Source organism: Streptomyces sp. SD15 (genome assembly GCF_054462255.1).
Genome location: NZ_JBTLMO010000042.1, coordinates 1 through 57,671, shown reverse-complemented (window position 1 = coordinate 57,671; position 57,671 = coordinate 1). Strand labels below are relative to the sequence as shown.

Below are 57,671 nucleotides of genomic sequence, written 5' to 3'. Positions count from 1 at the left end.
GCGGACGCGGCACCGGTACGGCGAACCAGAACGGCGAGAAGTCCCCGGCGGGCTGCTGTGCCTGCGGGGCGGGAGCCTGCGGCTGGCTGGGCTGACCGAACGGCTGCGGCTGCGCACCGTAGGGCTGACCGGGCTGGCCCGGCTGCGGGGCGCCGGGGTAGCCGTACCCGCCGGGGGGCTGGGCGCTGTAGGGCTGGGGGGTGACGGGCTTGGGGGCGGGGAGGAGGGCAGCCTTGAGGGCCGGGACGAGGGGGGTGGCGATGGCGGCGCCGGCCAGGATCAGGGTGGCGACCAGGCCGAGGATGGCGCCGGTACCGGCGTCGGGGCCGGCGGCCCCATCTCCCACGTTGTTGTAGCCGCCCGCCGGGTCGAAGATGTTCCCGAGCGCGCTCCACGCGGCGAACACGGTGAACGCGACGCCGAACTGGCCGAGGTCGAGGCCGACGACCTTGGGGACCTGCGGCAGACCGTGGGCGACGACGATGAGCGCGGCGCCGATGATGCCCGCCAGGAAGACGCTCATCAGGAGCGGCGCGCTTCCCCAGGCGTTCGGGAGGTCGACGCCTTCGGCACCGTCGGCGGAGTAGATGCCGAGGAACGACGCGATGAACAGCAACACCGCTGCTCCGATCACCACGCCGTCGCCTCGAGTGAGGGAGCGGATATTCACTTCAGGTCCTTCGTCAGTCGTCTCGTCATCGGTGGAGGCGTTGCTGTCGCCACGTCGCCATCAGGCCGTATACCGCCATCAGGTCGCGGTGTGAAGCGCGGGGGTGGCCCCTCATCGTAGGGACGACACTATCGCCCGTCCCCGCAGGGTGTCCGCCGGGTGCAAGCCGTTGATCGTCACCCGTGCAGGAAACTCACGATTCCCTCAGAGATCCCACGCGCCGCCTTCTGCCGCCACACGCCGCTGGTCAGCAACGCGGCGTCCTTGGTATCGCGCATGTTGCCGCACTCGATGAACACCTTCGGAACCGTTGACAGATTGAGACCGCCGAGATCCTTTCGGACCACGAGTCCGGTGCCGTCGCCGATGTAGTTGGAGGGCGCGCTGCCGGTCTCGCGGACGAAGTTGCCCGCGATGCGCTCGCCCAGCTCCTGGGACGGGGCGACGATCGCGCGGGTGTCCGCGCCGCCCGCGTTGACGGACCCGGGCAGGATCACATGGAAGCCACGGTTGCCGACCGCCGAGCCGTCCGCGTGGATCGAGATCGCGGCGTCGGCGCGGGCCGTGTTGCCGATCCGGGCCCGCTCGTCGACGCACGGCCCCCAGGCGCGGTCACCGTCCTGCGTCAACTTCACCGTGGCGCCCTGCTGTTCGAGGATCGTCCGCAGCCGACGCGAGACGTCGAGCGTGAACTGGGCCTCCGCGTAACCCGCGTTGGTCGCCGTCCCCGTCGTATCGCACTCCTTGCTGTTCGTGCCGATGTCCACCTTGCGGTTGATGGCGGCCGTGTGCTGGAAGTTGCCGGGGTTGTGCCCGGGGTCGATGACGACGACCTTGCCTTTGAGGGGGCCGGAGGCGGCGGGTTGCGACGAGGTGCCGGAGGAGGCGGAAGGACTGGGGCTCGGCTTCTCGCCCTCACTCGACCCGCCGGCTGTCGGTGTCCGCGCTCCGGAGGGCGAGGACGCGGGCCCGGTGGACGAAGACGCGGGCCCCGTGGACGAAGGCGCCGCCTTGTCGGACGTACCCCCGCCCCCCGAGTCCCCCACCGCCTGCCACACCAGCCATCCCACCAGCGCCCCCGGCACCAGCGCGGCGACCGCCACGGTCATCGGCCCACGCCGGGAGCGGCGCGGGCGGGGAGGTTCGAAGTCAGGGCCTACGTATGACACGGCTGCCACCCTACGGGGCGTCCACGTGGTCCGCTGTGTCCCTGACATGCCAGGGAAATTGGCGGCGGCAGCAAGCACTCCCTACCCGTTTGCACCATGTGTGAGACGGGACCGCCTCGGAACGGTGACGCAGATGCCAATCCGTGGCCTTGATCCGAACCCCTCCTACCAACCTGCAGGTCAGGGGTGCTCCTCTCGTCGACCGGGCTCCCGGTCAACGCGACTCTTCGGGCACCGAACTGCTTGCTGCCGGAAGGCAGACAGCGTTCCCACGGGCACGGCACAATACGCTAAGTAGAGCAACCAGTCACTGAGGGCGACTGTGCTCGCCATCGATGAGGGGGAGCACCATGAGTGCGTTCGAAGTCCCGCTGGAACTGGCAGAGCAATTTGGACGCGGTAACGGCGTCCTCTTTGTGGGCGCCGGACTGTCAAAGGGAGCAGGTCTTCCTGATTGGCAGGGGCTGGTCCGCGGACTTGCCGAAGAGCTGCCCGGTTGTCCTTCCGGTGCGGATCATCGCGACATCGCAGCGTATTACGAATTGGAGTTCGGTCGCAATCGCCTTGTGCAACGGATTCGGGACCAATTAGATACGCTCCATCTGCAGCCCACACATGTGCATCACGCGCTCGTGGAACTCCCCGTGCCCTTGGTGGTGACGACCAATTTCGATGATCTCATCGAGATGACCTATCGAGCGCAGCGTAAACCGTACAATGCGGTGACCCGCGCAGTCGACGCCGGATTCTGGTCGAGCGATCGTGTTCAAATCGTCAAGATTCACGGAGATCTCGCTCATCCGGAGTCGATCGTCATCACGTCCAACGACTACGAAGGAATCACGACGGACCGGCCGTCTCTGGTACGGCTGCTCAGTGCCACCCTTCAGACGCGGACCGTGCTGTTTCTCGGTTACAGCGTGACTGATCCGGACCTCCGCATTCTGCTTACTCAGCTGCGCCAGGAGACCGGCGACTATCGACGCAACCTCTATTCCGTCCAGTTCGACGCACCGGCGCTGGCCGTGAAGGACCTCGAACGCAGGGGCGTTCGCGTGATCAACCTCGCCCTCGCCGGTCGATCGCCGAATGACGTCCTCCTCACCTGGCTCACCGAGCTCAATCAGCGTGCCCTGCGTCATGCGCCGGCCCCGAGCCAGGCGGAACCCGGCAGACCTCGATCCGACACCCGACTCTCCGACGAGGTGATGGGCCTGCTGAGGTCCATGGGCTACTCCCTGTCCCAGCCGCGGCGCAGCCCTGGAGTCGTGGACTTCCGCGCGAGCAAGCACAGCGAGGGCGCCCACATCCTGCGCTGGGTCCGCTGCGTGGAAGGCAGCGTGGGCTCGGGTCACGTGGACGGCGCATTCGCTCTGCGCGGATCGGACGACAGCGACAGTGAGGTCTGGGTCATCGCCTACCGCAGCGGTGTCTTCACCTCTCAGGCCAAGGCGCGGGCGGAAGCAAGTCCCGGCACCCGGATCATGTCCATCGCGCAGTTCTACCGCACCATGCTGAACATCGACAGCTATCTCTCCAGCTTGATTGAGGAACACGAGAAAGAACGCATCGATGATCTCTGGGTCGGCCTGGCCTGCGAGGTGCCGCAGTATGACCGGTCCCGTGTCGCCCCGCTCAGCATCGACAGTTTCGATGACGTCGAGGCGTTCCTGGACGTGTGGATCGACACCCCAGGCCGCAACCACATCTCTATTGTGGGCGATTTCGGCACGGGGAAGACATGGCTGTGCCGGCACTATGCGGCGCTGCTGGCCCGGCGTTATCTGGAGGACTGTGAACACAATCGAGTCCCCATTCTCATCTCGCTGCGCGACCGTTCGCGAGGGGACACTGTCAATATTAAAGAGCTGATCACCGATACGCTCGTCAACAGCTATGGAATGCACCTTCCCGGCGGCTACGAGACCTTCCAGTTCCTCAATCGCCACGACAGTCTCGTGCTCATCCTGGATGGCTTCGACGAGATGCAGGCCCGCGTCGACGATCTCGCGACAGTACGTAACTTCGACGAGCTGGCGAAAATCGTGGAGCCCGAGGCGAACTGCAAGGCGATCTTGACCTGCCGTACCAGTTACTTCCGCACAGACCTCGAGGAACGTGAAGTGCTCGCCGGTGAGGGCCTGCAGCGGATCCATCTGCGAGATCGACCCAATTTCGAGATCCTGCATCTGTGCCAGTTCGACGACCGGAGGATCCTCGAGGCACTCCAGCGACTGGTGGGAAATCGGGCCGGAGAATACTACGAGCAGATGCAGCGGATCTATAACCTTGCAGACCTGGCTCAGCGTCCCATCCTGCTCGCGATGATCGCTTCCACGCTGCCCAGACTGGTGCAGCATGTGACCGTCAACCCGGCCACGCTGTACGAGATGTACACCGATGAATGGATGCGCAAGAACCTGACAGAACAGCGATCGATTCTCGACTCGACGGACCACCGGACGCTCATGCAGGAACTGGCCTGGGAGATGTTTCGGCGCGAGACCGCTTCGGTGCACTATTCCGAACTACCACGAACGTTACTCGAAGCGATTCCATACAGCCACGCGCCCTTCGTCCACAATTATGAGCACGATGTACGAACACAGTCGTTCCTTCAGCGGGACCGGGCCGGCTTCTACAGCTTCGCCCACAAGTCGTTCATGGAGTTCTTCATTGCTCAGCGGATCTTCACGGACATCTGCGAAGACGATGACAGAAGGCTCACCGAGGCGCAGACATCACACGAGACAGACCAGTTCATCAAGGACCTCCTGTTACGTGAATCCGTTCACATTGCCACGCTCAAGCGATGGATGAACGGGGACGGCACACCGCTACTGCGCGTGAACGCGGCCGGCATCATCTCCAAGGTCGGGGATCCCCGCGTGACCAGTGAGGTCATCCAACTGCTCGACCGTGACAAAGAAATACGGCACCTTTATCTCACCGCTGTCATCTTCCGCGTACTGGAGATCCGGTGGGAAGCAGCAGAGCGCCTGGCCAGTGAACCCAACGGCAGGCCGCTGCCGCACTTGCTCACATTGACTTCGGACCAGCTCAAGACTGTGGCATCGCGCTTCTGCAAGGAGGCGCTCAACCCACGTGACGGCGTGGCCCGATGGTTGTCGCTCAGACTGCTACAACAAGTGACCGATGTAGCCTCGGACGACGTTCTGAGGGCTCTGCAGGCGGTTGAGGAGCAGGAGGACGTTGCGGAGACGAGGGCTTTGATTCCGCAGATGCGTCGGACAATCGAGCAAGGGGCATCGTGAACACTGCAATTGCCGTCGAACCCTCTACGTCGGCCGAGGAGGCGGACCAGCGGGCGAACGACCCGGGTCTTGCCGAGCTGCGACTCCAGGTCGAGGCGGCCGTCCTCAAGGGAGGCGGCCGGGTCACGAGCGCCAAGGAGGCCGATGGCGTCGTGTGGCTCGACCAGGGCGACGTGGCGGAATTGCGCACGCTCCTCGACGAGCATCCCTCCATCCGTTGGGTTCAGCTCCCCTGGGCGGGTGTCGAGAAATTTGCATCGGACGGGCTCATGGACCGGCCTGTGGCCTTCACCTGTGCCAAAGGCCTGTTCGCCGACCAGGTGGCGGAACACGCGCTGATGCTCGTGCTGGCCTCACTGCGTCACCTTGCCGAGCAGGCCAGGACACCTCGCTGGCATTCACTCGACCCTTGCTCCCTGTTCGGCCGCCGGGTGACGATCCTGGGGGGTGGCGGCACGGCAGCCGCGCTGATCAGATTGCTCAGACCCTTCGGTTGCAAGGTCAGAGTGCTGCGCCGCGCAGCCGAAGCCGTGGCAGGAGCCGATGAGACCCTTCCATCCTCCGAGCTTCAGCGTGTGCTGCCGGACACCGACGTCCTAGTGCTCGCGCTGTCGCTGACGCCACGCACACGGCACATCATCGGGGCCCGGGAGCTTTCAGCCCTTCCCACTCATGCGATCGTCGTCAATGTCGCAAGAGGGAGCCACATCCACACGGATGCGCTTGTCGCAGCACTTGAGAATCGTTCGATCGCTGCCGCGGCTGTCGATGTGACGGATCCCGAACCGCTGCCCGAGGGACATCCGCTCTGGGGCCATCCACGTGCTCTCGTCACGTCGCACTGCGCTGATTCCGCGGACTACGTACTGCGGATGCTGAGTGAGCGCGTGGCGCGCAATGTGGCGAACCTGCGGGAGGGAAACACCTTGGAGGGCCTGGTGGATCCCCGTCAGGGTTACTGATCGGGGATCACGTAGACACGCACGAACCAATGCCCGACAGTCGCGGCGTGCAGATGGCCGCTGACGGCCGTTCCGTCCTCGGTGCCGAAGACGGCATGGATGTGCGGAATACCGTCACGCACCTCGCCCGTACCGAACATCTCCAGAGGGTCTGCATACGATCGAATGATGTCGCTGGAGGCATCGTTCTTGGGCATGGTGCTGACCTCGCACCGGTCCACCGCTCCGATGACCGAGACGATCGCTCCTTTGGCGATGCCTCTGAGCGCCAGTTCCTCCTTCACCCGGCCGAGGACTTCCTCACCCTTGCCCACGTCGATGGTCAGCATCGTCAGCCTTCCCCTGCGAGTTCGGCTCGGATGACCGCTGTGCCACGGCAACACCCGAACCAGATGATCGGCGGCGGCGATTGTAGCCCGCCCGGATTTCTGCAACCGTCCCCTTTGCGTGCACCGTTCTGTGAGTGCTAGGGCATGACATCGCTCTGGCGAGCCGCCATCTGATCGAAGTTCTGCGAGATCGCACGGCCCAGCGTCCATGTGTGCCAGAAGTGGGCACGCACGAGCGGCACACGATCCAACATGGCGGTTCGAGCGTACGCCGCGTTGCTCCAGTCGAACCGTCGCCCAGCGGGGTCGGCGTGGTGTGCGTCATGGCAGCCGTTGTCCGTGAGGCCGATGACCAGGAGACGACCAATGAAGAAGTGCCAGAAGACCAACCGCAGCCACCATCGGCACTAGGGCCCGAACATGACAGGATGACGCCACGGCGAAGCCTCCGGTGTCGGGTCTGCGAAGAATCTCGCTCCGGTCTTCTCCGCGTATCCCGCCCAGCCCGGCTCGTCAGAGCGCTTGTACCAGGCGTGCAGACCGACGGCGTAGAGCACCATGCTGATGTGGTGGCCCACCGTCAGGGGAAGCAGCCAGCTGAAACCCCATGCGATCAGGGGCCCTGGCCGGCCCCACCGCAGGGACAACCACACCGCAGGCAAAAGCAGCGACGCCTGGAGACACGCAAAGCAGGCCGTGCGCACAGGCCGACGCAATGGGGCCACGCTGTGGCTCACCCGCTCGGTCACCGTCGACAGGAACAGGTGCGGGGACGTGAGGGCCCGAACCAGCCGCCACGGGTACTCATTTCGGGGCAAACCCGGAATGATGCCTAGTCTGCCCAAAGTCCGTTGGTCAGGATCATCCTCGGAAATGAGTGACGCGTGGTGCAGCCGGTGGTCCTTGCGGTAGTCGGCGAAGGATTGGGTCATACCGACGACACCGGCCAGCTCGCCGATCAGCCAGTCATGGCGGCCGAAATCGCCGTGGCTCGCGTGGTGCAGAACGAAGTTGTGCATCGCCCGGAATGCCCCGGAGGAAACGATGACACATGCGAGGGCCGCGACCGCCGCACCCACCCGAGCCGGCGACGCGACGGGAGACGCGGCCACAAGGACGGCCGCGGCTCCGCCACAGACCGACTGCACGAGCACGGCAAAGCTGCCGATCAGGCACAGCCGGGGCGACTTGGAAAGAAGCGGACTCTGCCGGGGATGCGGCACACCGATCACGAAGGTGAGAAAGGCCTGGAACAATCTTGCTTTCGGTAGCGACCAGTACGCGCGACACCGATGACACGGCGCACCATCCACCGCACATAAATGACAGGGGCCTTCGGAGCTGATTCCGCCCATGAGCACCTCCACCTTTTGCGCAAGTATGACCGATCGTCAACTTGGCGCACAAGCAGGAGAAATCCTTTGCGATCCACCCCGTAGTTACCCCTCGGACCGATTTCTCGAATCGAGTTGAAGGTCCAGTGCCGCCCGGCAAACGTCGGCCTGTACATCCGTGTAGGCCAGCAAATAGACCGTTCGGATTTCCGAGCCGGGATGTGCCCGGAAGTACCCCTCGGTGGCCGCCACCAACGCATCAGCCGTCTTCCTCGGATCGCTGTTGCCACCCCCGGTTCCCAGCAGGGGAAGTACGACGGAGCGAAGGTCGCCACCGGCACTGTTCAATCGGTCAACCTCGGTGAGGATATTGCGTACGCATCGTCCGAGGTCCATTACCTGCCGGAAGCCCGAGGCGGGCTCCCCCTCCACAGCTGCCACATGGGCGATCCGCTTCACCTGATGGCTTTCCTGCAACTCACCCGCTCTGGTGACCAGCACGTGGCCGGCCGCCACCTGAGGCTGACCGTTCATGAGCTCGGCCAGCTCCTGAGCGATGGTGTCGTGAATTAGGTGACCAGCCGCGTTCCGTCGGCCCCCGTGATAGCGGATTGTCGCCGAGACCGTGTGCTCCGTGATGCGGGACATTTCCATCCGGGTGTTCTCCGGGTTCACCCACACGTCCGTTCCCAGCACGTTGGCCAGGTTTCCAGTGATCATTCCCAGGTGGTGTCGACGGTCTCCTGGCAAGGGAAACTCGTACCGGCTGGTCCGGGTCAGCGGTACCGGTACGGGTGCGGGTCCCGCGGTCGCCTCGGCGTGCAACTGCTTGCGGAGTCGGGCATTCTCCTTGAGCGCTGCTTTCAGCTCCGCAGCAAGTTGATCGCGCGGGCGCGTCTTGGACAGCCAACCGAAGGACGCGAGCACGAAAAAGGCCGCGAAGCCCGCTGCTCCTCCGAGCCCGAACCCCAGGGCCCGCCCTTCCGAGAGCGAGTCCGGAAACGTCGAGAAGAGGAACAGCGCACTTGCCAGGGAATACATGAGTATGGAAGGCAACTGAAGGGCGTACTGCCTGTCGGCGCGGGCAGGACCAGAGGCCCAGATCTGTAACGCGACCCCGGCTGTGATGAGCACAGCGGTCACACTCAACAAGAGTGAACTCACGAGCCCCCGCACCTCCCCCTGGTGACATTCCGCTTTCCAAGCCTACGCGGCCAAGTGCCAGAAGCTGCCGACGATCAGCCACGCGGCGATCCCGAGCACCGTCAGATATCCACCGATGGACAGCGTCTTCCCGAGCCCCTCACGGCCGCCGTTCTCGATCCACTGACCGATGATGCCGACCAGCGGCGCGCCGAAGACGATCAGGAGTATGCCGATCAAGAAGTCCATGGTCCCCGTCCCTGGTTGAGATCGCTCCCCAGCGATCGAGGGGCCTGATCGTAGATCTCGAGCTCATGCCGGGGAAGCCCCTCGGCCTACCCGTATGAGCGGAGCGACGCCAACTCCGTCACCGCAGGTCTGACACCATGGCGCACAGCTCCGGGGCCCCGTCGAACGGCACCGCCTCGCCGACCGTCCGGTAGCCCCACCGCTCGTACAGGGCCAGCACCTTGCCGTGTGCCTTGTGGACCAGCAGCGTCACTCGCTGTTCCGGCCGGACGTCAAGCAGCGCATCGTGGATCCGGCGGGAGGCCCCAGTGCCGCGCCATGGTGCGCGCACCATCAGCTCCGACAGGGCGAAAGTGCGTTCCCCGGTCTCCGTGGTGAAGGCATTGGGCAACGCCGGGGTCACCTTGTCCCACCAGGTCGTGGCCGCGCTGAGGGGCGCACCGTAGGCGTAGCCGACAGGCTCCCCGCGGTCGTAGGCGATGACGCACGCGAAGCCGTCGCGCGCGGACCAGTGGTCGACGAACTTGGCGAAGGCATCCCGACCGGCGAGGGGGTCGTCACTGCCCTCGTACACCTCGTCATGGACGTCGAGGAGGAGCTCACGGATCGCGGCCGCTTCGCCGTGGTCGTAGTGCTGGGTGTCGAGTTCGGCGTGCGTCGTCACGGGTGTCCTCCCTGGTGATGGGCTGCGGCGGTCACCCGCTCGAGGCGGGACGTGATGCGGCTGCTGGCGATGCCTGCCGCCGGGACTCGCGCGACGGTCTCGGCTGCTTGCTCCGTGTCGCCCTGCGTGAGCTGGAGTTCGGCGAGCAGCACTGTGTAGTAGGCGCGGTTGCGGGTGAAGCGAGCGTCGAGGAGATCGAGTGCTTGGACCGTCTGTTGCTCTGCGCGGGCGTACTGGCCGGCACTCTGGTGGGCGATCGCACCAAGGCCGGACAGTTCCGCCGAGGTCAGGAAGGCGAGCCAGCTTGCCGCGCCAACGGGGTTGGCACGGTCGTAAACGCGCTCAGCCGCGGTCAGTTGACGACCCATGCCTGCCGGGTCGCCGGTCTGCGCGAGGCAGTCGGCGAGCCGTGCGTGCAGGAGTGCGGCGATCAACGGATGAGAGCGCAGGTGCCACTCGGAGAGGGCGTTGCGGTTGATCCGGGCGGCTTCCGCCGGGCGACCCGCGTGCTCGGCCTGGGCGGCGAGGTCGGACCAGGCGCGGGTCACGGCGACGGGGTCGCGCGCCAACAGAGCTGCCTGTAAGGCGCAGTTGCGCAGTTGCGCGGCCTTCGCGTAGTCCCCGCAGTCGTGGGCCGACCACCCGGCGCACGCGGAGACGTCGGCCACTGCCCGGTGCAGTGCTCGCTCAACGCGTTCGCCGTACGTGCAGTGGTCCAGGCAGTGCTGGAGCCGGATCAGGTAGTCGGTGGCGACGTCGACCAGGGCGCCGCCGAGCCCGTTGAAGTGCGCGTCCAGGCGTGTGATGGTGCCCTGGATCCGGCCGACGTCCGTCATGCCGAGGCGGCCGCGATGGGGTGCCTGGTCGGTGCCGAGTGTGGCGATGAGGGCCCCGGCGAGGAAGGTGCGGCGCTGCACGGTGCGGCGCTGCTGTGCGGGTGCCGGTCGCGGAGGCGGGGTGTTGCGAGGTTTGCGCGGGGCGAACCCCATGGCCTCCGGGGCACGGCCGAAGATCTCTTGGAGGGGGCGAAGGTACCGGGGCCACGGCCACTGCACGTCGCCTGAGATCCAGCGGCGTACGTGCCGATCGGTGCAGTTCGCGGGCGTGCCCAACTCGTCGCACTCGTTGTCGGCGATGCGGTTGACCTCGTCGGCGAGTTGCTGGTGGGTGTAACCGAACTCGGTGAGCAGCGCTTCCAGCGTCGTGTTCCGCTGCCTGGCCATTGCCTCCCCCTCGTGCAGGTGCCCCTTGACGGTAGTCCTACCGATCCGGCCCCGTCGGTGAAACTGTCCGGTGCTCCGTCGGGAAGTGCCCGGAGTCTGTCCTGATCACCGGCAGGACACTTACGGTTCCCTTGATTCATGAGCAGAGACAGTGCACGTATGCCTGCTATGGGTGGCGGTGCGCGGATCACGACGGCAGCGACGACCATGAGCCCACCCGTATACCTGCCGCTTCCCGCCGAGTGGCCGAAGCCGGAACCACGATGCGGAGTGTGCGCGGCCCTGGCCCGGCAGCGCGCCGAAGCCGCAGCAGCCGGGGAGTACTCCCGTGTCACTGACTGCAATGTCGAGATCCGCAACCACCCTCACCCGCGGCGCCGGAGGCTTCGGTGAGCCGGATCGGATGGTGCTGGGGCGACTCTGTCAGCGGCTCCGCCGGGCTGCAGCGCAGCGTCATACGAGCTGCGTCGGAGTGGGGAGTGTTCATGAACCACGTGGTGAATTGCGCAGACTGTGGTTTCGGCCAGGTCCGGTGCTCGACGGCAACGGAGTTGTGGCGGACGTACCTCGCCGCACGAGGCCCGTTCAGCAAGCCCCCCAAGCTGACGCGTAGGCGCGGAGCTGTGGTCCCGGGCATCGGTGGGACCGTGCCCGTGATTCACGTCGGGCCGCATGGCGCGGATGCTCGGACGTGACACCCGGACACGGTACGAGGAGCATCAGAGCGGATGGGGCGTGAGTCGTCGACATGAGGACGTGAGATGGCAGAGAACCCACAACCTCCGGCGGGGCTTCCGCCGGCGGAGTTGGCCCGCTGGGTTCAGGGGCAGCTCACGGCAGGTATGGAGTGGTCCGAGAGCCGCAGAGCGCGGTTCCGCCGGTCCGCCTCGCTGGTCAAGTCGCTGTCCTTGGCCTTCTCCGTTGCCTCGACAGTGATCTTGGGGCTGCAGGACCTCAACTTCTGGGCCAGTCTGGCTTTTTCCTTAGGAGCGTGCGGGGTTGCCATCAACGCGGTCGAACCCTTCTTCAACTGGCGGGCTCGTTGGGTCCTCATGGAGGAGTCGGAGGTCAGGTTGCGTCGCATCAGAGACGAACTGGACTACCTCCTCGTAAGGACGGCGCCTGACCTTATACGTTTCGAGGATGTCGACCCGTTCTTCCTGCGAGCGCAAGAAGTGTGGACCGACATCAGCCGCCGATGGATCGATCAACGCCATGCAGACCAGCGGGATACTTGAGTCCCCGATCCGTGAACGGGGAGATCACGGCGTTCGGCCTGCCGGATCCACTCGCGCGATGATGCTGGACCTGCGCTGGATGCGGGGGATGCCCGCTTCGGGATCCAGCTATGACCTGGGCGACTAAGAGAGCCCGGCGGTAGGTGTGGCGAGTGGTCGTGTGACGACCCGGAGGCAAGGCAGCCGCCCGCGCCATCGACCAGGACTTCTCCGACAACGCCGGCTACGAGATCCCGTAGGACCCATCGGCAGGGGCGGGCTCGCATGCAGGCCCCGCCCGTGACACATGTGAAGCCCGCGAGGCGGGCGCGAACGGCGCGAACGGTGCGAAAGAACCGCGACTGGGTGCACGGACTGCTGATGTCCACCCCTGCCGTCGCCGGACTCATCGCCTTCGTCGGCATCCCGTTCGGCTATGCCGTCGTCCTCTCCTTCTACAACGTGCGCCTCGGCTCCCCGCTGGCGCCGTCCTTCTTCGGCCTGGAGCAGTACCGGCGCCTGTTCACCGACCCGGACCTGTCCGGCCCGTTCCTGCGGGCCCTGCTCAACAACCTGACCTTCGCCGTGGTCGTCGTACCCCTGCAGACCGGGCTCGCACTCGGGCTGGCGATCCTGCTCAACCGCAAGCTCAAGGCCATCGGCCTGTTCCGGTCCTTCTTCTTCATGCCGGTCGTCTTCCCCATGGCGCTGGCCGTGATCTGGCGGCTCATCCTCAGCCGCAGCGACCAGGGCATGCTCAACTCGGCCCTGCATGCGGTGAGCTTCGGCAACTGGGGTGCCTTCGACTGGCTCGGCGACAGCGCCACAGCCATGGCCTCGATCATCGTGCTGTCCGTCTGGCAGGGCGTCGGCTTCCAGATGGTCATCCTGCTGGCCGGCCTCCAGGGGATCCCGGGCGAGCTCTACGAAGCCGCCGAACTCGACCGCGCGAGCCGCTGGCAGCAGTTCCGCCACGTCACCCTGCCCGGCATCCGCGGCACCCTCGTCTTCGTCGCGATGCTCACCTCGGTGCTCTCCTTCCGGGTCTTCGACCAGGTCTACGTCCTCATCCGCGGCGGTGGACTCGACGAGGACGCCACCCGCACCGTGATGTACCAGGCCGTCACCACCGCCTTCGACCAGAACAACATCGGCCAGGCATCCGCGATCACCGTCGTCTTCTTCCTGATCGTCGTCGCCCTGACCCTCATCCAGCGCCGCGTCGTCCGGCCCGAGAACACCTGAAACGGGGCCTGACACATGACCCGCACGCCGCTGCGCCGCTTCCTCGACTACGCCGTACTCAGTGTCCTGGCATTCATCTTCGTCCTGCCCGTCCTCTACCTGCTCATGGGCAGCCTCAAGCCCTCCGACGAAGTCCTGAGCGGCCTCTCCGGCTTCCTCCCCACCCACCTGTCCTTCGACAACTACTCCGCCGTCCTGGACAGTCTCAACTCCGACAGCACCGGCTACTTCTGGCGCTTCATGGGTGTCTCCCTGCTGCTGGCCTTCGTGGTCGTCACGGGCGGCCTGTTCGTCAACTCCATGGCGGCGTACGGCCTGTCACGGCTGAAGTGGCGCGGCAGGGAAGCGGTCTTCACCCTCGTCCTTCTCCTGATGCTGGTCCCCTTCGAGTCCGTGGCCGTCCCGCTCTTCTACATGTTCAACGGCCAGCGCAACACGCTCTTCATCCAGGCGATCCGTTGCTTCGATCATCAAGCAATCTCAGTAATCCCGGCGTTTCTGCCGGAATGGTCCGTAACGGTTTCATCAGAGCGCGAGTTGCGCACTGGTGTCCTGTTGACGGTCTCCCGTTTCCTTCCCGGCCCGGGGGCTGGGGATTGTGCCACCTGCCCGCCCCGTCCCGGCCTTGCGGCGCGGGCGGGTGGTGCGGGTCTTGCGGTCGGCTCCACGGGGCTTCGACTCCGCCTTGGCGGGGTCCAGGTCTCCGCCCACTCCGGTACCTGTGGTGCGGGCCGCGAGGGCGGCCAGGTTGTGTCCGGCGTTGGCGTCCCGGTCGAGGACGAGGCCGCAGTTGTCGCACGCGAAGACGCGCATGCTGAGGGGCAGCTTGGCTTTCACCGCACCGCAGCGCGAGCAGGTCTTCGAGGAGGGGAACCAGCGGTCGGCGACGACGAGTCTCGTGCCGCGCCGACGGGTCTTGTAGGTGAGCTGGCGGCGGATCTCGCCGAACGCGGCATCCGCGACGGCGCGGGACAGGCGCCGGTTGCGGCCCATGCCCGCGACGTTGAGGTCTTCGACGACGATCGTGCCGTACTCGCAGGCGAGGCGGGTCGTCATCTTGTGGAGGGTGTCCTCGCGGAGGTTCGCGACCCGGTGATGGATCTTGTTCCGCGCCTGGTTGGCCTTTTCCCAGCGCTTCGAAGCCTGCTGCCCGGTGCACCGGTCGGGGCCCTGGCGGCGGGAGACGACCCGGCTGGTACGGCGCAGCTGCTTCTGCGCGCGGTCGAGGTGGCGTGGGTTGGGTTCCTCCCCGAGGACACCGTCGCTGTCCGCGTAGACGGCCAAGGTCTTGATACCGAGGTCGATACCGACCGCCGCGTCCGGGCGGGCGACCTTCCGCAACTCGTGCCGCTGCTCGACCTGGAGCGATACGTACCAGCGGCCCCGGTCCAGACGTGCGGTCGCGGACAGGATGCGCATATGCCCGGCGTCGGCTAGGGCGCGCAGACGGGAGGCGTCCTCGTGGAGGCGGACGCGGCCGATCCTCGGCAGGGTGATGTGCCGTCCGTCAGGCTCGATACGGATCGTTCCGGTGGTGAACCGGCAGGTCAGGCGCGCTTTCCGCTTCGACTTGAAGCGGGGGATGCCCATCTTTGGGCCCTTGCGCGTGCCGCTCTTCGACTTCGCGTAGTTGTCGAACGCCGCCGACGCGCCTGCCAGGCCGGTGTTGTACGCCTCCTTGGAGTTCTCCTCCCACCAGTCGGCGAAGCGCGGGTTGGTGCGCTTGTCCTCGTTGAACGCCTTGCGCAGCGAGGGCAGCGACCACGACCGCCACGGTGTCAAATCGTCCTCGCAGATGCCGTACGACTGCTCGGCCTTGCGCTGCCACCACACAGCGGTGACGTAAGCGACCGCCCAGTTGTACGCGGCCCGCGCGGCACCTGCGTGCGCATACAGGCGGCGGCCGGTCGTGGCGTTCGGGTCCAGCGCGAGCCTGTGCGCGAGGACGGTGAAGCCCGGCTGCGGCTTGAACTTCTTCATCCGGCCGGCTCCGGGCCGGTCGCGGCGGCCACGGCCCGGGCGGCACGGTCCTTCGCGGAGCGACGGCCATACAGGCGGGCGCACAACGAGGCCAGAACCTCGGTGATGTCCCCTACCAGGTCGTCGGCCGTTTCTGCCGGGTCGAGGACGACCAGGCGCCGACCCGTGGCCGAGAGAGCCGCTTCCAGGTGCTCGACACCGAACCGGGCGAGGCGGTCTCGGTGCTCGACCACGATCGTCCCCACCCCCGGATCGGCGAGCAGACGGTGCAGCCTGCGACGCCGCCCGCTCAAACCGGAGCCGACCTCCGTCACCACGTCAGCGACCGCGAGACCTTGGGACGTTGCGCCCTGAACGGTCCGGGCGACCTGGCGCTCCAGATCCGCTCTCTGGCCAGCGGACGAGACACGGCAGTACACCACGACCCGCCCGGCAGCCTGCGGAGCGGACTCGGTCACGAGCCATGTACCGGACGGCGTCTGGACGACCGGGACTGGCATACGGCCCTCTTTCGCCCAGGTCCACGCGGTCTGGTAATGCACGCCATTGCGCGCCGCCCACTCGGAAAGCTTCACAACATCAGGATATTCACTGAGAATGTGGGATATCCACTGAAATAAATAGGAACTGTCGTTCACCCCTTCATCGCCAACGCCTTCTCGGTCTACCAGTTCCACACCTTCTTCCGCTCGATCCCGCCCAGCATCGAGGAAGCCGCCCGCATCGACGGTGCCGGACCCTGGCGCACCTTCTTCGCCATCATCGTCCCGATGAGCAAGCCCGCCTTCGCCTCCGTCGCGATCCTCACCTTCCTCACCCAGTGGGGCTCGTTCCTGTGGCCGGTGCTGATGGTCTCCGACCCGGCGGTACGCCCGCTGCCACTGGAAATGAGCGTCTTCCAGGCCCAACTGCCCCCCGACTGGGGCCAGATCCTCGCCTTCGGCGTACTCCTCGTCCTGCCCGTCCTCGTGGTCTTCGCGTTCTTCCAGCGCTGGTTCGTCCAGGGAGTCGCCAGCTCCGCCGTCAAGGGCTGAGCAGCCGCTTCGTCCCTCAGACCCCCGGCCCGGTCCGCCGCAGCACCCGCAACGAGTCCGTCGCCGAGATCTCGGTGAACGCGCCGGAGGCCAGCGCGCGGAGGTAGACGCGGTACGGGGCCTGGCCGGTGAATTCGTCGGCGGGGTTCGGGAAGACGTCGTGGATCACGAGGAGGCCGCCTTCGGTGACGTGGGGCGCCCAGCCCTCGTAGTCGCCGTTCGCGTGCTCGTCGGTGTGGCCGCCGTCGATGAAGACGAAACCGAGGGGGGTCTGCCAGAAGGCGGCGATCTGCGGGGAGCGGCCGACGATCGCCACCACGTGGTCCTCCAGGCCCGCCTGGTGGAGGGTGCGGCGGAAGGTGGGGAGGGTGTCCATGCGGCCGAGTTCGGGGTCGACGGTGGACGGGTCGTGGTAGTCCCAGCCGGGCTGCTGCTCCTCGCTGCCCCGGTGGTGGTCGACCGTGATCGCTGTCACCCCGGCCGCGCGCGCCGCGTCCGCGAGCAGGATCGTGGAGCGGCCGCAGTACGTGCCGACCTCCAGGAGGGGCAGTCCGAGTCGGCCCGCGTCGACCGCCGCCTCGTACAGCGCGAGCCCCTCGCCGAGCGGCATGAACCCCTTTGCGGCCTCGAAGGCGGCGAGGATCTCCGGCTTGGGTACCGCGGGCATGGGTCCTCCAGGTCGTACAGGTGACAGTTCGTACAGGTGAGGGGGCGCCCCATGATGCACGACACCCCCGCCGCGTGGGCGACGGGGGTGCGCGAGAGGGGGCTGCGCGAGAGAGGGGGCTGTTACGCCCGTACGGTCTCGCTCGGCAGCGCCAGGTCCACGTCCACCGGACGGTCGTCGCCGGTGTGCGTCGCCGAGGAGGCGAGCGGGCCGTGGCCGGTGGCCTTGGCGGCGAGGACGTACGCGCCCTCGGCGGGGACGGCGAGCGCGTAGCTGCCGTCCGTCGCGGAGAGGGTGGCGCCCGCCTGGCGGCCACGCCGGTCGATCAGGGTGACCTTGGCGCGGGCGACCGGGTCGCCGTCGGCGTCCAGGACCCGGCCGCGGAAGCCTCCGCCGAGGATCTCGTGGGCGCGCTCCAGGGCGGCGTCCTCCTCGCTGCTGGCGCGCAGCTGCGGCTTGGTCGCCCGGCGGCCCGGCAGGAGCAGGGCGAAGAGCAGGCCGACGACGACCGCGCCGGCGGCGATCAGGAAGGAGACCCGGAAGCCGTGCATGGTCGGGATGGCGACGCCGCCGACGTCGTTGGCCGTGTTGGCGAGCACCATGCCGATGACCGCGCTCGACACCGACGTACCGATGGAGCGCATCAGGCTGTTGAGGCCGTTGGCCGCGCCCGTCTCCGACGCGGGGACGGAGCCGATGATCAGGGCCGGGAGCGAGGAGTACGCGAGGCCGATACCCGCGCCCAGGACGACCGCGATCACGATGGTCTGCCAGGCGGCGTTCATCAGGCCGAGGCCGGCGCCGTAGCCGATCGCGATGATCAGCATGCCGATGATCAGCGTGACCTTGGGGCCGTACTTGGCGGAGATGCGGGCGTAGATCGGGGCGGTGAACATCATCGTCAGGCCGAGCGGCGCCACGCACAGGCCGGCGACCACCATCGACTGGCCGAGGCCGTAGCCGGTGGCCGTCGGCAGCTGGAGCAGCTGCGGCAGGACGAGCGAGACGGCGTAGAAGGCGACACCGACCATGATCGAGGCGAGGTTGGTGAAGAGCACCGAGCGGCGGGCCGTGGTGCGCAGGTCCACCAGCGGGGCCTTGACGCGCAGCTCCATCACGCCCCACAGGACGAGGACGACGAGCGCCGCGGCGAACAGGGCGAGCGTGGTGCCCGAGGTCCAGCCCCAGTCGCTGCCCTTGGTGATCGGCAGCAGGAAGAGGACGAGGCCCGCGGAGAGGCCTAGCGCGCCCAGGACGTCGAAGGTGCCCTCGGCGCGCATCGGGGATTCCGGTACGGCGACCAGGGTCAGGACGATCGAGGCGACGCCGAGTCCGGCGGCGAGGAAGAACAGGGCGTGCCAGTCGGCGTGCTGCGCGACCAGGGCCGCGACGGGCAGCGCGAGTCCGCCGCCGACGCCGATCGAGGAGCTCATCAGGGCCATCGCCGAGGGGAGCTTCTCGCGGGGCAGCATGTCGCGCATCAGGCCGATGCCGAGCGGGATCGCGCCCATGGCGAAGCCCTGCAGGGCACGGCCACCGATCATCACGAGCAGGTCACTCGTGAACCCGGCGATCAGCGAGCCGACGACCATCACGGACAGGCTCAGCAGCAGCATGCGCCGCTTGCCGTAGAGGTCGCCGAGGCGGCCCATGATCGGCGTCGCCACGGCTCCCGCGAGCAGTGTCGAGGTCATCACCCAGGTGGCGTTGCTGGGCGCGGTGCCCAGCAGCTCCGGCAGGTCCTTGATGACAGGGACGAGCAGGGTCTGCATCACCGCGACAACGATGCCCGCGAAGGCCAGCACCGGCACGATGGCGCCGCTGGGCCTCCGGGTGGGCTGGTCGGTCGTCGTGTGCGTCATTGAGTAAGGCCTCCAGGCCGGACGAAGAAGAGGAGAAGGGTGATCCGTGCGGGATACGTGCAATGAGAACCCGGTGTGCCTGGGCAACTATTCCGATGCTTCGGCGAACTAACGAAAACTTGACCCTCTCATGGGTATCTGACCTACCGTCAAAATAGAACGCGTTCTAGTCTGGCGCGCGGATGGAGTGCTGAAGGCACAGACCGCAGGGACGGACTACAGGCACGGACCGCAGGGCTGGACCGCAGGGACGGACACGGGGAGGTCATGATGAAGGCGTACGTCGTCGGGGTCGGCATGACGAAGTTCGAGAAGCCGGAGACCCGGGAGTGGCAGTACTGGGACATGGCGAAGGAGGCGGGCGCGGGTGCCCTCGCCGACGCCGGGATCGGGTACGAGCGCGTGCAGCAGGTGCCCGTCGGCTACTGCTTCCAGGCCTCCACCGCGGGCCAGCGCGCCGCCTACGAACTGGGGCTGACCGGCGTTCCCGTCTACAACGTCAGCAACAACTGCGCGACCGGGGCGAGTGCCCTGATGCTGGCGCGGCAGTTCGTCGAGGGCGGGGGCTCGGACTGCGTCCTGGCCCTGGGCTTCGAGAAGATGAAGAAGGGCGCGCTGGGCGGCGGGGCCGACGGCGGGGACTTCGCGACGTCCCCGGTGGCCCGGCACTACGCCGTGATGGCCGCCCGGCACGGCTTCGAGATGTCCCCGCCCACCGCGCAGATCTTCGGCGCCGCGGCGCGCGAGCACATGGAGAAGTACGGGACCACCGAGGCGCAGCTCGCCGCCGTCGGCGCCAAGAACCACCGGCACTCGGCGAACAACCCGTACGCCCAGTTCCAGGACGTGTACGAGGTCGACGACATTCTCGCCGCCCGGGTCGTGCACCGGCCGCTGACGAAACTCCAGTGCTCACCCACCTCGGACGGGGCCGCCGCCGCGGTCGTCGTGTCCGAACGGTTCGTCGAACGGCACGAGCTGGGGGAGCGGGCCGTGGAGATCGTCGCGCAGGCGATGACCACGGACACGGAGGAGTCGTTCGCGTCGGGCTCGTGCATCGACGTCGTCGGCCGGCCGATGTCGCGCGAGGCCGCGCGCCAGGTGTACGAGCGGTCGGGACTCGGCATCGACGACGTGGACGTCGTGGAACTGCACGACTGCTTCTCCATCAACGAGCTGCTGACCTACGAGGCCCTCGGGATGTGTGAGGAGGGCGGGTCCGGCGAGCTCGTCGAGTCGGGGGCCACGACGTACGGCGGACGGTGGGTGGTGAACCCGTCCGGCGGGCTGATCTCCAAGGGGCATCCGCTGGGAGCGACCGGGATCGCCCAGGTGGCCGAGCTGGTCTGGCAGTTGAGGGGAGAGGCGGGCGGCCGGCAGGTGGCGGGCGCACGGGTCGGACTGGCCCACAACATCGGGCTGGGCGGGGCGGCGGTGGTGACGATGGTGCGGGTGTAGGTCTTCCGACCCAGGGCGGAGTGCGGCGAAATCCTGATGCCAGGACCGTGGAGCGGTTGAGAGCATGACATCCATGCTGCGAGCCGCGGAAGACACCCGAATATCAGGTCGTACGGCGCCGCCCATGTGGGTGGTGGTCGCGCTCGCGTGTGCCGGACAGTTCCTCGTCGTGCTCGACGTCTCCGTCGTCAACGTGGCGCTGCCGTCCATGCGGACCGACCTGGGGCTGAGCCCGGCCGGTCTGCAGTGGGTGGTGAACGCGTACGCGATCGCCTTCGCCGGGTTCATGCTGCTCGGCGGGCGGGCCGGTGATCTGTACGGGCGCAAGCGGATGTTCCTGGTCGGGCTCGCGCTGTTCACGCTGGCCTCGGTGGGCGGCGGGCTCGCCCAGGAGGGCCCGCAGCTGCTGGTCGCGCGGGCCGTGCAGGGGCTGGGGGCCGCGGTTCTCGCCCCCTCGACGCTGACGATTCTCACCTCGGCCGTCCCGGAGGGCGCCGCACGCGCGCGGGCCATCGCGACCTGGACCGCGGTCGGCGCCGGGGGCGGGGCGGCGGGCGGGCTGGTCGGCGGACTGCTGGTCGACGGGCTGTCCTGGCGGTGGGTACTGCTGATCAACGTGCCGATCGGCGCGGTGGTGCTGGCCGGCGCCGCACGGTGGCTCGCGGAGAGCCGGGCGGGGGACGGGCGGCGGCTCGATCTGCCGGGCGCGCTGCTGGTGACGGCGGGGCTCGCGATCCTCGCGTACGGGATCGTGCAGACCGAGGCGGAGGGGTGGGCGGCGGCCGCGACCCTCGTACCGCTGTGCGCCGGGCTCGCGCTGATCGGCCTCTTCCTCCTCGTCGAGGCCCGCACCAAGGCGCCGCTGATGCCGTTGAAACTGTTCGGTGTGCGGGCGGTGTCCTCGGCCAACGCGGCCATGTTCCTCTGCGGCTCCGCGATGTTCTGCATGTGGTACTTCATGACGCTGTACGCGCAGAACGTGCTCGACTACTCGCCGCTCGGCGCCGGGCTCGCGCTGGTGCCGAGCGCGCTGGCGGTGGTCCTCGGATCGAAGCTCGCGCCGCGACTCATGCCGGTGGTCGGGGCGCGCCATGTCGCGGTCGTCGGGACGCTGGTCGCCGCGGCGGGCTTCGGCTGGCAGTCGACGATGACGGCCGACGGGGCGTATCTCACCGCCATCATGTTCCCGGGCCTCCTGATGATGCTGGGCGCGGGCCTCGCCGCGACCCCACTCGCCGCGCTCGCCACCTCGGGCGCCGCGCCGGAGGACGCCGGCCTGGTGTCGGGCCTGGTCAACACCTCCCGCACGATGGGCGGTTCACTCGGACTCGCCGTCATGTCGACCATCGCGGCGGCCCGTACGGGGAGCGACTCGTCGGGGGAGGCGTTGACGGCGGGGTACGCGCTGGCCTTCCGCACGGGAGGGGGCGTACTGCTCGGCGGGGCGGTGCTGATGCTGCTGTGGCTGCCGGGCCGGACGTCCGCGCCGGCGACGAAATGACGTGGGGGGGGCGGGGGAGCGGGGCCCGGTTACAGCCACCCCTGCTGACGTGCCTCCCGCATCGCCTCCATGCGGTTGCGGGTGCCTGTCTTGCCGATCGCGGAGGAGAGGTAGTTGCGGACGGTGGACTCGGAGAGGTGGAGCTTCGCGGCGATGTCGGCGACGGTGGCGCCGTGCACCGAGGCTTTCAGTACGTCGCATTCACGGGCGGTGAGCGGATTGGGTCCGGCGCTCAGCGCGGCCGCGGCGAGCGCCGGATCGATCACGGTCTCGCCGGTCAGCACCCGCCGGATCGCCTCGGCCAGTTCCTCCACGGGCCCGTCCTTCACCAGGAACCCCGCGGCGCCCGCCTCCATGGCGCGCCGCAGATACCCGGGCCGTCCGAAGGTGGTGAGGATCAACACCCGGCAGTCGGGGGCCTGTTCGCGCAGTTCGGCGGCGGCGTCCAGTCCACTCATGCCGGGCAGTTCGATGTCCAGCAGGGCCACATCCGGCCGGTGCGTCAGCGCGGCGTCCACGATGGCGTCGCCCGCCGCCACCTGGGCGACGACCTCGATGTCCGGCTCCAGCCCCAGCAGCAGGGCGAGCGCGCCCCGCATCATGCGCTGATCCTCGGCGAGCAGGACGCGGACGGACTTCGCGGGGCGATGGGCCTGCGGCATCTCGTTCACGGGGGCAAGGGTATGCCGCGGGGGTGCACTCTCCCGGGATGCCTGGGGTGGGGCGGGCGCGGAGCGCACCGGTCTGCTTCGCCCCGGCGGGCGGCCCGGTCTGCTTCGGTCCGGGGGACGGAGCCTCCGGTGCCGTGCTGCCTCCCGGCGCCGGTCACGCTCACGCCCGTTGTTCGGAGGTTCCCCTCGGCTCCGTCAGGTCCGTCAACTCGGTGTCGTCCAGGGGGAGTTCAGCCGTGACCGTGAAGCCGCCACGGGTGCCCGGTCCCGCCTCCAGGGAGCCGCCCGCCGTAGCGAGGCGTTCGGTGAGGCCCTTCAGGCCGGTACCGCCGGTGCCGTCGATGCCGTCCACGGGGCGCTGGATGGAGACGCCGGTGCCGTTGTCGGTGATGGTCAGGCGGACGCGTTCGGGGGTCCCGTCGAGGGTGATCTCGCAGTGGGTCGCGCCGCTGTGCCGGACGACGTTGGTGACCGCCTCGCGGAGCACCCAGCCGAGGAGGGCCTCGGTCCGGGGGACGAGGGGCGGGCCGGACTGCCGTACCACCGGGTCGACCCCCACGGCGGACAGCGCGGAGCGGGCGCGGTCCAGTTCTGTGGTGAGGCTGCCCTCGCGGTAGCCGGTGACCGCCTCGCGTATCTCGGTCAGGGCCTGGCGGCCGACCGACTCGATGTCCGTGACCTGGACCAGGGCCGCCTCCAGGTCCCGGTGGGCGAGCCGCCGGGCCGCCTCCGACTTCACCACGATCACCGACAGGGTGTGGCCGAGCAGGTCGTGCAGATCGCGGGAGAAACGCAGGCGTTCCTGCTCGACGGCACGCCGGGCCAGTTCCTCGCGGGCCGCGCGCAGATCCCGTACCGCTTCGGCGAGGGAGAGGATCGCGGCCGTCACCATGGTGGACAGGAAGGTGCCGTACGCGATGTTGACCGCGTCCCAGCCGTCCCGGACAGCGGAGACGACACCCGCCAGCGCGCTCAGGCCGAGACCGGCCCTGCCGAGCCACCGGCCGCGCAGGATCGCCCCCGTCGCAAGGCCCAGCAGAGGGAAGAACAGCAGCCAGCTGCCGCCGTAGCCGATGGCGAGAGCGCAGGTCACCGCGGCCAGCAGGGCGAGTGCCAGGCGCGTGGAGCGGGCCTCGCGGGCCTCCTTCACGAAGGCGCGGAACACCACGTGGATGTAGAGGGAGTTGAAGGCGAGCAGGCCCAGGCCGCCGATCCAGGGGTTGGGGGTCTTGCCCTGGAAGAGGTTGGAGAAGGCGCCCATGCCCATCAGAAGCCAGGGCAGCAGGGCGAAGCCGGTGGGCGGCGGGCCAGGGTCCTCGGGCCGCTTCCCGGTCCTGCTCGCGGTCAGCTGGTCATCCTTGAACCTCTTCCTGTCACCCTTCCCCTGCCGCCGTGCCTCCTCCCACGCGTCCATCCGGCATGTCACGCCGCGTATCCATGACATCTCTGCGCTCCAGTCTCCGCTCCCGGTTCAGACGGACCGCGCGGCCCTGCGGTACGAGACCACAGCGTACGAACCGAAGGCCAGCAGCCAGCCGGTGAGGACCGCGACCGCGGCGAGCGTCGGCGCGCCACCGTCGGCGACGGACGTGCCGAGCTGGGCGAACCGGTTCGTGGGGGTGTAGGCGGACAGGTACCGCAGCCAGCCGGGGAAGAGCTCGAGCGGGAACCACAGGCCGCCCACCACCGAGAGCCCCAGGTTGCACACCATGTTCGCCACCCCGGTCCCCTGCGCGGTCAGCCGGTAGCCGTTGCCGAGGCCGAGCAGCGTGAAGGGGACCGAACCGAGCCACAGCAGCACCGCGATCGCGGCCCACTGCCAGACGTCCAGCCGTACGCCGTTGACCAGACCGCCCGCCGCCAGCACCGCGGCGATCGCGGGCAGCACGGTCACCGAGCCGGTCAGCGCCCGCCCCAGCACCACCTCGCGCGGTGTCATCGGTGTCACCCGTAGCTGCCGCAGCCAGCCGATGACCTTGTCCTCGGCGACCCCGCCCCCGGTGTTCAGGGCCGAGCCCACCGCACCGTACGCGGCCATGCCGACCATGGACGCGGTCTTCCAGCCGCCGTCGTCACCGCCACCGAGGTTGGTGAAGAGGAGGTACATCATCACCGGCATCGCGACGCAGCCGATCACGAAGCCGGTGTCGCGCAGCGTCCGGCGCACTTCGAGCCGCAGATAGTCCAGCATCACACCGTCTCCGGAACGCTTGAGGGACCACTTGAGTGAACGCTTGAGGGATCCATCGAGGGATCACTTGAGGGAACACGCGAAGTGGTGAGTGCCAGGAACGCTTCGTCCAGCGACGCGGGTACGACCTCCAGGCCGCGTATCGCACCCAGTCCGGCCAGCGCGATCACCGTCGCGTCCGAGTCCTCCGTCCGCAGCCGGGCCCGGTCCCCGCGCACCTCCACAGAGACCACGCCGGGCAGCAGCGCCAGGCCCTCCGTTCCGTGTCCCGCGAGGTCGAAGGAGACGAGATTGCCGCCCACCGCCCGCTTGAGTTGCTCCCCGGTGCCGTCGGCGGCGATCCGGCCGCGATCGATGACGACGATGCGGTCGGCGTGCGCGTCGGCCTCCTCCAGGTAGTGCGTGGAGAACAGGACGGTGTGGCCGCGGCGGGCGTACGCCCGCATCGAGTCCCAGAACGCGTGCCGTGCCTCCACGTCCAGCGCGGCGGTCGGCTCGTCGAGCACGATCAGCTCGGGGTTCCCGGCGAGCGCCACCGCGAACCGCACGCGCTGTGCCTGCCCGCCGGACAGCCGGTCGACGCGTCGCCCCGCCAGCTCCTCGATGCCCGCCAGCCGCAGCGCGTCGGCGACCGGCAGCGGCGCCGGATAGCGGCCCGCGACGAACGAGACCAGCTCGCGGACGGTGACGCGGGGCACCGGCCGCGCGTCCTGCAACATCGCGCCGACCCGCCCGGCGCACACCGCATCCTCCGGGCGCCCGCCGAACAGCGCGACCGATCCCTCGTCGGGCTCGTCCAGGCCGAGCAGCAGCGAGATGGTCGTCGACTTGCCCGCGCCGTTGCGCCCGAGCAGCGCGACCGTCTCACCCCGCGCCATGTCGAGGTCCACGCCGTCGACGGCGCGCACCGCGCCGAACGTCTTGACCGCCCCCGTGAAGGACACGGCGGGAGGTGTCGAGTCCCGCGCTGTCCCCGTCGTCTTCGTCATGGGTACGACGTTAGGGATCGGGGGCCGGGGTCCGGCAGATGCGCTTGTACGGGATCGGGCGGGACAAATGTCATGGGCGCGCACCCGGAGCCGTACGGCATCTGACATGCCGTCAGGAGTCTTCACAAGTCCTGGGGGCTGGGCTATACAGGGGGTCGCCGGACTGGAACGCGTTCTAGAGGACTGCCGGGGGCGGGTTCCGTGGCCCAGTGTCGACCTCGGTGCGGCCGACGGTGCGGACGGTCGCGCCGAGGTCTCTCGCGCTAGTGATCAGGAGCCCCATGCCCATTGACGCCGCCAAGGCCGTCGCCGCCGAGCCCCGCAGCGGCGAGATCACCTGGGATCGGAAGGACGTCCAGCTCTATCACCTGGGCCTCGGCGCGGGTGTCCCCGCGACCGACCCCGACGAGCTGCGCTACACCCTCGAATCCAGGCTGCACGTCCTGCCGAGCTTCGCGACCGTCGCGGGCGCGGGCTCACCGGGCGTGATCAGCGGCCTGTCCATGCCCGGAGTCGAGGTCGACCTCGCCCGCGTCCTGCACGGCGGCCAGCGCGTCGAACTGCACCGCCCGATCCCGGTCGAGGGCAAGGCCGTGGCCACCGGGCGCATCGCCGCCGTGTACGACAAGGGCAAGGCCGCGGTCCTGGTCATGCGCACCGAAGTCGCCGACGCCGAGGGTCCATTGTGGACGAACGACGCCCAGATCTTCGTACGGGGAGAAGGCGGGTGGGGCGGCGACAGGGGTCCCTCCACGCGCCTCGAACCGCCGACGGGCGAGCCCGACCGGACCGTCGAGCGGCCGATCCGCGAGGACCAGGCCCTCCTCTACCGGCTCTCCGGTGACCTCAACCCGCTGCACGCCGACCCTGAGTTCGCCAAGCTCGCCGGGTTCGACCGGCCGATCCTGCACGGGCTGTGCACCTACGGGATGACGCTCAAGGCGGTCGTCGACACGCTGCTCGGCGGGGACGTGACGCGCGTCCGCTCGTACACCACGCGTTTCGCCGGTGTCGTCTTCCCCGGCGAGACCCTGCGCATCCGGATGTGGCAGGGCAGCGGCGGGGTCCGGGTGGCGGTGAGCGCGGTCGAACGGGGCGACGCGCCGGTGCTGGCCGACACGATCGTCGAACATTCCTGAGCCCAGTACGAGCACGAGTACGAGTACGAGCACGAGTACGAGTACGAGTACGAGCACGAGCACGAGTACGTCCGAGGGGATTTCCGAGGGGAGCCGCACCATGCGCGCAGCCGTACAGCACGAGATAGGTCAGGACAAGCTCGACGTCGTCGACGACATCGAGGCGGTGGGCTTCGGGCCGGGCAGGGTGCGGATCCGGGTATGGGCCACGGGGCTGTGCCACTCGGACCTGTCCGCGATGAGCGGCGTGCTGCCGCAGCCCGCGCCGTTCGTGCCCGGTCACGAGGGCGCGGGCGAGATCCTCGAGGTCGGCGAAGGCGTCACCCACCTCAAGCCCGGTGACCGGGTCGTCGTCTGCTGGCTGCCGGCCTGCGGCTCCTGTCCGGCCTGCAAGCGCGGCCAGAGCCAGCTGTGCCTGGCTGGGTTCATGAACGCCGGCACGCCCAACTTCAAGCGGCCCGCAGGAGATGTCTTCGGCTTCGCCGGGACCGGCACCTTCACGGAAGAAATGGTGGTCGACGCGGGCTCGGCCGTACCGATCCCGGACGACGTGCCCTTCGACATCGCGGCCCTCATCGGCTGCGGGGTCACCACCGGACTCGGCGCCGCGCTCAACACCGCGGACGTGGAAGCCGGTTCGTCGGTCGCCGTGATCGGCTGCGGCGGCGTCGGTATCTCCGCGATCCAGGGCGCGCGGCTCAAGGGCGCCGCCGAGATCGTCGCCGTCGACCCGGTCGACTCGCGCCGCGAGGCCGCGCTCAAGTTCGGGGCCACGAAGGCGGTTGCGCCGGACGAGCTGCCCGACGCGAAGCAGCAGATCACCGGCGGCGAGGGCTTCGACTACGTCTTCGAGGTCGTCGGCCGCTCCGCCACCGCCCGCACCGCCTACGAGAACACCCGCCGTGGCGGCACCCTGGTCATCGTCGGCGTGGGCGCCATGGACGACTTTCTCCAGCTCAACATGTTCGAGCTGTTCTTCGACGAGAAGCGGATCCTGCCCTCGATGTACGGCGGCGGCGACGTCCTGCGTTCGTACGAGCGGACCGTCGCCCTGTGGCGCGCGGGCCGCATCGACCTGGAGAGCCTGATCACCCACCGGGTGCCGCTGGCCGGGATCAACGAGGCCCTCGACCAGATGCGGACGGGTGTCGCGCTGCGTACGTGCATCGAGATGTGATCCGCCAACTCTCCTGACCGGAAGGGTCCTTGATGTCACTGCCACTTGAGGGGCTGACCGCGATCGTCACCGGCGCGGGCCGCGGACTCGGCCGGGCCGAGGCGCTGGAACTCGGCCGGCTCGGCGCGGCCGTCGTCGTCAACGACTACGGGCAGCCCGGGCGGGACGGTTCCGGCGAGGCGTCCGCCACGCCCGCCGAGCAGGCCGCCGCCGAGATCCGTGCCGCGGGCGGCCGCGCCGTCGCCCACACCGGGGACGTCTCCGACCACGAACAGGCCCGCGTGCTGGTCGAGTTGGCGGTGGACGAGTTCGGGAAGCTCGACATCCTGGTCAACAACGCGGGCATCCTGCGCGACCGGATGGTCTTCTCGATGTCCGAGGACGAGTGGGACTCGGTCATCAAGGTCCATCTGAAAGGCCACTTCAACACGACCCACTTCGCGTCCGCGCACTGGCGGGCGCGGTCCAAGGCGGCGGACGGGCCGGTGTACGGGCGGATCGTGAACACCTCGTCGGAGGCGTTCCTCGCGGGCTCGGCGGGACAGCCCAATTACGCGGCGGCGAAAGGCGGGATCGTCGGCCTGACGACCTCGACCGCCCTCGCCCTCGCGAAGTACGGCGTGACGGCGAACGTCATCTGCCCACGCGCCCGGACCCGGATGACGGAGGATGTGTTCGCCGGTTTCGCCGAGCCCGATGGGGGGCTCGACGGGGGACTGGATCCGCTCGCGCCCGAGCATGTCGCCCCGCTCGTCGGCTACTTGGCCTCACCCGCGGCCGCGCACGTCAACGGACAGCTGCTCGTCGTACACGGCGGTATGGTCGCGATCGTCGAACGGCCGCGGGTGGCCGCCAAGTTCGACACCAAACAGGACGCCTTCACCTACGACGAACTCGACGGGCTGCTCACCCCGCACTACGCGGAGCGCCCGCGCGGCGAGACGTTCGCGGCAGCGGAGGTGCTGGCACTCAAGCACGCTCGGGAGGGCTCTTCTTGAGAGAACGGCCCCGCTCGCCGTCTTGAGAGAACGGCCCCGCTCGCCGTCTTGGGCGAGCGGGGCCGTATCGCTGGTGCGGTCGGACGTACTGTCAGGCCGACGTGTCCGGCCGGCCGGACGGCTTGCGGTGGCGGCCGTGCGGGGTCGCCTCGTAGTCCTGACCGGTGACCGGGTTGTCCTGACCGGAGACCGGTCCCCGGTGCTTGCCGTGACCTGCGGCCTCCTGGGTGTCGGTGACCGGCGGTTCTATGGTGCTGGTGTTGTTCATGTGAATGTCTTCACCCCGTTAAACAAGATCCTTACTTTGCAGCCGGAGGAGTCTAACCGGTGGTCACGACCGGGGTGCGGGCGGGCGGCTTTTCCTCGCCCCCGCCGCCCTCGCTGCCCCTGCCCGGTCCCGTCCCCTGGGGGACCGGCTCCCAGCCCCCCGGATTGGCTCGGGGGACCCGCACCCAGACCCCCGGATCGGTCTGGGGCACCCGCTCCCAGACCCCCGGATTGCCCTGGACGGCCCCGTCTTCGATCGCCCGACGGGCGGGAGGCAGGAGCCGCCCCTTCAAAGGCGCCTGTTGGAGCGGTACAGGGCGAGCGGCGCCCCCCTCCGGGAGAGCGGCGACCGGCTCCGGGTGAGCGGCGACCGGCTCCGGGTGAGCGGCGACCCGCTCCGGGGGACGCGGATCACCGAGGTCCGCGTCCCCCGTCGCCGCCCCCACGGGCGCCTCCACTCTCGCCAGGCCGCACGGCACCGCCCCCGTCGCGTACGGCAGATGGAGCACCCCCTCCCTGGTCCACAGGCCGGTGCCCGCCAACCATCCCTCGGGCGCCCGGAGATGGTGGACCTGGCGCTCGGCGGGCCGCCACACGCCCACCCAGGTGCCGGCCGGGCCGTCGATGCGCAGGGCCACCGCGCAGCTCTCCGGCGTCAGCACCTGCCCCGGCTGGATCGCGAAGGGCGTCACCACACAGTCCGTCGCGTGCAGGCACTCCGGGAAACGGACCGGCAGTGTGCTCCCCAGCACGCCCCAGCCCACCCGCTCGTGCCCCGGTGACGGCGCGTCCGAGCGGATCAGCAGCAGCCCGCTGTCGGCGTCCGCGAGCAGCAGCCGGTCGTTGCTGTCCTCGGCGATCTGCAGCAGCGGCGACATCTCGCCGCCGCGCTCCAGGTCGACGACCACCGTCTTGGTCCGGCCGCCCTGGCAGCGGTCCAGGGCCAGCAGGCGTCCGGTGCCGTCCAGCCATACTCCGCCCGTGCAGCGGCCCGGCAGCTCGGCCAGGTGCTCGGGACCGAAGGCGCCGCCCGCCACCAGCCACACCGCCGTGGATCCCCGGCCCACGGCGAGGGCGTACGCGCTCTCGCCGTCCGGCGAGGGCGGCAGCAGCCGCAGTTCGGTGCCCTCGTCCGGGCACTCCACCGCGCCGAGCGGCAGTTCGCCGGTGCCCGGCCCGGTCGGGTAGAGCAGCGAGAAGGTGTGCCTGGTGCCCGCCAGACGGTGGATCAGCACCCGCCCGTCGGTCATCGGCAGCACCTCGGTACCGGGCTCCTCCGGCTGGTGGGACGGCAGCGGTACGGCGTACGGCTCGGGGCCGTCCAGCGTCCAACGCTCCGGGAACCAGGACTCGCCGTCGAGGGTGAGACGTGCCGCGTAGGTTCCGTCCGCGGTGATCACGCACGCGGGGCGGGCGGCCCGCTCCCGCTCGTGTTCCGCCGCGCGCTGGGTCGCACAGGCCGTCATCGTTCGGTCACCTCCGGCGACGAAGCTAGTTTTCGCACGCACAGACGGGGGACCGACGGGCTGCCGCGTCACACATAAGGGTGGCCAAATCGCGATTCGCCTGAGGGAACGGGGGCGGGTGTGCTGGGCGGGGTGGAGAGTGGCCGATGACGGGCCATTCCGATTCCTTTGCGAAGATCACTGCAGCCATCAATTGAGCAACCACGACGGCGGGCGACCACGTCCGCGAGAGCGGCGCCGGTTCAGGCGCAAGGAGCAGCCAGGTAGCCTTGGCTCGTGCCCCGCCTGTCTGAAGTCATCGCCGCGCTCGACGCCCTCTGGCCCCCCGAGTGGGCCGAGGGATGGGACGCGGTCGGCACGGTCTGCGGCGACCCGGGCCAGGAGGTCACGCGCGTCCTGTTCGCCGTCGACCCGGTCCAGGACATCGTCGACGAAGCGGTGAAGCTGGGCGCCGACCTGCTGGTCACCCACCACCCGCTCTATCTGCGCGGCACGACGACGGTCGCGGCCGACACCTTCAAGGGCCGGGTCGTCCACACCCTGATCAAGAACGACATCGCGCTGCACGTCGCGCACACCAATGCCGACCGCGCCGATCCGGGAGTCTCGGACGCCCTCGCGGGCGCGCTCGACCTTCGTGTCGTACGCCCCCTGGTGCCGGACCCGACCGACCCGGAGGGCCGCCGGGGCCTCGGCCGCGTCTGTGAGCTGGACCACCCGCTGACCGTCCGTGAACTCGCCGCGCGCGCCGCCGAGCGGTTGCCGGCCACCGCGCAGGGCATCCGCGTCGCGGGCGACCCCGACGCGCTGGTGCGGACCGTGGCCGTCAGCGGCGGCTCCGGCGACAGCCTCTTCGACGACGTGCGCGCCGCGGGCGTCGACGCCTTCCTCACCGCGGACCTGCGCCACCACCCGGCGTCAGAGTTCACAGCGGATCGCGCCCACAGTCCTCTCGCGCTGCTCGACGCGGCGCACTGGGCCACCGAGTGGCCCTGGTGCGAGCTGGCCGCCGCCCAGCTCGACGAGATTTCCGACCGCCATCGATGGGGCCTCAGGGTCCACGTCTCGAAGACGGTCACCGACCCCTGGACCGCCCACGCGGCCTCCACCATCACACCTGCAGGAGCCCCCAACTGAACGCCGCGCACGCTGACCAGATCCGACTTCTCGACGTCCAGGACCTCGACGTACGCCTGCAGCAGCTCGCGCACAAGCGGAGGTCGCTTCCCGAGCACGCCGAGATCGAGTCGCTGAACAAGGACCTCACGCAGCTGCGTGACCTGCTCGTCGCCGCGACGACCGAGGAGAGCGACTGCGCCCGCGAGCAGATCAAGGCGGAGCAGGACGTCGACCAGGTGCGCCAGCGCGCCGTCCGCGACCAGAAGCGCCTCGACTCGGGTGCCGTGTCGTCCCCCAAGGACCTGGAGAACCTCCAGCGCGAGATCACCTCCCTCGCCAAGCGGCAGGGCGACCTGGAGGATGTCGTCCTCGAGGTCATGGAGCGCCGCGAGTCCGCGCAGGAGCGGGTCGCCGAGCTGACCGAGCGGGTCTCCTCCGTGCAGTCGAAGATCGACGACGCGACGGGTCGGCGGGATGCCGCGTTCGAGTCCCTCGACAGCGAGACGGCGTCCGTGACCAAGGAGCGCGAGGTCATCGCGGCCACCGTCCCCGCCGACCTGCTGAAGCTCTACGACAAGCTGCGCCAGCAGCAGGGCGGCGTCGGTGCGGCCAAGCTCTACCAGCGCCGCTGTGAGGGCTGCCGCCTGGAGCTCAACATCACCGAGGTCAACGAGGTGAAGGCGGCCTCCCCGGACACGGTGCTGCGCTGCGAGAACTGCCGCCGCATCCTGGTGCGCACGTCCGAGTCCGGCCTGTAAGGGGCTTGTGGCGTGCGGGAGTTCATCGTCGAGGCCGATGGCGGTTCCCGGGGCAACCCGGGGCCCGCGGGGTACGGCTCCGTGGTCATCGACGCGGCCACGGGGGAGACGCTGGTGGAGGCCGCCGAGTACATCGGCATCGCCACCAACAATGTCGCCGAGTACCGGGGCCTGGTGGCCGGCCTGCGGGCGGCCCACGAACTGGACCCGACCGCCAGGGTCCGGGTCCGGATGGACTCCAAGCTCGTCGTCGAGCAGATGTCGGGCCGCTGGAAGATCAAACACCCCGACATGAAGCCGCTGGCGGCGGAGGCGTCCCGCGTCTTCCCGCCCGCCCAGGTCACCTACGAGTGGATCCCGCGCGAGCAGAACAAGCACGCGGACCGGCTGGCCAACGAGGCGATGGATGCCGGTAAGCGCGGCGAGCAGTGGTCCCCGTCGGCGTCGACGGCGGAGCTGGACACCGAGCCGAGACGTGTGCCCGGGGACGCGGCGGCAGGCGCGGCAAAGGCGCGTGCGGCGCTGAAGGCGCCGGGTCCTGGAGCGCCCCGCAAGGGGCGCGGGGAACTGCGCGACCAGCCCCCGCCGGCCCGCAGCCTGACGACCCCCGAAAGCCACCCGTCACCAGGCGGCGGAGCCGCGCAGGCCCAGACCGCAGGCGACGTGCGGGCCGCGCGAAACGTGGCGACCGCGCCGAGCGCGGCAACCGACGCACCGACCGTGGGCTGGGGCGCACCCCCCGACCTCGGCGCCCCCGCCACCTTCGTACTGCTGCGCCACGGCGAGACCCCCCTCACCCCCCAGAAGCGCTTCTCGGGCAGCGGCGGGAGCGATCCGTCGCTGTCGGACGTGGGCCGGGAACAGGCCGAGCGGGTCGCCGCGGCACTGGCGGCGCGCGGGACGATCCAGGCGATCGTGTCGTCGCCGCTGACCCGGACCCGGGAGACCGCGGGGGCCGTCGCCGCCCGCCTCGGGCTCGACGTGGTCGTCGAGGACGGGCTGCGCGAGACGGACTTCGGTGCCTGGGAGGGGCTGACGTTCGGCGAGGCGCGCGAGCGCTACCCGGACGATCTGAACGCCTGGCTCGCCTCCCCGAAGGCCGAACCGACCGGCGGCGGCGAGAGCTTCGCGGCGACCGCCCGCCGTATCGCCACCACCCGCGACAAGCTCATCGCCTCGTACGCGGGCCGCACCGTCCTCCTCGTCACCCACGTCACCCCGATCAAGACGCTCGTACGCCTCGCGATCGGCGCCCCGCCGGAGTCCCTGTTCCGCATGGAGCTGTCCGCGGCGTCCCTGTCGGCGGTGGCGTACTACGCGGACGGCAACGCGAGCCTGCGCCTCTTCAACGACACATCCCACCTGCGCTGAGACGCCATCCGCTTGTCGATCACGGGGGTGGCCTGGTCGAACAGGGCTCCTGATCGGGTGATCGCGTGCGTCGTGCGGGCCTGCCGAGGGGCGCGGAATCGCCAACTGTCCCTCACAAAAGGACTGTTGGAGAGTCGGATGTGGCGAATGCATACTTGGGGCCACGAGGCTGACGCCGCCGATCTGCAGCGCAGGGAGACCGATGAGTGCCGCCCACCGTGGCAAACGCAGTGCCACGCTGCCGCCCCGCGCATGGGTCGTGCTCGCGGCGTCCGTCGGGTTGATCGCACTCTCCGGCGCGGCCGTGTCGGCCACGGTCCCGGACGCGGGGGGCTCCGACGGCGTGGACATGGACCGCGAGACGCCGTCCCGCGAGGAGGTCCTCGAGTACTGGACTCCGGAGCGGGTGAAACAGGCGAAGCCCGCCGAGATGCCGGTGCTGCCGGTGGAGTGCGTGGGCTGGCAATGGTTCGTCCGCCCGCACTGCTGGTGATCTCGACCGACGGGTGTGCCCCGGCGCCGAGACGGCCGCCCGGTCGCCCGTTCGTCAGTTGCGCAGCGCCGCCGCCGCTCGCGCCAGGGCCTCGATCCGCCCCCAGTCCCGCGCGGCGATCGCGTCGTCCGGGAGCATCCAACTCCCGCCCACGCACCCGACGTTGGGCAGGGCCAGATACTCCGGCGCGCAGGTGGGGCTGATGCCCCCCGTCGGGCAGAACCGTGCCTGCGGAAGCGGTCCGGCCAGCGACCTGAGATACGCCGTCCCGCCCGCGGCCTGAGCCGGGAAGAACTTCATCTCCCGCACCCCGCGCTCCAGCAGCGCCACGACCTCCGACGTCGTGGACACCCCCGGCAGGAACGGCACCCCGGACGCCTTCATGGCAGTGAGCAGTACGTCCGTCCAGCCGGGGCTGACCAGAAAACGGGCCCCGGCGGCCACGCACTGGTGCACCTGCGCCGGTGACAGGACGGTGCCCGCGCCGACCACCGCGTCCGGCACCTCCGCCGCGATCGCCCGGATCGCGTCCAGCGCGGCGCCCGTGCGCAGGGTCACCTCGATGGCGGGCAGCCCGCCCGCGACCAGCGCCCGCGCCAGTGGCACGGCATCCGCGGCGTCCGTGAGCACGGCGACCGGCATGACGGGCGCGAGATCCAGCACGGAGGCGGAGGACGGGGACATGGGTGTGGACGCGGGCAGCGGCGAAGTCATGCTCCGCATCCTGCCTGGGGTGTGCAACATGCGCAAAGAGTGTTGCACAGAATGCAATGCGCGCGGCCCGAAAGGTCAGCGGACCTGTCGTCCCGAAGGGTCAGTGGACCTGTCGTCCCGAAAGTTCAGTGGACCTCTCGTCCCGAAGGGTCAGTGGACCTCCGTCACCACCACATCCAGCGCCCACGGCCTGCCCGCCTTGCCCGGAGCCTGCGCCTCCACCACGTACCCGAGGTCCCGCAGCGCCTCCAGCAGCCCGGCCGGGTCCTTCGGCGCCGCGCCCGCGGTGAGCAGGCTGCGCACGATCTTCCCCTTCGTCGCCTTGTTGAAGTGGCTGACGACGGACCGCTTCTCGACCCCGTTCACGATCTGGGAGTGCAGCACCCGCACCGTCGCCGTCCGCAAGGCGACCTCACCCTTGGGCTTCCACGCGGCCCCGTACGCCGAGGACCGCAGATCGAGCACCAGCCCGTCACCGGCCGCCTCGGGGAGGGCGGTGGCCATCGGCGTACGCCAGTGCGCGCCCAGCGCCCCGAGCCCGGGCAGCTTGACGCCCATCGAGCAGCGGTACGACGGGATACGGTCCGTCACCCGGACCGCCCCCCACAGCCCCGAGAACACCAGCAGCGAACGGCTCGCGCGCCGTTTGGCGGCCGCGTCCAGCGAGGCCAGGTCGAGGGCGTCGTACAGGACCCCCGTGTAGATCTCCCCGGCCGGGCGCGCGCCCGCGGTCCGCAGCTCCGTGTTCTTGGCGATCTCGCCGCGCAGCCCCTCGCTCAGCCCGAGCACCTCACGGGCCTTCTCCTCGTCGCCGGCGCACAGCTCGACCAGCTCGTCGAGGACCGCCTGACGTGCCTCGGCGAGCCCGGGCAGGGACAGCGACTCCGGCTTCAGCGCGGTTCCGCGGCCGGAGGGGGCCTTGCCTTCGGAGGGAGGCAGCAGCACGAGCACGGTGTAGATCTCCTAACGGTGGTGTGGCCCTGCGCCAGCCTAAGGGGTGCCCACTGGGCCCGAAGGCGCTGCCCGCCCGGCTTCAAGGTCCTCGGGGTGCCGCCTCGATCAGCGCGACCTACGCTCGGCCTATGCCCCGCCGCCACATGCGCGTCACCGGCGCCCCGGAGGCTCCCCTGCGGGCCGCCCTGCGCGCACTGCGAACCGAGCTCGGTGCGCCCGAGAGCTTCCCGCCCGACGTACTCGCCGAGGCCGCCCGGCCACCCCGCCTGCCCGCCTACGACGCGACGGACATCCCTTTCTTCACCATCGACCCGCCGACGTCCAACGACCTCGACCAGGCGATGCACCTCTCCCGGCACGCCCGGAACGGCGGCGGCTACCGCGTCCGGTACGCGATCGCCGACGTCGCCGCCTTCGTGGCACCCGGCGGCGCCCTGGACGCCGAGGCCCACCGCCGCGTGACCACCCTCTACTTCCCCGACGGGAAGATCCCCCTCCACCCGACCCGGCTCTCCGAGGGCAGCGCCAGCCTCCTCCCGGACCAGACCTGCCCGGCCGTCCTGTGGACGATCGACCTCGACGAGCACGGCCGCGCGGTCGCCACCGACGTACGCCGGGCCCTCGTACGCAGCCGCGCCAAGCTCGACTACGCGCACGCGCAGAAGCAGATCGACGAAGGGACGGCGGAGGCGCCGCTCGCCCTCCTCAAGGACATCGGGGAGCTGCGGGAGCAACTGGAGATGGAGCGCGGCGGCATCTCGCTCCACGTCCCCGAGCAGGAGATCGTCGAGCGCGAGGACACCTACGAACTCGTCTACCGCGCCCCGCTCCCCGCCGACGCCTGGAACGCCCAGATCTCCCTGCTCACCGGGATGGCGGCGGCCGAGCTGATGATCGCCCACGGCACCGGCGTACTGCGCACCCTGCCCGCCGCCCCGGACGGCGCGGTGGGCCGACTGCGCCGGACCGCGAAGGCACTGCGCATCGACTGGCCGCACCACGTCTCGTACGCGCAACTCGTCCGCGCCCTCGACCCCCATGTGCCGCACTACGCGGCCTTCCTCCAGGAGTGCACGACGCTGCTGCGCGGCGCGGGCTACACGGTCTTCCGCGACGGCCTGCTCCCGGAGGTCACCTCGCACGCGGCGGTCGCCGCGCCCTACGCCCACTGCACGGCCCCGCTGCGCCGCCTCGCCGACCGCTACGCCTCGGAGATCTGCCTCGCCGCCGCCGCGGACCAGGCGCCCCCCGACTGGGTTCTCACCGCCCTCGACGCGCTGCCCAAGGAGATGGCCGACGGCAGCCGGCGCGCGGGCACCGTCGAGCGCGAATGCGTCGACATCATCGAGGCCGCGCTGCTCAAGGACCGGGTCGGCGACCTCTTCGAGGGGTGCGTGGTGGACGTACACGAGAATGAACCCACCGTCGGGACAGTGCAGTTGGAGTCACCGGCGGTGTTCGCGCGGATCGAGGGCGGCACGACGGAACTGCCGCTGGGCGAGCGGCTCCGCGTCCGGCTCACGCAGGCCGATCCGGGCGCGGCGAAGGTGCAGTTCGCGCCGGCGTGAGTGCCCGGCGGGCCGACCCTGACGGCAGCCTTGATCGTGTGCCACGATCGAGGGAACAGTTCCCGATTTCATGGACGGGTGATCCCTCGATGTCCCAGTCTGGCGATCGACCGAAGGAGGGGCGTGACATGACTGCCATGGCACAAGAGCCGCTCGTGCAGGCGGAGGTCCTGCTGGAGGGCTTTCTCGCCCTGGATACCCCGGAGGGTTTCCGGGCGGAGCTGATCGAGGGGGAAATTGTCGTGACGCCGCCGCCGGACGGGGACCACGAAGACCACATCGAGCTGATCGTGAGCCAGGTGTACAGGCGGTCCCAGACCGACATGCAGTTCTCCGGGAACAAGGGACTGAAGTTGAAGAGCGGGGGTGCCTGCCCGAAGAACCACGCGATCCCGGACGCGACCTTCGCCCCCAGGGAACTGCGCCTCTTCCGGGGCGCCGACTCCTGGATGCCCTGCGAGGGCGTCGCCATGGTCGTCGAAGTCACGTCCACCAAGCCAGGGGCCGACCGAGAGGCCAAGCGCCGCTGCTACGCGCGCGGCGGCATCCCGCTCTACCTGCTCATCGACCGCGACGCCTCCTCACTGACGCTCTTCAGCGACCCTGAGAAGGACGACTACCGGCAGCTCTGCACGCTCCCCTTCGGCAAGTCACTCGCCCTCCCGGAACCGTTTGCCTTCGACCTGGACACGACAGACTTCTTGTAGCAGCCCGGACCCGGCGGCGGTATGGAAGCGGGGGCCTCAGGTGTTGCACCCCTGAGGCTTCGAGGGAGGCGCCCATGCCCGTACGCGAAGAGGCCCGCTGGACCCGCGCCATCCTCGGACGGGACGGCCGCCCCCTCGACCTGCTGACCGCCCGCTTCGACCAGCACCGCTACGCGCCGCACGCCCACGAGGAGTTCACCATCGGCGTCTCCGTCGGCGGCTCCGAGCTCATCGACTACCGGGGCGGCCGCATCCGCACCGGCCTCGGCTCGATCGTCGTACTGGCCCCCGGCGAAATACACACCGGTGGCCCGGCCACCCGCGACGGCTTCGCCTATCGGGCCCTGTACGCCGAGCCGTCCCTGCTCACCGAGGGCATCCTCGGCGGCGTCCCGCATTTCCGCGACCCCCTCCTCGACGACCCGGACCTGGCCGCCGCCCTGCGCACCGCGCACACTCAACTCAGCGCCTGCCCCGACCCGTTGGAAGCCGAGTCCCGCCTCCCCTGGCTGCTCACCGCCCTCGCCCGCCGCCACTCCACGGCCCGCCCGGCGTGCGACACGGTCCCGGGAGGGGCGCACATCGCCCACGCCGTACGCGACCGCCTCGCCGACGAACTCCAGGCACCCCCGTCCCTCGCCTCCCTCGCCACCGACCTCGGCCTGTCCCGCTACCAGCTCCTGCGCGCCTTCCGTACGACGATGGGGATACCGCCGTACGCCTGGCTCGCCCAGCACCGGGTGAACCGGGCCCGCGGCCTGCTGGAGTCCGGGCTGAGACCGGCGGAGGTGGCCGGACTGGTGGGCTTCGCGGACCAGGCGCATCTGACGCGCTGGTTCCGCCGGGTGCTGGGGGTGACCCCGGCGGCGTACCGCAACAGCGTTCAAGACACCCACCGGTGAGGCGTCCGAAACTGCCCGCATGACTGCACGCGGCTGGTTCCTGTTCTCCCTGATGGGAGTGGTCTGGGGCATCCCCTACCTGATGATCAAAGTGGCGGTGGACGGAGTGTCCCCGTCGACGGTGGTGTTCACGCGCTGCGCGCTGGGCGCGGCTCTGCTCCTGCCCTTCGCGATCCACCAAGGGGGCCTGACCCGAACCGTACGAACCCACTGGCGCCCCATGCTGGCCTTCGCGGTCATCGAGATCGTGGTCCCCTGGTGGACCCTGACGGACGCCGAGCGTCACCTCTCCAGCTCCACGGCGGGTCTCCTGATCGCGGGCGTGCCGATCGTCGGCGTCGTCGCGGCCCGCCTGCTCGGCGACACGGAACGGCTCGGCGCCCGCCGCGTCACGGGCCTCGCCCTCGGCCTGTCCGGCGTCGCGGTCCTCACCGTCCCGCACCTGACCGGCGGCGACGCCCGCTCACTCGCCGAGGTGCTGCTGACGGTCGTCGGCTACGCGACGGCACCGGTGATAGTGGCGCGCCATCTGAAGGACGTCCCCTCGCTCCACCTCACGGCCGCCTGCCTGACCCTGGCGGCGCTGGTCTACGCCCCCGCGGCAGCGGCCACCCGCCCCTCCGAGCTCCCCTCCCCGCAGATCCTGGCCTCCCTCGCCGGCCTGGGCGTCATCTGCACCGCGGTCGCCTTCGTGGCCTTCCTGGAACTGATCAAGGAGGCGGGCCCGACGCGGGCGACGGTCATCACGTACGTCAACCCGGCCGTAGCGGTGGCCGCGGGAGCCCTCTTCCTGAACGAACGCCTGACCCCCGGCGTCCTCGCAGCCTTCACCCTCATCCTGGCCGGCTCGGTACTGGCGACAGCCGGCCCGAGGAGCGCCAAGCGCCCGGTACCATGGTCCACACGGCAGACGAGCCGGGCGGACGGCCGCGTGGAGGCCCTTGTGGACCTCCCCGAGGAACGTCCGGGCTCCACAGGGCAGGGTGATGGCTAACGGCCACCCGGGGTGACCCGCGGGACAGTGCCACAGAAAACAGACCGCCGGGGACCTCGGTCCTCGGTAAGGGTGAAACGGTGGTGTAAGAGACCACCAGCGCCTGAGGCGACTCAGGCGGCTAGGTAAACCCCACCCGGAGCAAGGTCAAAAGGAAGTACCTCGGTGCTTCTGCGCGGACGTTCGAGGGCTGCCCGCCCGAGTCCGCGGGTAGACCGCACGAGGCCGGCGGCAACGCCGGCCCTAGATGGATGGCCGTCTCCCCGGCCGCCGCGAGGCGCCCGGGCGACAGAACCCGGCGTACAGCCCGACTCGTCTGCCGCCACCTGCGGCTTCACCTCGGAAAAGGCCTCTGACCTGCGTCGGGGGCCCTTCTTGCCGCGTTGGGCGGCGAAAAGTCCCTCGGAAGTCCCTCAGACAGGGCTGAAAGTCCCTGAAAAGTTCCAGGAGCAGTGGCGCGGGCGACGCCTCTGGGCAGGGCGTTTGCGACAGCCATCGGACCTCATGCTGGAAACGCCCACCTCGGGGCAGTCTTGGATGGGAGGGATTACGCGGTCTCGGCGCTGGGGATCGTGTCGGTCCGCGCGGCCCATTCGGCACGGGCGGCGGCGAGCCGGGGGTGCATCGCGCGAAGTTCTTCCAGCTGCCCGGCCACCTTCTCGATGAACTCCGTCAGTTGGTCCGGATCCATCGGGCGGGTGGTGTGCGGGCGAGATGTGCGCGGCTGTGGACCGCACTGTTTTCCTTGCTCTTCCTGCAGCTTGAAAGGGCTCGTGCGGCCGACCTGCGTCAGCGGACGCCGGCACAGTGCAGGTGGGCGAGAACGATCACGGTCATCCGTCCCGCATCCAGCTTGCGCCAGCGGGAGTTGATCTTCCGGAGGTGGCCGCGGAGCAGGTCGGTGACCAATGTCAAGGTGACGCTCGACAGTGGCAGGCGACACTGGAAGACAACTTCGGTCGGCTGGAATTCCTTCTTCACGCAAGACCCCAACTTCACGGGGTCGCCGGTGAGCTATGCGCGGGGCGGTGCATGTGCCGCTTGCTGTGCCTCGGGAACCCATGCTCCGGGATCAGCAGCACTCGCCCGCCTTCGGTGGCCTGTTCCAACGCCTCAGCTCGCTCTTCCTGGTCAAGGGACTGGCGTTCTTGGCCCTTGGGCGACCTCGGCGGTTGACCCGGGTAGCACCTACGAGCCACCCGGGTCACCCACGGATCAGCCGATCGTCTTCACATTCGCCCAGTTGCCGGTTCCGATGACGGTGACAGGGGCGGCGTGCGTGGTACGGCCACCGGGGTAGAAGCGGACTCCCCCGTCGGCCATGAACGCCCAGAAGTCGGGGATCTTGTCCATGTTCACGTCTCCACCGCCTGCGAACAGCTTGATGTTGCTGCGGTTCCAGCCGCTGGTTCCGTACACGTCGTCGACTCCGTTGGCAGAGTCCGCAGCGGCGGCGATGGATCCCAGATCGACCCCACCGGCGTCGGCCTTGATGCCGGTGCGCAATAGCAGTCGTCCGCTGGCGTCGGTGCGGTACAGGAGGTCGGTCACCCCGTCGCCGCTGATGTCGCGCACCATTACGAGATCCCGGTCGACCCAGGCGCTGCTGGCCAGCCGGTTCGCCGTCTGGTATGAGGCGCCGTTGTAGCCGGTGAACGCCCAGAACTCACCGCCGATGAGGACGAAGAGGTCGGGCTTGGAGTCGTTGCCGACGACATCGCCAGCGGCGACGATCTGCGTGTATGTGGCGGGGTCGGGGGCGTTTGAGGGCAGGACGATCTGCTGCCGTTCATCGGTGTTGACACCTCCGTAGCCATCGCCCGGGTACAGCCACAACTTGCCTTCCCGGCGAGCGATCAGGTCCTCGACCCCGTCACCGGGGTAGGCGTCGCCGAGGTGGGTGATCAGGGCGTCCTGCCAGTCGCCGGCGGGAGCGGAGACATAGGCGGGGTCGTCGGAGTCGGCGGGGTCCCGTTCGGGATTGGCCCGGTAGGCCGCGGGCATGGAGGCGAACAGGTCGCCCGTCCCCTTGGTCAGTTCGGTGGTGGCTTCGGACGGGTAGAGCCGCAGGTTGTTGTCGCCGTTCACGGTGAAGAGGTCGGGAAGCTTGTCCCCGGTGAAGTCGCCGGCGGCGTCGGCCGTGTCCCGTGGTTTGACGTAGAAGAAGTACTTCGACGGCTGGGACGGGTTGCCGGCGCTATCGACGGCACGGACGTACAGGACGTTGGGGCCGGCCTGGGGCGGCTTGACGTCCGTGACGGTGACCGTCAGCGGGTCGGTGCTCTTGCGGTTGGCGCTGCGGTCGTAGGAGCCGTTGAACCCGTAGTCGAAGTGGACGGCGTCGGCGGAACTCTTGAAGGTGAAAGTGCCCTGGGTGCCGAACCGCTTCTCGCTCCAGCGGTTGTCGCCGCTGTCGTCCGTGTCGCCGTCCCTGTTGGCGTCGGCGGCGGGGAAGTCCGGCGAACCCACCGTGGGAGAGCTCGGGGGAGTGCCGTCGAAGGTGAACCGACACGGGGTCGTGCCCTTGGGCGCGTTGGTGGAGGACGCTCCGCGCTTGTCGATGGAGCGTGCCTGCCAGGAGTAGGTCTTGCCGGTCTGGAACTTGCTCGACGGGATCTCCGCTGTATGGACGCGGGCCTTGGAACCGCCCTCCGCACCGACCGAGATGTCGACGCTCGCCACCTCGTTGTCGGCGTCGCCCGTGGGCCACACATCAAAGTGGATCTTGGAGAGGTTGCCGTCCGGGTCGGTTGCGCTTGCCCAGAACGCGACCGCGGTCTTGCCGACATTGACGTACTTGCCGTCCTTGTCCGCCGTCGTGTCGCAGTACAGCTCGGGGTCCATGTCCAGGTTGGTGGGCTCCCTGGGCGGCCGGTTGTAATCGAGTTCGACGTACGGGCCGCTCTGGCCGTCGGCCTGGAACTTCTTCCAGGCGTACTGGTCGTTCTCATAGCGCGCCCGAAGCCCCAGGGTGAGGGTGCCCCAGCCGCCGTCGACCGCTCGCTCGGCCGCTTCCTTCACGTTGAAGGCGACGTATTCGTCCGGGCAGCGGGAGGACCGGTAGCCGTGAGCCACGTCCTTGGAATCCAGCCGCTCGTACCACGTGGGCTGGTTGGCCCAGGTGGTGTCGTCGTCGATGGCTCCGGTCCGGTAGACGTCGACGGTGCGTCCGTCGCAGGACCATGAGTAGGTCTCAAGGGTATACAGGGTCGCGCTGTAGATCTTGGCGCCCTTCAGCTTCGGATCCCAGTCGATGGTGAAGAAGGATCGGGAAGTGCCCCAGGTGTCCGACTCGTATCCGACGCGTGCCTCGTGGGTGCCGGAGTTGAAGCCCTTGCCGTTGTAGAAGTTCGCCTTCGGGTAGTTGTCGTAGGCGGTGGTCCAGTCGTCGGAGTGCTTCTTGATGGAAGGGTCGATGAACACGGGGTAGACCGTGTCGTCGGCGGTCAGCAGTTTCTGGCTCGGGGTGAGGCTCCAGGTGCCCTCGTCCAGGGAAGCGCCGACGAGCGAGCCGTGTGACGCGGGCTGCGGCCCGTCGAGGCCGGGCAGGGCGAGCGTGCCACTGTCGGAGGGCGCGACGGTGGGCTCGGCCGGCACGGACGGTGACGGGCCGGTGGGAGCCGTGGGAAGCGAGGACTCCGGAGCCTCGTCCGTGGCCGGGGGACGGCTTTCGGGGGTGGGGTCCGGCTCGTCGTTGGACGCCGGGGGAGGAGTCGACGTGGTTGCCTCGGACGGCGATTCGGCGTCCGAGGACTCCTCGCCAGCAGGCTCCTCAGCAGGAGATGCGGTGTCGCTCGGCTCAGGAGGAGCCTCGTCCGAGCCTACCGTGCCGTCGGTTTTTGCGGAGTGGCCCGCGGAGTCCCACATGAGGGGGGTCGGGGAGACGCTCACCACCCGGCCCGCTGCGTCCTCGGCGCTCACCAAGCGCGATTTGGGATCGAGACGGAACGTCAGATCGGGGGAGGTGAGACCGTAGGCGATGGAAGCGATTCGGGGATCGGTGGCCGCCTCCCGGTTCTTGACGACCAGTAACTGGGCGAATCCCAGGTCGTCGGCGGTCAGAACCAGATCGACACCCGGAATGATCTCGGAGTACAGAGCGCGTGCGCCTTCGACGACCGGCTCGGGTACCTCACCGGGCCAGGTAAGGACGACATCGTGCCCGCCCGTTGTCAGGGTGACCAGAGGGTTTCCGGGTGCGTCGGCAACCTGAGGGCCCGTCAAGAAGGAACGCCGGAAGTCTGATCGCGAGGCACGGTCCCGGTCATCGCCCTTACTTCCGGCGGAGAAGACCATGCGGGCGTTGGTGGCCCTGGGCGCCCAGCCGTTCTCGACTCGGGCCAGTGTGGTGTCGATGTCCCGCCAGCGGCCTTCCACCTTCGCACGGACGGGACTGGCGTGCATCCGCTGACGCAGGGTGCCCTCAGGTGTGGCCCAAGTGGTGGAGTACGCCGTCCGCAGGGCCGTGATCTCGACGCGCTTGCCTGTCTTCGTCGCGCGCGCCATGGCGTCGGCTTCCCTGATCGGCCGGTTGGTGTCGCCCACTTGAGCGCGCGGGGCGTCGGGGGGACGCTCGGACTGAGTGCCCGTCAGGCTTGTGTAGGCGAGACCGCCAGCCAGAACTGCGCCGATCACCACCGCGGCCGTGGTGCGGCGACCCACTCTGTGCGCCCATTTCCCGGACATGAAGAACTCCCCCCTGGCGCGTGGACCGTTGGCGGTGTCTTCCGCGACGGACAGCGCTCACGCACGGGAGCAGATGATGACCTACGTAAGGGCGGACGTCACGAGCCGTTCAGTGGCCGGCAATTCTGGGGCGGCGTCAGCGGAGGTACTTTGACCTGTGTAGCTGCTGTGTGGGCAGATTTGTCTTGTGGTGATCATCACATACAAGTGATTGAGCGTAGTAATTCCGCTCAGGGTTCCCACAGAATCTCCGCCATCTGATCAATCTTTTTCGTGGTGTGCTCTGCACCGCGGCGGCGCAATTGACCTGCGCCTGGGGGGACTTTCGATGGGTGGGCAGCCCGTTTCCGGATGGAGAACGCATGCGCGCCGCCGGTCGGCCGGGCGCCGCTGGAAGGTGGGTGTCGGCGCCGTCGTCGGGGGCGTGCTGTTAATGACGCTATTGCCGACGCAGGCGTTGGCGGTGCCGCCCGTGCCCGACCGCAGTGGTGTGCCGCTGGAGAAGCTCCAGGAGGAGACGCTCGTCGAGGGCACGAACGAACAGGTGACCCGGACGGGGCTCGTGGCGCGCTTCCCGGCCCGTTCCGAGGACGCGCCCGACGAGACGGTCGTGGCCCCGGCTGGCGGCACTGCCCAGGTGAACTTCTCATCCACGGTCAGCACCACCTCCTTCGCCGCGAGTCCGGCTTCCCTGGCGACGGCCGAGACCCCGCCCACCGAGCCCCGGTCGGCGGGGCAACTGCCGGTGGCCCTGGGCCAGGCGGTGGGCGAGGCACAGCCGACCGGAACCTGGGACGTGCGGTTGTACGACCGGTCGGACGAGCTGACCGAGGGGGTCGAAGGCGGACTCGTGGTCGTCACCGCTCCCGCGGCGGGAGCCGTGCCGGTCACCGTCCGGCTGGACTACAAGTCCTTCCAGAACCTCTACGGGGCGGGTTGGTCGTCCCGCCTGGAGTTCGTGCAGTTTCCCGAGTGCTATCTCACCGATCCCACTAACACGGCCTGCAACACTCCCCGCGCACTGGAGTCCGTCAACGACACCGACGCCAGAACTGTGTCGGCAGTGGTCGACACCGCGGCCGACGGCACGGTGAGTCAGGCGGCAGCCGACAGCGATGGCGGCGTCAAGGGCGGTGCGGGGGTTGCGCAGGCCTCGTACGCGGGCCTCGCCGCAGCGGCCACCGGCGACAAGGCCGTGGTCGGCGTGCGCGACTCCGGGGCCGCCGAGGGCGGCAGCTTCAAGGCCACCGCGCTCTCCCCGTCAGGCAAGTGGGCCGGCGGCGGCTCGTCCGGAGCATTCACCTACTCCTATGCCCTTCAGGTGCCGCCGACCCCGGCCGGTCCGCAGCCCACGATCTCCTTCGACTACAACTCCCAGGCCGTGGACGGCAAGACGGCAGTCACCTCGCCGCAGGCCTCCTGGATCGGCGAGGGCTGGAACTACGAGCCCGGCCACATCGAGCGCCGCTACCGCACCTGCCAGGACGACCGCAAGGCGAACGGCGACGGCACGGCGAACAACGCCTCGCACAAGACATCCGACCTGTGCTGGGCGTCGTACAACGCGGTGATGTCCCTGGGCGGCAAGACAACGGAACTGGTCCGGGTCGGCACCAGTAACGTCTACCGGTCCCAGGCCGACGACGGCACCCGGGTCGAACTGCGGACCGACGGCGACAACGGCGACAACAACGGGGAGTACTGGGTCGTCACTACCACTGACGGCACCCGCTATTACTACGGTCTGAACAAGATCGGTGGCGGTCACGAGGACAGTCGCTCGGTGTTCACCGTGCCCGTCTACGGCAACCACTCCAAGGAACCCTGTTACAAGAGCGCCTTCGCCGACTCCCGGTGCTCGCAGGCCTGGCGCTGGGGCCTGGACAAGGTGGTGGACACCAAGGGCAACACCATGATCGTCAACTGGGAGCAGGAGACGAACCGTTACGCGGCCGACAACCAGCTCACGAACCTGGTCGAGTACGTCCGCGGCGGCTACCCCAGTTCCATCGAGTACGGCCTGCGCCCCGACAAGCTGACCAGCCCGTCGGCGAAGGTCGTCTTCGAGGCGAAGGAACGTTGCCTGAAGAGTGACACCGCCTGTGATCCGGCGAACTTCAACAAGACGAAGGACCCTGCCGCCTACCAGCCCTGGTGGGACAGCCCGGGCAACCTCAACTGCCTGGCGACGTCGAAGAAGTGCGCCACCTTCCCGTCCTTTTGGACCCGGCAGCGCCTGGACGCAGTCACCACCCAGGCTGTCCGTCCCGGCGCCACCGGGTTGGCCATGGTGGACCGTTACGACCTCGACCAGTCCTTCCCTCGCGACTGGTACGACACTTCACCCAGCCTATGGCTGAACTCCGTCACCCGCTGGGCCTACGCCCCCGGTGACACCAAGGGCAAGAAGATGCCCCCGATCACCTTCTCCGCGTACACCGTGGACAAGACCGACCCCCTCGGCGACTACCTCGCTGACAAGCACCTGCCCAACCTGGTGCCCCGCGCCGACGGTACCAAGCGCCCGGGATTCACACGGCCGCGCATCGGTACCGTCACCACCGAGACAGGTGGGGACATCAACGTCACCTACACCGGTGGCTGCGCGGTCGAGCCCGACGTCGCCCCCGCGGACAATCACGGCACCTGCTATCCGGTTCGGTGGTCGCCGGACGGCGAGGAGGAGAAGCCCGCGCTCGCCTGGTTCAACAAGTACGTCGTGGACGAGGTCGTCGAACACGACAAGGTGTCCACCAACGGGCGTGACATCACCACTGCCTACGACTACGACGGCGCCGCCTGGGCAAAGGACGACGACGAGTTCTCCAAGCCCGATCTGCGCACCCACAGCGTGTGGCTCGGCTACCAGAAGGTCACCGTCCGCAAGGGCGACGCGACTTCCGGCCCGGACGCGCCGCAAACCCAGTCGAAGTCCGTCACCCGCTACTTCAGAGGCACCGGCGGCCCCCTCAAGGACTCCACTGGTGCCTACGAACTTGCCGAGGACCGGCCGGAGTTCGCCGGGATCCCCGCTGAGACGCTGACCTACGAGTCCAACGCGAGCAGCGCGAAGCCGGTCAAGCGGACACTGACCTTCCCGGCCTCCAAGGAGACCGCCTCCCGCGACCGCGACGGCGGACTGGACCCGCTGAAGGCCTACCGCGTCTGGACTAGCCGCGCCGACACCATCCAGAACGTCGGCTCCAGCTGGCGTTCTGTCCGTACGGAGACCGAGGTCGACCCGGACCACGGATTGTCTGTCGAGGTCCAGACCTCCGTGGTGCGGCCCGACGGCACCGCAGAGAAGCGCAGTGACTACACCTGTGCCAAGACCGAGTACGTCAACAACACCGACCCCGCCGTCCATCTGATCGGCCTGCCCAAGCTGACCCGCACCACCGCGACCTCGTGCAGTCAGGCCGACGCCGCTCCCGCGAGCCAGTTGATCTCCGCCGTTCGTAGTGCGTACGACTCCAAGGGGTTGGGCGTCCTGCCCACCGAGGGCCTGCTCACCACCCGCTGGACGAATGACGGCAAGGGCACGGGCTGGATTCGTGACAACCTCACGACCTACGACTCCCTCGGCAGGGCCCACACCTCCACCGACGCCCGCGACCAGGCCACCATCACCGACTACACGCCCGCGGATGGCGGACCGGTCACTTCTGTCAAGGTCACCAAGCCGCTCAAGGCGGCCGTCACGCAGACCCTCGACCCCGGCCGTGGCACGGTCCTCACCAGCACCGACGTCAACGGCCGGGCGACCCGCAGTGAGTACGACGCCTTCGGCAGACTGATCAAGGGCTGGCTGCCGTCCCGCTCCTCCGGGAGCCAGACCCCCAACGTCCAGATCTCCTACCAGACCACTTCGGGCGACCGGCCGACGGCCGTGACCGTCCAGTCCTTGCAGGACAACGGCACCTACGACAGCAAGGTCACGCTGTACGACGGGCTGCTGCGGACCATCCAGACCCAGACCGACGCCACCGGTCCGGGGCGGCTCGTCACCGACATCAAGTACAACGACCACGGCCTTGCCGTGACGGCGAATGACGCCTACCTGGCGCCCGGGGCCCCTCAGGCACGCCAGTTCAAGCCCAAGAGCGAACTGGTCATTCCGCGCGCCACCACAACGACGTACGACGGTCTGGAACGGCCCCTCAAGGTCACCACTCTCCACAGCGGGAACCCGGTCTACTCCAGCACCACTGAGTACGGGGACGACTACACCGTCAGCAAGCCCGCCGGAGGCGCTCAACCGCCTGTCAAGACCTGGACGGACGCCCTCGGGCGCGTCTCCCGGATCCAGCACTACACCAAGTCCGACCTGTCGCAGTGGCGGGACACCACCTACGCCTACGACTTCCGTAACAAGCCCACGTCGATCGCCGACGAGGTCGGCAACGTCTGGACGTACCACTACGACGCCCGTGGCCGCCTGCTGGACCAGACGGACGCCGACACCGGATCGTCCTCGTTCGAGTACGACGACCTCGACCGTCGCACCATGGCCAAGGACGCCAACCAGAAGGCCGTGTACACCGCGTACGACGCCCTCGGCCGCACTGTCGCGACCCGTGAGGGCAGCGAGGACTCCGCCCCCACCCGCGAGTGGACCTACGACACGGTGCCCGGCGCTATCGGACAGCTCGCCACCTCCGTCCGCCACGACACCGACGGCGACTACGTCACCAAGGTCACTGGCTACACCACCGACTACAAGCCCACCGGCCGCGAGGTGGTCATCCCCGACAACAACCTGACCAAGGGGCTGGCCGGCACCTATACGTACACGTACACCTACACCCCGACCGGCAAGCCGTTCACGACGACGCTCCCCGCTACGCCCGGCGGCCTCGCCAAGGAGACGGTCTACACCCGCTACGACCAGGACGGCCTGGCCACCTCTCTGTCCGGCCTGTCCTGGTACACCGCGGACATCAGCTACTCGCCCTACGGCGAAGCCCTGCAGGCGGTGAACGGTCCGCAGCCCTACCGGGTGTGGACCACGAACTTCATCGACGAGAACACCGGCCGCCTCCAGCGCACGGTCTGGGACCGGGAGACCGACGTCCCCAACCGCCTCGCCGACACCTACTACTCGTACGACACCGTCGGCAACGTCACCTCCGTCGCCTCCCAGACAGAGACGGCCACGGCCAAGAACTGGGACACCCAGTGCTTCACCTATGACCAGCTGGGTGAGCTGGTGCACGGCTGGACTTCCAACGTCACGCCGGGCGGCAACTTCACCGGGTGCAAGGCAGCCAACGGCACGACCTGGGGTTACAACATGGGCGGACAGCGCTCCGCCGGCCCCATCGCCAATGCTCCGGACGTACAGTCCGACGCCACCGCGCCCGACGACGCGCTGAAGACGTCTCTGGCCAATGCTGCGCCGGACGCCGCCACGGTTGCCACCGGCCGCGCCACCACCTACTGGGACTCCTACACTTTCGACGCGATCGGCAACCGCGCGACCCAAGTCCAGCACGCGACCAGTACGGGCCTGAACACCGCGCAGGACATCAAGCGCACGTACGGCTATGGCAAGAGCAACCCTTCCGGCGGCACGCCCGCGCTGCTCCAGCCGCACACCATGAGCAAGGTCACCAGCGTGCAGGGAAGTGGCACCCCGGCCACGCAGGACTACGTGTACGACGCGGCCGGCAACACCACGGACCGGCCCGGCCAGGACCTGCACTGGACCGCGGAGGAGAAACTCGACACCGCCACGGCGGACGGGGCCACAACCCAGTACGTTTACGATGCCGACGGCAACCGTCTGCTCCAGCACTCGGTCTCCGGCACCACGCTCTACCTGGGCGAGAGCGAGATCACCTGCGACGCGAACGGCAAGGCGGTCAACGCCACCCGGTCGTACGGCCTGACCGGGGCACCATCGGTGGTCCGTACGACCAACGGATCCAGCACTTCCCACAAGCTCAGCGTTCTGCTGACGGACAGCGTCGGCACCGCCACCACGGCGGTCGAGCTGGGCCCGGGGCAGGCCGTCACTCGCCGTGCCTTCAAGCCGTACGGCGAGATCCGCGGCACCAAGCCGTCGGCCTGGCCCAACCAGCGCACATACCTCGGCGTCGGGATCGACGACACCAACACCGGTCTGACTCACCTCGGTGCCCGCGAGTACGACCAGTCGACGGGCCGCTTCATCTCCGCCGACCCGGTGTTCGACAACACCGATCCGCTCCAGATGAACGGCTACGCCTACGCGAACAACAGCCCCGTCACCCGGAGCGACCCCACCGGTCTCGAAAGCTGCTACCCGAACTACAACTGCACCAGGGACACGATCGACTCCATCAACAAGGGTGGAAGCGGAAGCGGAGGAGGAGGTGGGACGGGCAACGGCTCGTCGAGCGGCGGCACTGCTGGCGACGGCGACGACGGAAAGACGGTCGTTCGAAACAACGGGAACACCAACGTCGGCAACTGCCTCGCCTACCAGAGGTCCGCGCACGACGCGGCCGTCTGCGCAACCGGCTTTTCCGCGGCCACGTGGGCCAAGCAGCACAACATCGACGGATACGTCACGGTTGATATCGGAGACGGCGGAGGCAAGGCCAATGCCATCCCGGGAGCCAGCGACGGCAAGGACAAGAAGAATGACGGCCGTGCGGACGTGATTCTTTGGGCGAAGGATCGGGTCTACATCTGGGAGGTCAAGCCGAACACCCCATACGGGAGGGAGGATGGCCCGGACGACCTGACCCGATATGTCACCAAACTCGAGGACCACTTCGACGAAGTGGGCGACGACCGAGCCGTCCAACGTGGTGACTACCTGCCAGCACAGACGTTCCTCTCCTCGGGCCAGGGCAAGGGGCGAGTGTGGTCCGAAGTGAGCTCGCCCGGGATGAGGTATTACGGGACGGACAAGAAGCGCACCAGGACCCCCACTCCGAGCCCCACACCCGGACCGTCCATCGGAACGCCGGTGAAGGAGCCCACCCGTACGCCCACCGCGGAGCCCTCCCCCGGGCCGACCGGTATCTACTCCCCGGGCGCGCCCACGGGTGTCTATGACGTGGACACCCGTGGCTACGGGCTGGCGGCTGCGGTCGCGGGTGTGTTTTCGGGAGTCGTGGTGGGCGCGGGACGGATCCTGTCCCAAGGGCCGTCCTGCGTCTTGGGAGGGGCCTGCTGAGGTGTCAGTAAGGTGAGCGACATGAACGTCTACATCGAAGCCTCATTCGACGCTGCTGTGGGCGTCGGTCCGGGCGAATCCCTGATCCAGTGGTTCAGGGCTGCACAGGCCCGGCTGTTTGGCGGCCTGGCGAAGGCGGCGGCAAGCGGCGGTGAGGGGGTGGTGTCTCAAGCTCACGTCAGGCAGGACATCGACGACTCCCCGCGTCGTTTCCCTCACGTCAACGACAATTGGAAACACTTCGAGGAATGCCTTGCGTCGTTCCCTTGGGGAACGGCACTCCACTACTTCAAGGACGACGGTGAACTGGCTGAACTGGGCAGGGCCAGCACGCACCATGTGCTGACGGACGGTTCGCTGTGGCATGCGGAGGCCGCAGTGACTGTGGACCCGGAGGACGCAGGGGCCTGCGCCGCGCTGGTCGACTTCCTGCGCGAAGCGTTGGACGCGAGTAATCCGGCCTTCGGCCGCGTGGAGCTGAACAACTTCAACGACTTCACGAACCTCGACGCTGTACTCCGCCGTAAGAGGCGCAAGTCCATGCGCGAAAGCCGCCAGTTCCTGCGGGGTTACGCCTGGGTGACGGTGTGTCCCGCTGAACTGGCCGCACACCTCGGTGGTGCTCCGGTGCTGGAGGCATCCGGCGCCTTCCACCGGGTGATCCCGCTGAGGGCTGGGGGCGTTCTGCTCCAGGGCTCGGAGACCTTGGCCGGATACACGGACGCGGTGATGGAGCGGGTGTTCGTGGCGCTCGCGCCCGTGCTGCCCGAGGGCGAGCCACGTCCGGATCCGGCCTATCCCTACATGCGCTTCGTTCCACGGGACGCCGCCAGGGCTCGGTGAGTCCACTGAGAGGCTCTGCCGGGGACCTTGAAGAACCCAACTTCTGCTGCGGCTACCACGGTACGGCCGAGACACATGTCCAACGAGTCTGGTGGGGCACCCCAGCCGGGGGCCGGGCAGGCCGTGCATCCACTCCATGAACGGCTGCAGGCTGAGGTGGCCGCCGTAGGGGGAGGCTCCCGGATATTTTCGATCACCACCGGGCAGGGAACGAGGGCTTCGGTGGCGCGGCCGACGTGGTGCCACAGGTCGGACCGGGTGGCTTCGGTCAGCCCGCCCGGTGGCCGGTAGGGGGCCGGTTCGGCCGGCCGCCACGAACGCTCATACAGCCGGGTGCGGAAGCCGAATCGAAACCGCGCACCGTCCGTCTGCATGACCAGTCCGCGCACCCCGCGTCACGGCCTGTTCTTCGTGCGGTACGGCACCAGCGCGAGCAGCGCCTGCACTTCCTCGGCCCGCTCCACTCGCAGCACCAAGCCCTCGTCCACGCGCTTGGCCTCCCGCACCCCCCAACGGCCGGGCCTGTCCGGCTCACCGCGCCCAATGCGGAGGCGAGCACGGATTCCAGCAGCGCCTGGTCCGCCGAAGCGACGGGGACCAACTGGTCGCAGCGTTGAAGTGCGCAGAGGCGCAGCCGAGCGCCTTCCAAAGACCCACCGGTGAGCTGGGCGGCGGCGTTGCTGATGGTCGATGCCGTACATGGCGCGCTCCCTCCAGGCCCCCTGACCCAGGCAGATCTCACGGAAAGACGGACCTGCCGTTTCGCGAGTGCCGCTGTCTATTCGGACGCTGACGGTCGGTTGAACACCTTCTTGGAGGGCACGCGTAACCCAGGAACGGTTGCGGCCGCTCCCGTCCGTGGAAACAGTCCACGATCCTGGTCCGATCTGTGGTCGATCTTGCGGGCTCCTGCCACTGGCCTACGGCCGACAGCGCGGACGCGGTGGACAGGCCGCGTGTCTGGGTGGTCTTCCGACGGCCAGCGAGCGAAAGGTTCTCGTAGCGGCGGGCGAGGGTGCGGGGTGTGTAGTCGACAGCCCGGTCGCGGGCGGCGGCGCTGAGGCGGCCACACGGGGCGCCATCGGAAGACGGGAGAGCCCGTCGGCGCAGGTATCGATGCTGCCGTCGAGTGGCAAGAGTGTGCCGTTGGTGTCGTGGTCGATGACCTCGGACGGGCTTTGTGGGCAGTCGTTGGCGATGACGGGGACGCCGCGGTGCATGGCTTCGGCGATGTCATGCCGAAGGACTCCATGTCGGAGGGAATCACGGCGATTGCACCCTTGGCCCACTTGGTCCCGATGGGCGAGGCCGGCCCTGTGAGGAACACGCGGTCGTACAGGCCCAGTTCATCGATCTGTGTGCACAGTGCCTGCTTTTCCGGGCCGTGCCCCGAAAACGCGCGGGAGGAGTAACCGTCGCGCAGCCCCGATCATCGCCGCGGTCGGCCCCGAAGCCGCCGCCTGCCTTGTCAATCCGGCGGGGTGCGCGGAGGTCGCAGTCGGAGCAGCGGCGGGCGGCGCCGCAGGTGGAAACCCAAGCAGCGCCAGCATGTTCCGCCGTTCGACCAACACCGGAGCCTTCGCGGAAACTAGATCTCGGTGCAGCAGTCGGTTGTGTCAGTGCTGGTCAGCGGGGTGGGCGCTGGTTTTCCATGGGGTGGGGTACGGATTTTGTGGCCGGGAGGTGTGTTTGGCTGCCGTCGTCGGGGCGGTGGGGTGGGTGCCGTGTGTGGCGGTGGGGCGGAATGGGGGGGCTCTGTGGCGTGAGCTCGGCTGTCACGCTGAGAAGCGGTTGGTGTCGGGGAGTCGTGATGCTTTCAGGAGGCGGTCGAGTGCCGTGATCGGCTCGTCGTAGTGTTCTGTGCCCGACGCGCCCGGCAGGAGTCGGCGCAACGCGCGTGTTGCGATGTCGGTGAGGGTCTCATCGGCCGGGCTGTCGAGTGAGATGTTCAAGGCCCCGAGGAGGTGGAACTGGGGGCAGTCCCACGCGTCGATTTCCTCCAAGAGGAAGTCCACGGTCACGGACTGCCGCCGGGCGACGAGGAGGAGCTCGCATGCTTGGACGGGGTCCCGGAGCATGAAGCGGAGGCAGGCGGTGAGCCCCGAGGGGCCGAGTCCGGGTTCATGGCAGGTGATGTGGACCTCGTCGGCGTCGCGGCTGGTGGCTTCGATCTTCAGCTGGAGGCCGCCGCGGGTCAGGATTCCCAGGGCGGCCTGACGTTGGCGCTCGTCGCGGACGATGACGGACCACCAGGGGAGGGGGCCCCATGTGCTGTGCGTCGCCTCCTGGTCGTACGGGGGCTCGTAGGACGAATACCTGTCAAGGAGATGGGCCTGGAACGTGGTCAGGCAGCTGTCCTGGAAGTGTTCGTCCTCACTGCGTTCGCGCAGCAGCCCGAATTCGATGGCGCTCATGCCGTCCACGGCGAGAGCGATGTTCTCCAGCTGTTTGTCGAAGATCTCTGCGGCGCGTTCGAGGACACCGCGGAATTCGGCATCGGCCGGGGCCTGCTCGATGAGGTGGCCGAGTACGCGTCGCGCGGCTTTGCACCGCACGAGGTCGCCGCCGATCGTCTGGAGGTGGTCGGCCCTGAGCGGACTCCAGGTGCGACTCGCCATCCATTGGTCCCACGCCCGGTCGCCGCCTCGCTCGGTGAGCGTGAAGGCGGCTGCATTACCGACGCGCGCGTCCGGCTCGGCCTTGAGCTCTTCCCAGATGTCGGGGTAGCCCTCGAGTGGGAGGGCGGGCAGGGACGAGTGCGCGGTGAGGACACCTGGGTGGTTCGTGTCCCAAAGGTCGGTGAGCTCCTGTTCCACACGATGCCGGGGCACGGTGCGGCCGCGCTGCGCCGCCCAGTACTCGGTCAGGAGCATGTACGTGCTCTCCGGGTTCCACGGAAGGAGTCCCAGACCGTCGGTCACAATGTTGGTCGCCAGCCCGTAGCGCTCGAACCCGAGCTCGACCTTGGAGATGAGTTCCTCGTGCTCCGCGGACGTGGGGCGAGGAGTGGAGAACACCGGGCTCGTGGCGAGCATCTTGACGATCTCTTCGGCCCGCTCGCCCCGGGCGAGCCGCATGGCGATCCGTGCGACCATCAGGGCGCGGACGAGGCCGGGATCGCCGAGATCTTCCCGTAGGCGACTCTTTCCCAGGGCCGCGGTGTCCTTCACCGGCCACAGCAGCACATCTTGAATCTCCCGGAACCACTTCTCGCGCTGTGCGGTGAGTTCTCCGGACGTGCCGCCTGGCATGTTTCCCCCTCGGATGACGTGTGGCGTGCCTGAATCAGGTGGTGAGATCTTCTCATCCGGTCCGGGTTGTGTACCTGCGCCGAGACTCAACTCCCTTGGATCACAGCCTGGTTGGGCCGCCGGCTTCCGTTCTTTCTCTTCGGTTCCGGCTGGCCCGTGAGTTCGCTTGTGTCAATGCCGTGTATGTGAAGGCGAGTCGGAGTCCCGCGGCGGCGGTGCGGATGCGGGGCGGAGGTGTCGCCAGCGCTGCTGGACCGACAGGAGTTCGATGCGCCAGTGCATCTCCAAGGCGGTGTCGGGAACCGTTGGCCGGTTCAGGCGACGCCGCACGTGTGCGTAGGTGTCGGGAAGGCCCAGGTCCCGCCCAGATCAGCGAGCCGTTTCATGACGATTCGTGAAGTAGCCCGCGATGCCTGGAACGAAGACCTGGGCTTCGCCAGCCTGGCTGACCTGGAAGCAGGTGATCACTGAGCTGAGAGCGGAGCTGAATTGGCCATGCAGGGAACTCTCGCAGCCCGCCACTTCCGGGCCACAGTCGGGGCGCGTCTCCCCGACCTCCTCGGTGCGCTGCTGAACACGCGCTGATATCCAGTCCGTTGGGCCGCGCCGGTACCATCGGGTCACAAGAACTTCATGGGGGATGGTCGTGTCGGAGCAGATCGCTGCGCGTCGCAACACGGTTCTAGTGGCCTCGGCGACCGGCTTGGTTGCCGGGATGGGGCTCACTGGCGACATCATCTTCGACGTCTTCGGGGGGACGACCGCTCGCGTTGTCTGTGGATGTGCCGCGGTTGTGGCGGGCGGTGTTGCCGCGTACGGGGCGATCCGGGCCAACCGCGCCGCGGCGGGAGCCGCCTCCAATGTTCCGCAGCCGCTTCCGCCGCGCCAACTGCCGTCGGTGGAACCCGTGGTGGGGTGCGAGGCTGTCCTCGGCGGTTTACTGGCCATGCTTCGGGACGTACCTGCCCCCGGAAGCCGAACGCTCCCGGTGGGCGCGGCCGACAGCCGGTCGAAGCTCATCGTTGTGCACGGGACGCCCGGCGTCGGCAAGACGGCCCTCGCACTCAACGCCGCGCACCAGGTGAAGAACGCGTACCCCGACGGCCAGATGTACCTCAACTTGCACGGCGATGGGGAGGCGCCCAAGAGCAGCGGTGAGGCCCTAGGTGTATTGCCCTGTGAGGTTGGGGACGCGGCTGGCGGGTGGTTTGCCTGCGAGCGCGGTGTGTCCGCGGTGGTGATTGTAGGTATGCAGCCATGCGG

44 protein-coding genes, 1 other RNA gene and 3 pseudogenes (1 of these 48 running past the window's edge) are annotated in these 57,671 nt (G+C 68.8%); 22 read left to right on the top strand and 26 right to left on the bottom strand.

Annotated features, from left to right (window positions below; all coding sequences use genetic code 11):
- Window positions 1–670: the 5' portion of a hypothetical protein gene (locus ACX28W_RS32505; protein WP_459003532.1), read on the bottom strand. 155 nt of this gene lie to the left of the window's left edge; only the first 670 of its 825 coding nucleotides appear in the window; its start codon is at window positions 668–670; its stop codon lies beyond the left edge, outside the window.
- A 176-nt stretch (window positions 671–846) separates the two neighbouring features.
- Entirely contained in the window at window positions 847–1,839 is a 993-nt protein-coding gene (locus ACX28W_RS32500; protein ID WP_459003530.1) for an N-acetylmuramoyl-L-alanine amidase, read from the bottom strand.
- 350 nt (window positions 1,840–2,189) lie between these two features.
- Between ACX28W_RS32500 and ACX28W_RS32495 the strand changes: the two genes are divergently transcribed.
- Entirely contained in the window at window positions 2,190–5,114 is a 2,925-nt protein-coding gene (locus ACX28W_RS32495; protein ID WP_459003529.1) for an SIR2 family protein, read from the top strand.
- Window positions 5,111–6,076: a D-isomer specific 2-hydroxyacid dehydrogenase family protein gene (locus tag ACX28W_RS32490; protein ID WP_459003528.1), complete on the top strand. Its 966-nt coding sequence runs from the start codon at window positions 5,111–5,113 to the stop codon at window positions 6,074–6,076. Before ACX28W_RS32495 ends, ACX28W_RS32490 begins: the two co-directional genes overlap by 4 nt.
- On the opposite strand, the gene ACX28W_RS32485 is transcribed toward ACX28W_RS32490, so the two are convergent.
- The 7 genes from ACX28W_RS32485 to ACX28W_RS32455 all read right to left on the bottom strand — a co-directional run bounded on the left by ACX28W_RS32485 (window position 6,070) and on the right by ACX28W_RS32455 (window position 11,018).
- The gene (locus ACX28W_RS32485) at window positions 6,070–6,405 is read right to left on the bottom strand and encodes a PCC domain-containing protein (protein ID WP_459003526.1); all 336 of its coding nucleotides are present in this window, start codon (window positions 6,403–6,405) and stop codon (window positions 6,070–6,072) included. The two genes, ACX28W_RS32490 and ACX28W_RS32485, sit on opposite strands and share 7 nt — an antisense overlap.
- 137 nt (window positions 6,406–6,542) lie before the next feature.
- Window positions 6,543–6,794 carry a hypothetical protein gene (locus ACX28W_RS32480; RefSeq protein ID WP_459003525.1) on the bottom strand — a complete coding sequence of 84 codons (252 nt, stop codon included), beginning with the start codon at window positions 6,792–6,794 and terminating at the stop codon, window positions 6,543–6,545.
- 18 nt (window positions 6,795–6,812) lie between these two features.
- Window positions 6,813–7,661, bottom strand: coding sequence for a fatty acid desaturase (locus ACX28W_RS32475; RefSeq protein ID WP_459003523.1), 849 nt, complete (start codon window positions 7,659–7,661; stop codon window positions 6,813–6,815).
- Between the two features lie 183 nt (window positions 7,662–7,844).
- Window positions 7,845–8,903: a macro domain-containing protein gene (locus tag ACX28W_RS32470; protein WP_459003521.1), complete on the bottom strand. Its 1,059-nt coding sequence runs from the start codon at window positions 8,901–8,903 to the stop codon at window positions 7,845–7,847.
- A 42-nt stretch (window positions 8,904–8,945) separates the two neighbouring features.
- Complete coding sequence (locus ACX28W_RS32465) at window positions 8,946–9,131, bottom strand: hypothetical protein (RefSeq protein WP_459003519.1); 186 nt, start codon at window positions 9,129–9,131, stop codon at window positions 8,946–8,948.
- A gap of 118 nt (window positions 9,132–9,249) precedes the next feature.
- Entirely contained in the window at window positions 9,250–9,795 is a 546-nt protein-coding gene (locus tag ACX28W_RS32460; protein WP_459003518.1) for a GNAT family N-acetyltransferase, read from the bottom strand.
- Entirely contained in the window at window positions 9,792–11,018 is a 1,227-nt protein-coding gene (locus tag ACX28W_RS32455) for a tetratricopeptide repeat protein (RefSeq protein ID WP_459003517.1), read from the bottom strand. The genes ACX28W_RS32460 and ACX28W_RS32455 overlap by 4 nt, the downstream gene beginning before the upstream one ends.
- Window positions 11,019–11,779: 761 nt before the next feature.
- On the opposite strand from ACX28W_RS32455, the gene ACX28W_RS32450 reads away from it, so the two are divergent.
- Together ACX28W_RS32450 and ACX28W_RS32445 are read left to right on the top strand one after the other, a co-directional pair.
- On the top strand, window positions 11,780–12,256 hold the full coding sequence (locus ACX28W_RS32450) for a DUF4231 domain-containing protein (RefSeq protein ID WP_459003516.1): 477 nt from the start codon (window positions 11,780–11,782) through the stop codon (window positions 12,254–12,256).
- A gap of 324 nt (window positions 12,257–12,580) precedes the next feature.
- Window positions 12,581–13,480, top strand: a complete 900-nt coding sequence (locus ACX28W_RS32445; protein WP_459003514.1) for a carbohydrate ABC transporter permease — start codon at window positions 12,581–12,583, stop codon at window positions 13,478–13,480.
- Window positions 13,481–13,798: 318 nt separating this feature from the next.
- On the opposite strand, the gene ACX28W_RS32440 is transcribed toward ACX28W_RS32445, so the two are convergent.
- From ACX28W_RS32440 to ACX28W_RS32430, 3 genes are read right to left on the bottom strand one after another with little or no spacing between them, the layout of a single operon-like run.
- Window positions 13,799–13,951, bottom strand: coding sequence for a hypothetical protein (locus ACX28W_RS32440; RefSeq protein WP_459003512.1), 153 nt, complete (start codon window positions 13,949–13,951; stop codon window positions 13,799–13,801).
- A gap of 54 nt (window positions 13,952–14,005) precedes the next feature.
- Window positions 14,006–15,460 carry an IS607 family element RNA-guided endonuclease TnpB gene (gene tnpB, locus ACX28W_RS32435; RefSeq protein ID WP_459003510.1) on the bottom strand — a complete coding sequence of 485 codons (1,455 nt, stop codon included), beginning with the start codon at window positions 15,458–15,460 and terminating at the stop codon, window positions 14,006–14,008.
- Window positions 15,457–16,035 (bottom strand): IS607 family transposase, encoded by a 579-nt coding sequence (locus tag ACX28W_RS32430; protein WP_459003508.1) that lies wholly within the window; start codon window positions 16,033–16,035, stop codon window positions 15,457–15,459. Before ACX28W_RS32430 ends, tnpB begins: the two co-directional genes overlap by 4 nt.
- A 45-nt stretch (window positions 16,036–16,080) precedes the next feature.
- Here ACX28W_RS32430 and ACX28W_RS32425 point away from each other — a divergent pair, with 45 nt between their 5' ends.
- Window positions 16,081–16,494 carry a carbohydrate ABC transporter permease gene (locus ACX28W_RS32425; protein ID WP_459003567.1) on the top strand — a complete coding sequence of 138 codons (414 nt, stop codon included), beginning with the start codon at window positions 16,081–16,083 and terminating at the stop codon, window positions 16,492–16,494.
- A 16-nt stretch (window positions 16,495–16,510) separates the two neighbouring features.
- On the opposite strand, the gene ACX28W_RS32420 is transcribed toward ACX28W_RS32425, so the two are convergent.
- Together ACX28W_RS32420 and ACX28W_RS32415 are read right to left on the bottom strand one after the other, a co-directional pair.
- On the bottom strand, window positions 16,511–17,161 hold the full coding sequence (locus ACX28W_RS32420) for a class I SAM-dependent methyltransferase (RefSeq protein ID WP_459003506.1): 651 nt from the start codon (window positions 17,159–17,161) through the stop codon (window positions 16,511–16,513).
- Between the two features lie 122 nt (window positions 17,162–17,283).
- Complete coding sequence (locus ACX28W_RS32415) at window positions 17,284–19,023, bottom strand: MFS transporter (protein WP_459003504.1); 1,740 nt, start codon at window positions 19,021–19,023, stop codon at window positions 17,284–17,286.
- A gap of 270 nt (window positions 19,024–19,293) precedes the next feature.
- On the opposite strand from ACX28W_RS32415, the gene ACX28W_RS32410 reads away from it, so the two are divergent.
- The gene (locus ACX28W_RS32410) at window positions 19,294–20,481 is read left to right on the top strand and encodes a thiolase C-terminal domain-containing protein (RefSeq protein WP_459003566.1); all 1,188 of its coding nucleotides are present in this window, start codon (window positions 19,294–19,296) and stop codon (window positions 20,479–20,481) included.
- Window positions 20,482–20,545: 64 nt separating this feature from the next.
- Window positions 20,546–21,982, top strand: a complete 1,437-nt coding sequence (locus ACX28W_RS32405; RefSeq protein ID WP_459003502.1) for a DHA2 family efflux MFS transporter permease subunit — start codon at window positions 20,546–20,548, stop codon at window positions 21,980–21,982.
- A gap of 29 nt (window positions 21,983–22,011) precedes the next feature.
- Here the strand turns inward: ACX28W_RS32405 and ACX28W_RS32400 are convergent, their stop codons facing one another.
- From ACX28W_RS32400 to ACX28W_RS32385, 4 genes are all read right to left on the bottom strand, one after another.
- Window positions 22,012–22,644, bottom strand: a complete 633-nt coding sequence (locus tag ACX28W_RS32400) for a response regulator (protein WP_459003564.1) — start codon at window positions 22,642–22,644, stop codon at window positions 22,012–22,014.
- 169 nt (window positions 22,645–22,813) lie between these two features.
- On the bottom strand, window positions 22,814–24,097 hold the full coding sequence (locus ACX28W_RS32395) for a sensor histidine kinase (RefSeq protein ID WP_459003501.1): 1,284 nt from the start codon (window positions 24,095–24,097) through the stop codon (window positions 22,814–22,816).
- Window positions 24,098–24,124: 27 nt separating this feature from the next.
- Entirely contained in the window at window positions 24,125–24,844 is a 720-nt protein-coding gene (locus ACX28W_RS32390) for an ABC transporter permease (RefSeq protein WP_459003499.1), read from the bottom strand.
- Window positions 24,844–25,833 (bottom strand): ABC transporter ATP-binding protein, encoded by a 990-nt coding sequence (locus ACX28W_RS32385; protein WP_459003498.1) that lies wholly within the window; start codon window positions 25,831–25,833, stop codon window positions 24,844–24,846. Before ACX28W_RS32385 ends, ACX28W_RS32390 begins: the two co-directional genes overlap by 1 nt.
- 281 nt (window positions 25,834–26,114) lie before the next feature.
- Here ACX28W_RS32385 and ACX28W_RS32380 point away from each other — a divergent pair, with 281 nt between their 5' ends.
- The 3 genes from ACX28W_RS32380 to ACX28W_RS32370 all read left to right on the top strand — a co-directional run bounded on the left by ACX28W_RS32380 (window position 26,115) and on the right by ACX28W_RS32370 (window position 29,147).
- Entirely contained in the window at window positions 26,115–26,972 is an 858-nt protein-coding gene (locus ACX28W_RS32380) for a MaoC/PaaZ C-terminal domain-containing protein (protein WP_459003496.1), read from the top strand.
- Between the two features lie 100 nt (window positions 26,973–27,072).
- The gene (locus ACX28W_RS32375; RefSeq protein WP_459003495.1) at window positions 27,073–28,149 is read left to right on the top strand and encodes a Zn-dependent alcohol dehydrogenase; all 1,077 of its coding nucleotides are present in this window, start codon (window positions 27,073–27,075) and stop codon (window positions 28,147–28,149) included.
- A gap of 32 nt (window positions 28,150–28,181) precedes the next feature.
- On the top strand, window positions 28,182–29,147 hold the full coding sequence (locus ACX28W_RS32370) for a 3-oxoacyl-ACP reductase (RefSeq protein WP_459003493.1): 966 nt from the start codon (window positions 28,182–28,184) through the stop codon (window positions 29,145–29,147).
- A 91-nt stretch (window positions 29,148–29,238) separates the two neighbouring features.
- Here ACX28W_RS32370 and ACX28W_RS32365 read toward each other — a convergent pair whose 3' ends face one another.
- Window positions 29,239–29,415, bottom strand: coding sequence for a hypothetical protein (locus tag ACX28W_RS32365; RefSeq protein WP_459003491.1), 177 nt, complete (start codon window positions 29,413–29,415; stop codon window positions 29,239–29,241).
- A 277-nt stretch (window positions 29,416–29,692) separates the two neighbouring features.
- Window positions 29,693–30,880: pseudogene (locus ACX28W_RS32360) on the bottom strand (hypothetical protein); the annotation flags it as partial.
- 276 nt (window positions 30,881–31,156) lie between these two features.
- Here ACX28W_RS32360 and ACX28W_RS32355 point away from each other — a divergent pair.
- From ACX28W_RS32355 to ACX28W_RS32340, 4 genes are all read left to right on the top strand, one after another.
- Window positions 31,157–32,017, top strand: coding sequence for a Nif3-like dinuclear metal center hexameric protein (locus tag ACX28W_RS32355; RefSeq protein ID WP_459003489.1), 861 nt, complete (start codon window positions 31,157–31,159; stop codon window positions 32,015–32,017).
- Window positions 32,014–32,757 carry a zinc ribbon domain-containing protein gene (locus tag ACX28W_RS32350; RefSeq protein WP_459003562.1) on the top strand — a complete coding sequence of 248 codons (744 nt, stop codon included), beginning with the start codon at window positions 32,014–32,016 and terminating at the stop codon, window positions 32,755–32,757. The genes ACX28W_RS32355 and ACX28W_RS32350 overlap by 4 nt, the downstream gene beginning before the upstream one ends.
- 12 nt (window positions 32,758–32,769) lie before the next feature.
- The gene (locus ACX28W_RS32345) at window positions 32,770–34,128 is read left to right on the top strand and encodes a bifunctional RNase H/acid phosphatase (protein ID WP_459003488.1); all 1,359 of its coding nucleotides are present in this window, start codon (window positions 32,770–32,772) and stop codon (window positions 34,126–34,128) included.
- 202 nt (window positions 34,129–34,330) lie between these two features.
- Window positions 34,331–34,621 carry a hypothetical protein gene (locus ACX28W_RS32340; protein ID WP_459003487.1) on the top strand — a complete coding sequence of 97 codons (291 nt, stop codon included), beginning with the start codon at window positions 34,331–34,333 and terminating at the stop codon, window positions 34,619–34,621.
- A 54-nt stretch (window positions 34,622–34,675) separates the two neighbouring features.
- On the opposite strand, the gene eda is transcribed toward ACX28W_RS32340, so the two are convergent.
- The gene (eda, locus tag ACX28W_RS32335; RefSeq protein ID WP_459003485.1) at window positions 34,676–35,335 is read right to left on the bottom strand and encodes a bifunctional 4-hydroxy-2-oxoglutarate aldolase/2-dehydro-3-deoxy-phosphogluconate aldolase; all 660 of its coding nucleotides are present in this window, start codon (window positions 35,333–35,335) and stop codon (window positions 34,676–34,678) included.
- A 150-nt stretch (window positions 35,336–35,485) separates the two neighbouring features.
- Window positions 35,486–36,286, bottom strand: coding sequence for a peroxide stress protein YaaA (yaaA, locus tag ACX28W_RS32330; RefSeq protein WP_459003484.1), 801 nt, complete (start codon window positions 36,284–36,286; stop codon window positions 35,486–35,488).
- Between the two features lie 131 nt (window positions 36,287–36,417).
- Between yaaA and ACX28W_RS32325 the strand changes: the two genes are divergently transcribed.
- The 5 genes and pseudogenes from ACX28W_RS32325 (at window position 36,418) to rnpB (ending at window position 40,779) form a co-directional block, all read left to right on the top strand.
- Window positions 36,418–37,857 (top strand): RNB domain-containing ribonuclease, encoded by a 1,440-nt coding sequence (locus ACX28W_RS32325; RefSeq protein WP_459003483.1) that lies wholly within the window; start codon window positions 36,418–36,420, stop codon window positions 37,855–37,857.
- A 128-nt stretch (window positions 37,858–37,985) separates the two neighbouring features.
- On the top strand, window positions 37,986–38,564 hold the full coding sequence (locus ACX28W_RS32320) for a Uma2 family endonuclease (protein WP_459003481.1): 579 nt from the start codon (window positions 37,986–37,988) through the stop codon (window positions 38,562–38,564).
- 74 nt (window positions 38,565–38,638) lie between these two features.
- Complete coding sequence (locus ACX28W_RS32315) at window positions 38,639–39,466, top strand: AraC family ligand binding domain-containing protein (RefSeq protein WP_459003480.1); 828 nt, start codon at window positions 38,639–38,641, stop codon at window positions 39,464–39,466.
- Window positions 39,467–39,485: 19 nt separating this feature from the next.
- Window positions 39,486–40,313: pseudogene (locus ACX28W_RS32310) on the top strand (DMT family transporter); the annotation flags it as partial.
- A gap of 64 nt (window positions 40,314–40,377) precedes the next feature.
- Window positions 40,378–40,779: RNase P RNA component class A (gene rnpB, locus ACX28W_RS32305), an RNA gene on the top strand.
- A 228-nt stretch (window positions 40,780–41,007) separates the two neighbouring features.
- Here rnpB and ACX28W_RS32300 read toward each other — a convergent pair.
- The 3 genes from ACX28W_RS32300 to ACX28W_RS32290 form a co-directional block, all read right to left on the bottom strand.
- Window positions 41,008–41,151 (bottom strand): hypothetical protein, encoded by a 144-nt coding sequence (locus tag ACX28W_RS32300; RefSeq protein ID WP_459003478.1) that lies wholly within the window; start codon window positions 41,149–41,151, stop codon window positions 41,008–41,010.
- 98 nt (window positions 41,152–41,249) lie between these two features.
- Window positions 41,250–41,441, bottom strand: coding sequence for a hypothetical protein (locus ACX28W_RS32295; protein ID WP_459003476.1), 192 nt, complete (start codon window positions 41,439–41,441; stop codon window positions 41,250–41,252).
- Window positions 41,442–41,675: 234 nt separating this feature from the next.
- Window positions 41,676–45,146: a DNRLRE domain-containing protein gene (locus ACX28W_RS32290; RefSeq protein WP_459003474.1), complete on the bottom strand. Its 3,471-nt coding sequence runs from the start codon at window positions 45,144–45,146 to the stop codon at window positions 41,676–41,678.
- Between the two features lie 433 nt (window positions 45,147–45,579).
- Between ACX28W_RS32290 and ACX28W_RS32285 the strand changes: the two genes are divergently transcribed.
- Window positions 45,580–52,314: an RHS repeat domain-containing protein gene (locus tag ACX28W_RS32285; protein WP_459003473.1), complete on the top strand. Its 6,735-nt coding sequence runs from the start codon at window positions 45,580–45,582 to the stop codon at window positions 52,312–52,314.
- Window positions 52,315–52,335: 21 nt separating this feature from the next.
- Entirely contained in the window at window positions 52,336–53,157 is an 822-nt protein-coding gene (locus ACX28W_RS32280) for a hypothetical protein (protein ID WP_459003471.1), read from the top strand.
- 1,775 nt (window positions 53,158–54,932) lie between these two features.
- Here the strand turns inward: ACX28W_RS32280 and ACX28W_RS32275 are convergent.
- The gene (locus ACX28W_RS32275; protein WP_459003470.1) at window positions 54,933–56,408 is read right to left on the bottom strand and encodes a hypothetical protein; all 1,476 of its coding nucleotides are present in this window, start codon (window positions 56,406–56,408) and stop codon (window positions 54,933–54,935) included.
- A 646-nt stretch (window positions 56,409–57,054) separates the two neighbouring features.
- On the opposite strand from ACX28W_RS32275, the pseudogene ACX28W_RS32270 reads away from it, so the two are divergent.
- A pseudogene (locus ACX28W_RS32270) lies at window positions 57,055–57,671 on the top strand (hypothetical protein); the annotation flags it as partial.

Bases quoted from the DNA above. Each gene is read 5' to 3' on its own strand.
- ACX28W_RS32495 (WP_459003529.1), top strand. From the start codon at position 2,190: ATGAGTGCGTTCGAAGTCCCGCTGGAACTGGCAGAGCAATTTGGACGC.
- ACX28W_RS32485 (WP_459003526.1), bottom strand. From the start codon at position 6,405: ATGCTGACCATCGACGTGGGCAAGGGTGAGGAAGTCCTCGGCCGGGTG.
- ACX28W_RS32465 (WP_459003519.1), bottom strand. From the start codon at position 9,131: ATGGACTTCTTGATCGGCATACTCCTGATCGTCTTCGGCGCGCCGCTG.
- ACX28W_RS32455 (WP_459003517.1), bottom strand. From the start codon at position 11,018: ATGGCCAGGCAGCGGAACACGACGCTGGAAGCGCTGCTCACCGAGTTC.
- ACX28W_RS32450 (WP_459003516.1), top strand. From the start codon at position 11,780: ATGGCAGAGAACCCACAACCTCCGGCGGGGCTTCCGCCGGCGGAGTTG.
- ACX28W_RS32440 (WP_459003512.1), bottom strand. From the start codon at position 13,951: ATGATCGAAGCAACGGATCGCCTGGATGAAGAGCGTGTTGCGCTGGCC.
- tnpB (WP_459003510.1), bottom strand. From the start codon at position 15,460: ATGAAGAAGTTCAAGCCGCAGCCGGGCTTCACCGTCCTCGCGCACAGG.
- ACX28W_RS32420 (WP_459003506.1), bottom strand. From the start codon at position 17,161: ATGCCCGCGGTACCCAAGCCGGAGATCCTCGCCGCCTTCGAGGCCGCA.
- ACX28W_RS32415 (WP_459003504.1), bottom strand. From the start codon at position 19,023: ATGACGCACACGACGACCGACCAGCCCACCCGGAGGCCCAGCGGCGCC.
- ACX28W_RS32410 (WP_459003566.1), top strand. From the start codon at position 19,294: ATGAAGGCGTACGTCGTCGGGGTCGGCATGACGAAGTTCGAGAAGCCG.
- ACX28W_RS32405 (WP_459003502.1), top strand. From the start codon at position 20,546: ATGACATCCATGCTGCGAGCCGCGGAAGACACCCGAATATCAGGTCGT.
- ACX28W_RS32400 (WP_459003564.1), bottom strand. From the start codon at position 22,644: ATGCCGCAGGCCCATCGCCCCGCGAAGTCCGTCCGCGTCCTGCTCGCC.
- ACX28W_RS32395 (WP_459003501.1), bottom strand. From the start codon at position 24,097: ATGTCATGGATACGCGGCGTGACATGCCGGATGGACGCGTGGGAGGAG.
- ACX28W_RS32390 (WP_459003499.1), bottom strand. From the start codon at position 24,844: ATGCTGGACTATCTGCGGCTCGAAGTGCGCCGGACGCTGCGCGACACC.
- ACX28W_RS32385 (WP_459003498.1), bottom strand. From the start codon at position 25,833: ATGACGAAGACGACGGGGACAGCGCGGGACTCGACACCTCCCGCCGTG.
- ACX28W_RS32380 (WP_459003496.1), top strand. From the start codon at position 26,115: ATGCCCATTGACGCCGCCAAGGCCGTCGCCGCCGAGCCCCGCAGCGGC.
- ACX28W_RS32375 (WP_459003495.1), top strand. From the start codon at position 27,073: ATGCGCGCAGCCGTACAGCACGAGATAGGTCAGGACAAGCTCGACGTC.
- ACX28W_RS32370 (WP_459003493.1), top strand. From the start codon at position 28,182: ATGTCACTGCCACTTGAGGGGCTGACCGCGATCGTCACCGGCGCGGGC.
- ACX28W_RS32365 (WP_459003491.1), bottom strand. From the start codon at position 29,415: ATGAACAACACCAGCACCATAGAACCGCCGGTCACCGACACCCAGGAG.
- ACX28W_RS32340 (WP_459003487.1), top strand. From the start codon at position 34,331: ATGAGTGCCGCCCACCGTGGCAAACGCAGTGCCACGCTGCCGCCCCGC.
- eda (WP_459003485.1), bottom strand. From the start codon at position 35,335: ATGACTTCGCCGCTGCCCGCGTCCACACCCATGTCCCCGTCCTCCGCC.
- ACX28W_RS32325 (WP_459003483.1), top strand. From the start codon at position 36,418: ATGCCCCGCCGCCACATGCGCGTCACCGGCGCCCCGGAGGCTCCCCTG.
- ACX28W_RS32320 (WP_459003481.1), top strand. From the start codon at position 37,986: ATGACTGCCATGGCACAAGAGCCGCTCGTGCAGGCGGAGGTCCTGCTG.
- ACX28W_RS32315 (WP_459003480.1), top strand. From the start codon at position 38,639: ATGCCCGTACGCGAAGAGGCCCGCTGGACCCGCGCCATCCTCGGACGG.
- ACX28W_RS32300 (WP_459003478.1), bottom strand. From the start codon at position 41,151: ATGGATCCGGACCAACTGACGGAGTTCATCGAGAAGGTGGCCGGGCAG.
- ACX28W_RS32290 (WP_459003474.1), bottom strand. From the start codon at position 45,146: ATGTCCGGGAAATGGGCGCACAGAGTGGGTCGCCGCACCACGGCCGCG.
- ACX28W_RS32285 (WP_459003473.1), top strand. From the start codon at position 45,580: ATGACGCTATTGCCGACGCAGGCGTTGGCGGTGCCGCCCGTGCCCGAC.
- ACX28W_RS32280 (WP_459003471.1), top strand. From the start codon at position 52,336: ATGAACGTCTACATCGAAGCCTCATTCGACGCTGCTGTGGGCGTCGGT.
- ACX28W_RS32275 (WP_459003470.1), bottom strand. From the start codon at position 56,408: ATGCCAGGCGGCACGTCCGGAGAACTCACCGCACAGCGCGAGAAGTGG.